At 60.4% G+C, this 56,290-nt stretch carries 52 protein-coding genes (1 of these 52 cut by a window edge); 28 read left to right on the top strand and 24 right to left on the bottom strand.

The genetic code is table 11. The features are described from left to right. On the top strand, positions 1-962 hold the 3' end of the coding sequence (gene selD / locus ACXIQ9_RS06860; RefSeq protein WP_459016179.1) for a selenide, water dikinase SelD. Its footprint begins 1,093 nt before the window's first position; only the last 962 of its 2,055 coding nucleotides appear in the window; its start codon lies beyond the left edge, outside the window; the stop codon is at positions 960-962. Here the strand turns inward: selD and ACXIQ9_RS06865 are convergent. From ACXIQ9_RS06865 to ACXIQ9_RS06885, 5 genes are all read right to left on the bottom strand, one after another. After that, on the bottom strand, positions 959-1,765 hold the full coding sequence (locus tag ACXIQ9_RS06865; protein WP_459016180.1) for a hypothetical protein: 807 nt from the start codon (positions 1,763-1,765) through the stop codon (positions 959-961). The two genes, selD and ACXIQ9_RS06865, sit on opposite strands and share 4 nt — an antisense overlap. A 7-nt stretch (positions 1,766-1,772) precedes the next feature. Beyond that, on the bottom strand, positions 1,773-2,057 hold the full coding sequence (locus ACXIQ9_RS06870) for a 2Fe-2S iron-sulfur cluster-binding protein (RefSeq protein WP_247478889.1): 285 nt from the start codon (positions 2,055-2,057) through the stop codon (positions 1,773-1,775). Between the two features lie 45 nt (positions 2,058-2,102). Beyond that, on the bottom strand, positions 2,103-2,789 hold the full coding sequence (locus ACXIQ9_RS06875) for a response regulator transcription factor (RefSeq protein WP_010317762.1): 687 nt from the start codon (positions 2,787-2,789) through the stop codon (positions 2,103-2,105). A gap of 178 nt (positions 2,790-2,967) precedes the next feature. Then, complete coding sequence (locus ACXIQ9_RS06880; protein WP_296421252.1) at positions 2,968-3,207, bottom strand: DUF3136 domain-containing protein; 240 nt, start codon at positions 3,205-3,207, stop codon at positions 2,968-2,970. Between the two features lie 4 nt (positions 3,208-3,211). Beyond that, positions 3,212-3,430 carry a CP12 domain-containing protein gene (locus ACXIQ9_RS06885; RefSeq protein ID WP_296419690.1) on the bottom strand — a complete coding sequence of 73 codons (219 nt, stop codon included), beginning with the start codon at positions 3,428-3,430 and terminating at the stop codon, positions 3,212-3,214. Positions 3,431-3,521: 91 nt separating this feature from the next. On the opposite strand from ACXIQ9_RS06885, the gene ACXIQ9_RS06890 reads away from it, so the two are divergent. Next, positions 3,522-4,070: a hypothetical protein gene (locus ACXIQ9_RS06890; RefSeq protein WP_459016181.1), complete on the top strand. Its 549-nt coding sequence runs from the start codon at positions 3,522-3,524 to the stop codon at positions 4,068-4,070. Then, on the top strand, positions 4,070-4,423 hold the full coding sequence (locus ACXIQ9_RS06895; RefSeq protein WP_247478883.1) for a hypothetical protein: 354 nt from the start codon (positions 4,070-4,072) through the stop codon (positions 4,421-4,423). The genes ACXIQ9_RS06890 and ACXIQ9_RS06895 overlap by 1 nt, the downstream gene beginning before the upstream one ends. On the opposite strand, the gene arsJ is transcribed toward ACXIQ9_RS06895, so the two are convergent. Together arsJ and ACXIQ9_RS06905 are read right to left on the bottom strand one after the other, a co-directional pair. Further along, a complete protein-coding gene (gene arsJ / locus ACXIQ9_RS06900; RefSeq protein WP_459016182.1) occupies positions 4,420-5,643 on the bottom strand; it encodes an organoarsenical effux MFS transporter ArsJ in 1,224 nt (407 codons plus the stop codon). The genes ACXIQ9_RS06895 and arsJ overlap by 4 nt on opposite strands. After that, positions 5,640-6,653, bottom strand: coding sequence for an ArsJ-associated glyceraldehyde-3-phosphate dehydrogenase (locus tag ACXIQ9_RS06905; protein ID WP_459016288.1), 1,014 nt, complete (start codon positions 6,651-6,653; stop codon positions 5,640-5,642). Before ACXIQ9_RS06905 ends, arsJ begins: the two co-directional genes overlap by 4 nt. An 85-nt stretch (positions 6,654-6,738) precedes the next feature. On the opposite strand from ACXIQ9_RS06905, the gene ACXIQ9_RS06910 reads away from it, so the two are divergent. From ACXIQ9_RS06910 to ACXIQ9_RS06935, 6 genes are all read left to right on the top strand, one after another. Beyond that, a complete protein-coding gene (locus ACXIQ9_RS06910) occupies positions 6,739-7,035 on the top strand; it encodes an ArsR/SmtB family transcription factor (protein ID WP_232197326.1) in 297 nt (98 codons plus the stop codon). A gap of 90 nt (positions 7,036-7,125) precedes the next feature. Then, the gene (gene pstS, locus ACXIQ9_RS06915) at positions 7,126-8,106 is read left to right on the top strand and encodes a phosphate ABC transporter substrate-binding protein PstS (protein ID WP_459016183.1); all 981 of its coding nucleotides are present in this window, start codon (positions 7,126-7,128) and stop codon (positions 8,104-8,106) included. A gap of 464 nt (positions 8,107-8,570) precedes the next feature. Next, entirely contained in the window at positions 8,571-9,536 is a 966-nt protein-coding gene (pstC, locus tag ACXIQ9_RS06920; protein WP_296421242.1) for a phosphate ABC transporter permease subunit PstC, read from the top strand. Between the two features lie 13 nt (positions 9,537-9,549). Beyond that, on the top strand, positions 9,550-10,434 hold the full coding sequence (pstA, locus tag ACXIQ9_RS06925; RefSeq protein WP_459016184.1) for a phosphate ABC transporter permease PstA: 885 nt from the start codon (positions 9,550-9,552) through the stop codon (positions 10,432-10,434). A 57-nt stretch (positions 10,435-10,491) separates the two neighbouring features. Next, complete coding sequence (gene pstB / locus ACXIQ9_RS06930) at positions 10,492-11,292, top strand: phosphate ABC transporter ATP-binding protein PstB (protein WP_010317773.1); 801 nt, start codon at positions 10,492-10,494, stop codon at positions 11,290-11,292. Between the two features lie 17 nt (positions 11,293-11,309). Then, positions 11,310-11,570 carry a DUF7219 family protein gene (locus ACXIQ9_RS06935; protein WP_010317774.1) on the top strand — a complete coding sequence of 87 codons (261 nt, stop codon included), beginning with the start codon at positions 11,310-11,312 and terminating at the stop codon, positions 11,568-11,570. Between the two features lie 3 nt (positions 11,571-11,573). Here the strand turns inward: ACXIQ9_RS06935 and chrA are convergent, their stop codons facing one another. Both chrA and ppk1 read right to left on the bottom strand, forming a co-directional pair. Beyond that, positions 11,574-12,755 (bottom strand): chromate efflux transporter, encoded by a 1,182-nt coding sequence (gene chrA, locus ACXIQ9_RS06940; RefSeq protein ID WP_459016185.1) that lies wholly within the window; start codon positions 12,753-12,755, stop codon positions 11,574-11,576. Continuing rightward, entirely contained in the window at positions 12,755-14,854 is a 2,100-nt protein-coding gene (gene ppk1 / locus ACXIQ9_RS06945) for a polyphosphate kinase 1 (protein WP_459016186.1), read from the bottom strand. Before ppk1 ends, chrA begins: the two co-directional genes overlap by 1 nt. A gap of 598 nt (positions 14,855-15,452) precedes the next feature. On the opposite strand from ppk1, the gene ACXIQ9_RS06950 reads away from it, so the two are divergent. Both ACXIQ9_RS06950 and ACXIQ9_RS06955 read left to right on the top strand, forming a co-directional pair. Further along, a complete protein-coding gene (locus tag ACXIQ9_RS06950) occupies positions 15,453-16,346 on the top strand; it encodes a CHAD domain-containing protein (protein ID WP_459016187.1) in 894 nt (297 codons plus the stop codon). A gap of 127 nt (positions 16,347-16,473) precedes the next feature. Further along, the gene (locus tag ACXIQ9_RS06955) at positions 16,474-17,064 is read left to right on the top strand and encodes a Crp/Fnr family transcriptional regulator (protein ID WP_010317779.1); all 591 of its coding nucleotides are present in this window, start codon (positions 16,474-16,476) and stop codon (positions 17,062-17,064) included. 3 nt (positions 17,065-17,067) lie between these two features. Here the strand turns inward: ACXIQ9_RS06955 and ACXIQ9_RS06960 are convergent, their stop codons facing one another. The 4 genes from ACXIQ9_RS06960 to ACXIQ9_RS06975 form a co-directional block, all read right to left on the bottom strand. After that, positions 17,068-18,207: a sensor histidine kinase gene (locus ACXIQ9_RS06960; protein WP_459016188.1), complete on the bottom strand. Its 1,140-nt coding sequence runs from the start codon at positions 18,205-18,207 to the stop codon at positions 17,068-17,070. Positions 18,208-18,210: 3 nt separating this feature from the next. Continuing rightward, positions 18,211-18,915, bottom strand: coding sequence for a response regulator transcription factor (locus ACXIQ9_RS06965; RefSeq protein WP_010317781.1), 705 nt, complete (start codon positions 18,913-18,915; stop codon positions 18,211-18,213). Between the two features lie 52 nt (positions 18,916-18,967). Next, entirely contained in the window at positions 18,968-19,138 is a 171-nt protein-coding gene (locus ACXIQ9_RS06970) for a hypothetical protein (RefSeq protein WP_247478871.1), read from the bottom strand. Positions 19,139-19,265: 127 nt separating this feature from the next. Further along, entirely contained in the window at positions 19,266-20,960 is a 1,695-nt protein-coding gene (locus tag ACXIQ9_RS06975) for an iron uptake porin (protein WP_459016189.1), read from the bottom strand. A 285-nt stretch (positions 20,961-21,245) separates the two neighbouring features. Here ACXIQ9_RS06975 and ACXIQ9_RS06980 point away from each other — a divergent pair, with 285 nt between their 5' ends. Continuing rightward, the gene (locus ACXIQ9_RS06980; protein ID WP_459016190.1) at positions 21,246-21,815 is read left to right on the top strand and encodes a DUF2808 domain-containing protein; all 570 of its coding nucleotides are present in this window, start codon (positions 21,246-21,248) and stop codon (positions 21,813-21,815) included. 2 nt (positions 21,816-21,817) lie between these two features. On the opposite strand, the gene ACXIQ9_RS06985 is transcribed toward ACXIQ9_RS06980, so the two are convergent. Continuing rightward, on the bottom strand, positions 21,818-22,513 hold the full coding sequence (locus ACXIQ9_RS06985; protein WP_459016191.1) for a rubrerythrin family protein: 696 nt from the start codon (positions 22,511-22,513) through the stop codon (positions 21,818-21,820). A gap of 203 nt (positions 22,514-22,716) precedes the next feature. Here ACXIQ9_RS06985 and ACXIQ9_RS06990 point away from each other — a divergent pair, with 203 nt between their 5' ends. From ACXIQ9_RS06990 to ACXIQ9_RS07015, 6 genes are all read left to right on the top strand, one after another. Further along, entirely contained in the window at positions 22,717-23,943 is a 1,227-nt protein-coding gene (locus ACXIQ9_RS06990) for an NAD(P)/FAD-dependent oxidoreductase (RefSeq protein ID WP_296416404.1), read from the top strand. Beyond that, positions 23,943-24,452 carry an NADPH-dependent FMN reductase gene (locus ACXIQ9_RS06995; RefSeq protein ID WP_459016192.1) on the top strand — a complete coding sequence of 170 codons (510 nt, stop codon included), beginning with the start codon at positions 23,943-23,945 and terminating at the stop codon, positions 24,450-24,452. Before ACXIQ9_RS06990 ends, ACXIQ9_RS06995 begins: the two co-directional genes overlap by 1 nt. After that, positions 24,452-25,144: a pirin family protein gene (locus ACXIQ9_RS07000; protein WP_459016193.1), complete on the top strand. Its 693-nt coding sequence runs from the start codon at positions 24,452-24,454 to the stop codon at positions 25,142-25,144. Before ACXIQ9_RS06995 ends, ACXIQ9_RS07000 begins: the two co-directional genes overlap by 1 nt. A 65-nt stretch (positions 25,145-25,209) precedes the next feature. After that, positions 25,210-25,452 (top strand): hypothetical protein, encoded by a 243-nt coding sequence (locus tag ACXIQ9_RS07005; protein WP_424163617.1) that lies wholly within the window; start codon positions 25,210-25,212, stop codon positions 25,450-25,452. A 48-nt stretch (positions 25,453-25,500) separates the two neighbouring features. Next, on the top strand, positions 25,501-27,669 hold the full coding sequence (locus ACXIQ9_RS07010; protein WP_459016194.1) for a glutamine synthetase III family protein: 2,169 nt from the start codon (positions 25,501-25,503) through the stop codon (positions 27,667-27,669). Positions 27,670-27,706: 37 nt separating this feature from the next. Next, positions 27,707-30,373, top strand: coding sequence for a cation-translocating P-type ATPase (locus ACXIQ9_RS07015; protein WP_459016195.1), 2,667 nt, complete (start codon positions 27,707-27,709; stop codon positions 30,371-30,373). Here the strand turns inward: ACXIQ9_RS07015 and ACXIQ9_RS07020 are convergent, their stop codons facing one another. The 3 genes from ACXIQ9_RS07020 to ACXIQ9_RS07030 all read right to left on the bottom strand — a co-directional run bounded on the left by ACXIQ9_RS07020 (position 30,374) and on the right by ACXIQ9_RS07030 (position 32,386). Further along, the gene (locus ACXIQ9_RS07020; RefSeq protein ID WP_010317795.1) at positions 30,374-30,601 is read right to left on the bottom strand and encodes a hypothetical protein; all 228 of its coding nucleotides are present in this window, start codon (positions 30,599-30,601) and stop codon (positions 30,374-30,376) included. 94 nt (positions 30,602-30,695) lie between these two features. After that, positions 30,696-31,898: an FAD-dependent monooxygenase gene (locus ACXIQ9_RS07025; RefSeq protein ID WP_459016196.1), complete on the bottom strand. Its 1,203-nt coding sequence runs from the start codon at positions 31,896-31,898 to the stop codon at positions 30,696-30,698. Next, a complete protein-coding gene (locus tag ACXIQ9_RS07030) occupies positions 31,895-32,386 on the bottom strand; it encodes an HdeD family acid-resistance protein (RefSeq protein WP_459016197.1) in 492 nt (163 codons plus the stop codon). Before ACXIQ9_RS07030 ends, ACXIQ9_RS07025 begins: the two co-directional genes overlap by 4 nt. Positions 32,387-32,486: 100 nt before the next feature. On the opposite strand from ACXIQ9_RS07030, the gene cysK reads away from it, so the two are divergent. After that, positions 32,487-33,467, top strand: coding sequence for a cysteine synthase A (cysK, locus tag ACXIQ9_RS07035; RefSeq protein ID WP_010317798.1), 981 nt, complete (start codon positions 32,487-32,489; stop codon positions 33,465-33,467). Here the strand turns inward: cysK and ACXIQ9_RS07040 are convergent, their stop codons facing one another. From ACXIQ9_RS07040 to ACXIQ9_RS07055, 4 genes are all read right to left on the bottom strand, one after another. Beyond that, positions 33,468-33,695: a DUF6447 family protein gene (locus ACXIQ9_RS07040; RefSeq protein WP_459016198.1), complete on the bottom strand. Its 228-nt coding sequence runs from the start codon at positions 33,693-33,695 to the stop codon at positions 33,468-33,470. A gap of 32 nt (positions 33,696-33,727) precedes the next feature. Then, entirely contained in the window at positions 33,728-34,111 is a 384-nt protein-coding gene (locus tag ACXIQ9_RS07045; protein ID WP_459016199.1) for a hypothetical protein, read from the bottom strand. A gap of 9 nt (positions 34,112-34,120) precedes the next feature. Beyond that, a complete protein-coding gene (locus ACXIQ9_RS07050) occupies positions 34,121-35,857 on the bottom strand; it encodes an ABC transporter ATP-binding protein (protein ID WP_424163620.1) in 1,737 nt (578 codons plus the stop codon). Between the two features lie 134 nt (positions 35,858-35,991). Then, positions 35,992-37,644, bottom strand: a complete 1,653-nt coding sequence (locus ACXIQ9_RS07055; RefSeq protein WP_459016200.1) for a bifunctional diguanylate cyclase/phosphodiesterase — start codon at positions 37,642-37,644, stop codon at positions 35,992-35,994. A gap of 235 nt (positions 37,645-37,879) precedes the next feature. On the opposite strand from ACXIQ9_RS07055, the gene ACXIQ9_RS07060 reads away from it, so the two are divergent. Genes ACXIQ9_RS07060 through folP form a run of 5 tightly spaced genes read left to right on the top strand, consistent with a single transcriptional unit; the run spans position 37,880 to position 41,945 of the window. After that, positions 37,880-38,851, top strand: coding sequence for an ABC transporter substrate-binding protein (locus tag ACXIQ9_RS07060; protein ID WP_459016201.1), 972 nt, complete (start codon positions 37,880-37,882; stop codon positions 38,849-38,851). Positions 38,852-38,910: 59 nt separating this feature from the next. After that, positions 38,911-40,101 carry a GGDEF domain-containing protein gene (locus ACXIQ9_RS07065; RefSeq protein WP_459016202.1) on the top strand — a complete coding sequence of 397 codons (1,191 nt, stop codon included), beginning with the start codon at positions 38,911-38,913 and terminating at the stop codon, positions 40,099-40,101. A gap of 9 nt (positions 40,102-40,110) precedes the next feature. Continuing rightward, positions 40,111-40,335, top strand: coding sequence for an RNA-binding S4 domain-containing protein (locus ACXIQ9_RS07070; protein ID WP_247478842.1), 225 nt, complete (start codon positions 40,111-40,113; stop codon positions 40,333-40,335). Between the two features lie 45 nt (positions 40,336-40,380). Then, positions 40,381-41,112 carry a triose-phosphate isomerase gene (tpiA, locus tag ACXIQ9_RS07075; protein WP_459016203.1) on the top strand — a complete coding sequence of 244 codons (732 nt, stop codon included), beginning with the start codon at positions 40,381-40,383 and terminating at the stop codon, positions 41,110-41,112. Beyond that, on the top strand, positions 41,112-41,945 hold the full coding sequence (folP, locus tag ACXIQ9_RS07080; RefSeq protein WP_459016204.1) for a dihydropteroate synthase: 834 nt from the start codon (positions 41,112-41,114) through the stop codon (positions 41,943-41,945). Before tpiA ends, folP begins: the two co-directional genes overlap by 1 nt. Here folP and ACXIQ9_RS07085 read toward each other — a convergent pair. Then, positions 41,942-42,586: a hypothetical protein gene (locus ACXIQ9_RS07085; RefSeq protein ID WP_459016205.1), complete on the bottom strand. Its 645-nt coding sequence runs from the start codon at positions 42,584-42,586 to the stop codon at positions 41,942-41,944. The genes folP and ACXIQ9_RS07085 overlap by 4 nt on opposite strands. 229 nt (positions 42,587-42,815) lie before the next feature. Here ACXIQ9_RS07085 and ACXIQ9_RS07090 point away from each other — a divergent pair, with 229 nt between their 5' ends. From ACXIQ9_RS07090 to ACXIQ9_RS07105, 4 genes are all read left to right on the top strand, one after another. After that, positions 42,816-44,549, top strand: a complete 1,734-nt coding sequence (locus ACXIQ9_RS07090; RefSeq protein ID WP_459016206.1) for an ABC transporter transmembrane domain-containing protein — start codon at positions 42,816-42,818, stop codon at positions 44,547-44,549. Then, the gene (locus ACXIQ9_RS07095) at positions 44,546-46,690 is read left to right on the top strand and encodes an ATP-binding cassette domain-containing protein (RefSeq protein ID WP_459016207.1); all 2,145 of its coding nucleotides are present in this window, start codon (positions 44,546-44,548) and stop codon (positions 46,688-46,690) included. Before ACXIQ9_RS07090 ends, ACXIQ9_RS07095 begins: the two co-directional genes overlap by 4 nt. Positions 46,691-46,725: 35 nt before the next feature. Beyond that, entirely contained in the window at positions 46,726-48,123 is a 1,398-nt protein-coding gene (locus ACXIQ9_RS07100; protein ID WP_459016208.1) for an HlyD family type I secretion periplasmic adaptor subunit, read from the top strand. A 191-nt stretch (positions 48,124-48,314) separates the two neighbouring features. After that, positions 48,315-51,911: a DUF5801 repeats-in-toxin domain-containing protein gene (locus tag ACXIQ9_RS07105; protein WP_459016209.1), complete on the top strand. Its 3,597-nt coding sequence runs from the start codon at positions 48,315-48,317 to the stop codon at positions 51,909-51,911. 7 nt (positions 51,912-51,918) lie between these two features. Here ACXIQ9_RS07105 and ACXIQ9_RS07110 read toward each other — a convergent pair whose 3' ends face one another. Beyond that, positions 51,919-52,191: a Nif11-like leader peptide family natural product precursor gene (locus tag ACXIQ9_RS07110; protein ID WP_247478829.1), complete on the bottom strand. Its 273-nt coding sequence runs from the start codon at positions 52,189-52,191 to the stop codon at positions 51,919-51,921. An 89-nt stretch (positions 52,192-52,280) separates the two neighbouring features. Then, positions 52,281-56,282: a magnesium chelatase subunit H gene (locus tag ACXIQ9_RS07115; RefSeq protein WP_424163008.1), complete on the bottom strand. Its 4,002-nt coding sequence runs from the start codon at positions 56,280-56,282 to the stop codon at positions 52,281-52,283. Positions 56,283-56,290 lie beyond the last annotated feature (8 nt).

Raw genomic sequence — 56,290 nt, forward strand, 5'->3', positions numbered from 1 at the left:
CCCTGGAGGGCGCCCTGGCCCGCCTGCAGCCGGGGGGGAACTGCCCACCGCCGGAGGACGCCGCGGTCCTGGCCGCCACGTCAACCGGCGGGTTGTTGCTGCAAAGCCTCGATGGGTTTCCGGCGTTGCTGGATGACCCCTGGCTCAATGCCCGGCTGACCACCCTGCATGCCAGCAGCGACATCTGGGCCTGTGGCGCCCAGCTGCAGAGCGTTCAGGCCCTGGTGACCCTGCCGGAGGCCGCCGCGCCGCTGCAACAGGAGCTGCTCTTTCAGACCCTGGCGGGGGTGCGTTCGGTGCTCGATCCCCTGGGGGTGCCCTTGCTGGGTGGTCACACCCTGGAGGGGCGCGATGGTGCGGGCTTGGCCTTGAGCCTGAGCGTGAATGGATCGGTTGATCCGCAGCGGCATTGGCCCAAGGGGCCCCTACAGAGCGATCAGGTGTTGCTCTTGACCCGGCCCATCGGCACCGGGGTGCTCTTCGCGGCGGCCATGGCCGGGGTTGCCAAACCCCAGTGGATTGACGCGGCCCTGGAGACGATGCAGCAAAGCCAGGCTCCCCTGGTGGAGCTGTTGCAGCGCTACGGCTGCAGCGCCTGCACCGACATCACTGGCTTTGGTCTGCTCGGCCACCTCGGTGAAATGCTCGGCGCCGGCCAAGAGGTGGAGTTAGATCCGGGGGCCATTCCTGCCCTGGCCGGTGCCCGCGCCCTGTTGGAACAGGGGCAGGCCAGCACCTTGGCCCCCTCCAACGCCAGGGCCCTGGCTCGGCTGGATCCCGGGGGTGGGGTGCGTCTGAGCGCCCCAGCCTCCGCCGTCGATCAGCAGCTCTGGATCGACCCGCAGACCTGCGGTCCGCTGTTGGCTGCTCTGCCGGCTTCCCGCGCTGAGGCAGCCCTGGAGCATCTGGGGCAGTTGGGCTTTGCGCAGGCCGCGGTGATCGCCAGGGTGCTGATCGCTTAGTCGCGCACCAGCCAACCGACCGTCAGGTCCCCTGGATCGCGCTGGAGGTAGAGGTAGCCGCGGGCCCCATTGCTGCGGCGGCCATTCACGATCAAGGCGCTGTAGTTGTAGGCCCGTCCCTTCTCGTCGGTTTGCTGGATGGTGCCCCAGCAGCTCTTGGGGTTCAGGCTGAGCTGGCCGCTGTAGCGCGCGGTTTCGCTGTCAGCGCCATAGCTGGAGAGGGCCAGCCCCTCCACCCGGCCGTCCTTCCACTGCTCGCGCTGCACGACGGCGTTGGGACTCCAGCCGCCTTGGACTTGGCTGAGCCCCATCTGCCGGCTGACCACCAGGCCGTTGAGGTTGGCGCTGTTGCAGCGCCCGGTGGCCATGGGCAGCCAACTGCTGCTGATCACTCGGCCTTCGGTGCGGATCAAGCCATAGACCGGACGACCGCGACCATCGAGCACCACCTCGCTGCGGTCGATGCCCCAAGGCAGTTGCCGTTCGATCACCGCCACGCAGTCGTCCGTGATCCTGCGCTGGCCCCGATAGGCACTGCGGCGTTCTTCGCTGCCCAGTCGTTCCACCAGCAGGCCCTCGACCTGCCCCCCGGACAACCAGCGCTCCTCCATGAGGCGAGCGGTTGGGGTCTTGCTGGCGGTGACCACGCCAGCTCCCCAGACGGCGAAGCGTCCGCTACTGCTCGGGCAACGGCTCTCGGCGGCCTGAAGCGGATGCATCGGAACTGCCCCGGCAAGCAGTGCTGCAGACAGAAGAATGCGAGCGGTGCCCATGGCCGTACTCCCCGGGATGGCTTGGCGCATCTTGGTGTTAATTCAGCTCGGCGGCTACGTCCGTGCGCAGCAGGCAGTCGCTGCGCGGATAGCTGACGCAGAGCAAGGCATAGCCCTGCTCGATTTGTGGCCCATCGAGGAAGCTCTGATCGGCTTGATCCACCGTCCCCTGCAGCACTTGGGCAGCACAGGTGCTGCAGGCACCTGCCCGGCAGGAGAAGGGCAGGTCGATGCCGGCAGCCTCCGCCGCATCAAGGATGTACTGCTCGCTGTTGCAAGGAAAGGAGCCAGCCGCCTCAAGCGTGATGGTGTGGCTGGCCATGGCAGGCGGCGCAATCAGATAGTTGGGTTCTAGCCACGCTTCGGCCTAGATCTTCACCATCCCGCAACGCATTCCCTTGAGGACCGCCTGAACCCGGTTGTTGACCTCCAGGGTTTTCAGCAGCCGCTTGGTGTAGGTGCGCGCGGTCTCCTCGCTGACCACCAGCTGTTCAGCAATTTCACGGTCCGTCAGGCCGCTGGCCAAAAGATCCAGGACTTCATATTCCCTTGGGGTCAGGCGCGGGCAGCTCAGGTACGGCAGCTGGCCAGAGCGAAGGGAGGGACTGCGGTAGGCGTGATGGCCCATCACCGCCAGGACAGCAGCCTCCAGCGGTTTTTGGTCTTCGATGAAGTCCGCCTCGGCCACGACCGCCTCCAGCCAGGACGCCTCGGCATGTTCCACCGGAATCGCATCCCCCAAGGCGAGCATCACCACCTTCAGCTGGGGTTGTAGTGCCTTGGCCTTGCGGGCGAGATCGAAGCCGCTGCCGCTTTCAAGAAAGTCGGTGCAGATCAGCAGCTCGTAGGGCTCTTGGCTCAGATAGTTCAGGCAGCTCGCTTCATCGGTGACGGCGCAGCCGATGAGCTCGGTCTCACGAAAGCTCTCGCAGAGGCAGCGCAGAAAAAAGCGCCCTTTCATCGCCAGCGCAACCTTCCCGCTGACGGCAACCGAGAGCAGGACCTCATCAAGGTTGCTTCCTTGCAGCGTCTCCAGATAGGGGGTGAGATCCATCACTCACTCCGAGCGGTGCATCCATCATCGACCTGCGGTGGCCCCGCCGGTTGGATCCTGTGAATTCGACTTATTTCGTGTCTAATCCAATCGCGCGCTCAATAAAAAATCCCGCACAGCGCTTTTGTGCGGGATTGAGTGATTGACCTCTGTCGTGAGATCGAACACAAAGCCGGTCTCACGCTTTTGGTGTGGATTGTGCTTTGAGCAGTTGGGCGTAGAGGTAATCGGGTGATTTGTACTGCCTAGGAAGACAGTGGTGGAGGGTGGCCAATTTTCCCCAACACACCGTTTTTTGGATCTTGTTGAGGGTGCGCTTCTCTGCAATCAGCATCTTCAGTGCCTTGCAGTAGAGCTGATAGTTGGCCTCCAGTTCACCAATGGTGATGCTGGGTGCTTGGGGCGCGGTAGCGGTCATCGGACTAGTCGTCATAGACGAGGCAGCCGGGCGCCTCAGGATTCAGATCGCAGTAGACCTCCATCGGGGTGGGGTCTTTGCTCTCGCCGGGGTGGTGGGCCTTGTAGGTCTCGAGGTCCTTGAGCTCGGCTTCAAGGTGAGCGGCCTTGGGTTTGTCGCCTTCGTTGCGGGCTTTCTCCAGCTCGCTGCGGTCCTGGGCGATGTGGGCGTCGATGCTGTCCAAGAGCTCGTCTTTGCTGCGGTGTACAGCTAGATCTGGCCACCCGTCCCTCGATACCCCCAAATGGGGTCGTTGTCGCTCGAGTCCTGCGAGCATGGGCGCACTCGTCCGGATGATTCGGATGCCTCACCCTCGGCTAGGGGCCGCGGTACTGGTGCTGCTGCTGTTGGCCAGCTGTTCAGGGCCCGCAAGCAGGAACGCTCCTCAGCAGGACAGCGAGGCGCAGCGCCAGGCCCTGGTGCAATGCCGGCGCTATCGCGAGAGCCTGCCGCCGCTGGTGGAGCGCTACCGCGAGACCGAGTCGCGGTTGAAGGCGCTTGAGGAAGAGTCGTTCACCTCGGCCTTGGCGCCCCTTCCCCTGGACCCCGAAGAGCAACGTCTACTGACGATCTACGACCAGCAGACCGAGCAGGAGCAGTACGAGCAGGCCGTGGCGGAGTGGCGGCGCAGTGAAGCCAAACGCCGTCTGGTCTGGCAGGAGGCCCTGCAGCAGCGCCAGGAGGCTGCGGTGACCGAGCGCGATCAGCTTGCGGATCAACTGCGCACGATTCATCCAGCCCTGTTGACCGCTGCCAAGCCCCCGAGCCTGGATGCCAAGGAGTTGGAGCGCTTTCTGGCCTGCTCGGTGGAGCGCCAGCGTTAATGGCATTCCGCCTGCGTGCCCCCCTGGGGGAGGCGATCTCCTTGCTGTTGCTGGCTTGGCCCTGTGCTGGTTGGGCGCAGCCGCAGCCTCCAGAGCTTGTGGGCGATTGCGTGCGGCGCTTTGGCCACACCGGCTGTGCAGCGCGGCTCTATGCCCAGCTGCTCTGCGACTCGTTTGATCAGCCCGCGCTGTTGTTGGCCCAGCAACAGCGCCTCAGCGAGGCCTTTGAGCGGGAGGGGGTGTCCTTTGCCGGGATCCTGCCTGAGGAGGTGGAAACTGCCGCCGTTCGCTATTACACGCCGATGCTCTGCCCGGAGCGCAGCCCGCAGATCCGTGCGCTGTTTCAGCGCTAGGCGCTTCGCACTGGCGGCAGCTTCAGGCTGAACAGCCAGGCCAGTCCCACCATCAACGCCGAGCACCAGAGACAGGCCTGGAGCCCGCCGATCAGAAAGATCGCTCCCGAGAGCAGGGTGCCAAGCAGCCGTCCTGCGGCATTGGCCATGTAATAGAAGCCCACGTCCAGGCTCACTGCTTCGCCGTCGCTGTAGGCGAGAACCATGTAGCTATGAATCGAGGAGTTCATCGCAAAGACCACCCCGAAGGCAGTTAGACCTGCCACCACCGCCAGACCTGGATCGGCGACCTGTCGCCATAGGGCAATGGCAATCAAGGCGGGAATCGCCGTGAGCAGGGCGCTCCAAAACTGCACGGCTGATGCGCCAGGGGGCCTGGTTTGTCCCCAGCTGCGCCGCAGGGCCGGAGCGGATCCCTGAACGATTCCGTAGCCAATCACCCAGAGGCCCATGAAGCTGCCCACTTCCCAGAAGCGCCAGTTCAGGGTCGTCTCCAGGAAGACCGGTAAGGCGACCACAAACCAGACATCCCGAGCCCCAAAGAGGAACATCCGCGCCAGTGAGAGCACGTTGATGCCCTCGCTTTTGGAGAACAGGGAGTGGACTTTGGGCTTGCGTTTCATCTGCCCCATGTCGGCCGGCAGCCCCAGGGTGACCAGAAAGGCCAGTATCAAACCCGCCGCCATTACGCCCACCGACGCGTTGAAGCCCAGGGCGGTCAAGAGGACGCCCCCCAGGAAAAAACCAACGCCCTTGAGGGCATTTTTGGAGCCGGTCAGGATCGCCACCCAGCGGAAGAGTTGCTGATCGCCGTCATGGCTCTTGACGACGGTTTTGATCGCGCTTTTGGCGCTCATCTTGTTGAGATCCTTGGCGATCCCGCTCAGGGCCTGGGCGGCCATGACGTAGGCAACGCTCCACCACTTCGGCCAGGAGTCCGCCACCGGAATCAGCATCAGCAGGGCGCCGATCTGCATCCAGGTGCCGAGCCAAAGCGTCAGCCGCAGGCCAAAACGGGCCCCAAGCCATCCGCCGTAGAGGTTGGTCAGGATCCCAAAGAACTCATAGAAGAGAAAGAGAAAGGCAATCTCCAGGCTGGTGTAGCCCAGCTGATGGAAGTGGAAGACCACCAGCATCCGCAGGGCCCCATCGGTGAGGGTGAAGGCCCAGTAATTGGCGGTGACCCGCTGGTACTGCTGCAGGGCGGAGAGTCCGCTCATCCTTGGGACTCCAGCTGGACGAGATGGCTGACCAGATCGGCCATGCGGGAGCTGTAGCCCCACTCGTTGTCGTACCAGCCGTAGACCTTCAGCTGGGTCCCGTCGACCACCATCGTGGAGAGGGCATCGATGACCACGCTGCGGTTGTCGTTGACGTAGTCGATGGAGACCAGCGGCCGGCTTTCGTAGCCCAGGATTCCCTTGAGTGCCCCCTGCGCGGCCTGCTGGAAGGCCTGGTTGACCGCCTCTGCGCTGGTGGGTCGCTCGAGCTCAAAGACCGCATCGGTCAAGGAGGCATTCAGCAGGGGGATACGAACGGCATGGCCGTTGAGCTTGCCCTCGAGCTCCGGGAAGATCATGGCGATGGCCTTGGCTGATCCGGTGGTGGTGGGGATCAGCGATTGCAGGCAGGAGCGTGAGCGCCGCAGGTCGCTTTTGAAGGCGTCGACCACCACCTGGGTGTTGGTGACGTCATGCAGGGTCGTGATCGAGCCATGGCGGATGCCGAACTGCTCATGCACGACCTTCACGATCGGGGCCAGGCAGTTGGTGGTGCAGGACGCCGCGGTCACCAGCCTGTGCTGGTTGGGGTCATAGAGGTCGTGGTTGATCCCATAGACGATGTTCAGTGCGCCTTTGACGGGGCAGCCCACCACCACGCGCTGGATGCCGCCTTGGCTGAAATAGGGCTCGAGGGCCTCGGTGGTCTTGAAGCGGCCGCTGCACTCGAGCACCATCTCCACACCTGCGGCAGACCAGGGCGCCTCGGCGGGGGTGCCGTTGCGGCTGAAGTTCAGGCGCCGCCCATCGATCAGCAGCTCGGTCTCGCTGAGGGCCTCAGCCTGGCGATCCCAGCGACCATGGACGGAGTCAAAGCAGAGCAGGTGGGCGGCTGACTCGGCCGTGGCCTGGTTGTCGTTGATCTGAACGATCTCAATGCCTGGCCGTCCCCAGAGGGCGCGGCAGACCAGTCGTCCGATGCGTCCAAAGCCGTTGATGCCAATGCGCACGACCAACCCCAATCAACAGATCAACAAAGTTTGATGCATCAAGGTTTCTTGATTGGTTAAGGTGCGGTTAGGCCTGCTCCGAGCTGTGTCCCAAGCCCTCAGCGCGTTGTTCAAGGCCCTGGCGGATCCCCATCGCCTGGAGGTGGCCCTGGCGCTGGCGGGGGGTGAGCGCTGCGTCTGTGAGCTGACCGAGCAGATGGGCCTGGCCCAGTCCAAGCTCTCCTTTCACCTCAAGGTGATGCGCGAGGCGGGCCTGCTGGAGTCCCGGGTTCAGGGGCGCTGGGTCTACTACCGCCTGAGCCCTGAGGCCCTGGCCGAATTGAGTGATTGGCTTCAGCGTTTGCAGACCAGTAGGCCCCTCAAAGCCCAGTCCTGCTGCTGATTCACGCAACGTTCACGAGGCCTTAACCAGCCCCTAACGCAGGGCGGAACATCACTTGCGTAGATGGAGGGGAACCACAAGGTTTTATCCATGACCTTCGCGAAGAAGGCCCTCCTGATCGGCTCCCTGCTGGCCGTCGGCACCGGCATGTCCGCCTCCGCCGCAGATCGCCTCAGTGCTGCTGGCGCAACCTTCCCCGCCAAGATCTATCAGCGTTGGTTCGCTGATCTGGCGAAGGCCGGTGGCCCCCAGGTCAACTACCAGGCCGTTGGCTCAGGTTCTGGCCGTAAGGCGTTCATCGACCAGACCGTCAACTTCGGTGCATCGGATGATCCGATGAAGGCCAAGGACATCGCCAAGGTGACCCGCGGTCTGGTGCAGATCCCCATGGTGGGCGGCACCATCGCCTTCGGTTACAACAAGCCCGGCTGCAACCTGAAGCTCACCCAATCCCAGGCTGTCCAAGTGGCGATCGGCAAGATCACCAACTGGAAGGATCTGGGTTGCGCCGCTGGTCCGATCACCTGGGTGCACCGCTCCGACGGTTCCGGAACCACCAAAGCCTTCACCCAGTCCCTGGCTGCCTTCTCCTCTGAGTGGAAGCTGGGCTCCGGTAAGTCCGTCAAGTGGCCTGGTGCAAACGCCGTTGGTGCCAAGGGCAACTCCGGTGTCGCCGGTGTGATCTCCAACAAGCAGGGTGCGATTGGTTACGTCAACCAGTCGTACATCCGCGGTGCCGTCAAGGCCGCTGCGCTGCAGAACAAGTCGGGTGAGTTCATCAAGCCCAGCTACACCTCCGGTGCCAAAGCCCTGAACGGCATCAAGCTCGATCAGAACCTGGCTGGCTCGAACCCCAACCCCACCGCCAAGGGTGCTTACCCGATCGCGACCCTGACCTGGGTTTTGGCTTATCAGAAGGGCAATGGTGCCAACGCCGACACCATCAAGAAGACCTTCAATTACATGCTGAGCGATCAGGCTCAGGCCAAGGCTGATGACCTCGGCTTCGTTCCCCTCAAGGGCGCAATCCTGAGCAAGGCCCGCGCTGCGGTCAACAAGATCGGTAAGTGATCCTCTGGATCTCTCACTGATCAAAGGGCAGGGGGAAACCCCTGCCTTTTTTGTCGATGAATAGCCCTGGTGTTCTCACTAAAAAGCCACCCCGCTAAGGGCGGCTTTTGTTTCAGGTGTGAATTATTTCGATTGAGTGGACTGGGAGGCCTCTTGCTTCTCAGACTTGACTTCTCTTTTTTTCTTGGGCTGCGGCTGATTGGACGAATTTACCCAACCACATCCAGGGACGAAACTGATGGATCCGAATTGGGTGCTGATCAGCAATGAATTACTTTTTAGTTCCTTCCAAGTTAACGCTCAGTTCTAGGTGGTGGCGTATTCCTTGATACGTTATTGAGCTTTTTGGGTGTGGCTGGCTGGGCGATTGGGATGTTGTCGGCCTGCGTTAAGCGCTTCTTAAGGAGATTTTGGCCTTGGCGTGACAGGTTATACAGAGAAACTCTCGCGTTGTGGATCAATCAGTGCCTCCCCCTCAGGAGTTGGAGGGTGGACCGGTTTATGCGCTGCGCCGCCGTCCCGTTTCTGAAAAGCTGATCGATGAGGGCTTTCGGCGCCTCGTGGTCATCCTGGCCTCCCTTGTTGGACTGGTCCTGGTCGGCATCCTGCTCACGGTCCTGTGGGGATCGCGGGATGCCATGGCTGAATTTGGACTCTCCTTTTTGGTGGTTTCTGATTGGGACCCCGGTCTCAATAGCTATGGAGCGCTAACGGCCATCTACGGGACGCTGGTGTCTTCCTTGTTGGCCATCTTGATCGCCGTTCCGTTGGGTGTTGGCACGGCGATCTTCATCACCGAGAACCTGATTCCCTCCGGCTACCGGCAGGTGATCGGTTTGATGGTTGAACTGCTGGCAGCAATCCCCTCGGTGGTGTTGGGACTCTGGGCGATTTTTGTGATGGAGCCCTTTCTGCGGCCCATTCTTCAGGTCTTGCACAACCAGCTGGGCTGGATGCCGTTCTTCGCGACGGAACCTCTTGGTCCTGGTATGGCGCCGGCGGTCTTGATTCTGGTGGTGATGATCCTGCCCATCATCACCGCGATTGCCCGGGACTCGCTGCAGCAGGTGCCCAATGAACTCAGGCAGGCCGCCTATGGGGTAGGTACAACCCGTTGGCAGGCCATCGTTCAGGTGATTCTTCCTGCTGCTGTCTCAGGAATCACCGGTGGTGTGATGTTGGCCCTGGGCCGGGCCATGGGCGAGACCATGGCCGTCACGATGATTATTGGAAACTCCAATAACTTCAGCCTGAGTCTGTTGGCTCCAGCTAACACCATCTCGGCCATGCTCGCCAACCAATTCGGTGAGGCCGATGGCATTCAAATCTCAGCGCTGATGTATGCAGCATTTGTCTTGATGATCATGACCTTGATCGTCAATGTCCTGGCGCAGTGGATTGTGCGCCGCCTCAGTCTGAAGTACGCCTAGCTGGAGAACTGTTATGGCACTGTCTAGGCCCAATCGATCGCTTTGTTTCAACCCAAAGCTTCCGCGCAACCGCTGGAATTTCGCCTTGACCGCCGTTGCGGTTGGCTTCTCTTGCATTGCCGTTCTCCCCTTGATTTTGGTCCTGGGGTATGTGCTGCTCAAGGGTGGATCGTTCCTTTCGGTCTCACTGCTGACGGAGCTTCCCCCTCCCCCCGGCCTTGAAGAGGGAGGGATTGGTAATGCCATCATCGGCACGATTGTCGTCACCTTGATCGCCAGCTTGATTGCCGTTCCTGTCGGCATTGGTGGGGGGATTTACCTGGCGGAGTTCTCCCGCTCGGGTTCGTTTGCCTCCTTTGTCCGCTTCGGCACGAACGTGTTGTCCGGCGTGCCTTCGATCATCTGCGGTGTTTTTGTCTACGGCTTAATCGTCAGCACACGCCTGCTTTTCGGTCAGAGCTACAGCGCCCTTGCCGGCGGAATTGCCCTGGCCGTGTTAATGCTGCCGACGGTGATTAAGACCACCGATGAGGCCCTGAAGTTGGTCCCCAACGAATTGCGTTGGGGTTCGCTTGGACTGGGGGCATCCCAATTTGTCACGGTGACCCAGGTCACCCTCCCAGCTTCCTTGACCTCGATCGCCACAGGTGTTGTGCTTGGAATCGCGCGTGCTGCAGGTGAAACAGCACCCTTGATCTTCACGGCATTGTTTTCTCCCTTCTGGCCTGAAGGGGTGCTGGGTCCGATCGCTTCGATGTCGGTATTGATCTACAACTTCGCGATCATGCCCCTGGAGTTTCAGAACAACTTGGCTTGGGCCGCTTCCTTCGTCTTGGTGGTGATGATCCTCCTCTCCAATCTCTTGGCGCGATGGATTTCGCGTGTCACCTCCGTCTAGGCCTCCCTCGAACTGTTTTCGTCTCCCGTTCCGTTCTTCTTGCCTTCCCAGTTAGCCATGACTCAATCCCCTGCTTCTTCCACCTCTTGCCTCGAGCTGGAGAACGTCAGCATCAGCTATTTCTCGAACGTGGCTGTGCGTGGGGTTCATATGGAGATTCCCCGCCATCAGGTCACGGCCTTTATTGGCCCCTCGGGCTGCGGTAAGAGCACCGTCTTGCGGTCGCTCAACCGCATGAATGATCTGATCGATGGTTGCTCCCTGCAGGGCCGCGTGATTTTCGATGGCCATGACATGTATTCCCCGGCGGTTGATCCGGTGGAGGTTCGCCGCCGCATTGGCATGGTCTTCCAGAAGCCAAACCCTTTTCCAAAGAGCATCTACGAGAACATCGCTTTTGGTGCCCGGATTAATGGCTATTCAGGCGATATGGATGAACTGGTGGAGCGGTCGCTGCGCAAGGCGGCGCTCTGGGATGAAACCAAGGACAAGCTGGCTGAGAGCGGTTATGCCCTCTCGGGTGGTCAACAGCAGCGCCTTTGCATTGCCCGCACGATTGCGGTCGAACCCGAGGTGATCCTGATGGACGAACCCTGCTCAGCGCTGGATCCGATCTCCACCTTGAAGATTGAGGAGATGATCCATGAGCTCAAGAACAGCTACACGATCGTCATCGTCACCCACAACATGCAGCAGGCCGTTCGTGTCAGCGACATGACGGGCTTCTTTAACGTCAATACCTTCGATGACACCGACGCCAAGGTCGGCTGCCTTGAGGAATTTGCTGACACCGAGACCATTTTCAATGCTCCCCGTCAGCAGGCCACCCAGGACTACGTCTCTGGTCGCTTTGGTTGATTGCTCGGCAACTCGTCATGCACTCCTTTCAGCCCAGTGACTCAGAGCGTTCTGATCACGGTCCCACACCCCTCGAAGCCTTTAGCCATTACCGGGGCCCGGACTGGTCACCAGAGCGATTGCTGTTTCATCAAAACCTGGAACGCTTTGCTGACCGGGTGGGTTTGATTGTTGGCCTCCAAGGCAACGGCAAGATCACCCAAGATGCGGCCTACGACGAGATCAAGAAGCTCTGGCGCGAGTTGGGTCTGAGTCGCTCCAACCTGTTCGAAGGTTGAGGCCTAAGGCCTTAGCAGAAGTGCAAACACAGCTGCTCCCATCAGCAGTGCTGCTGGAGAGAGCTTCCATTTCAGTCGCAGCACTAGGGCGGCGAGCAGCACTGACCACTGGCCTGCCCCACTCCAGCTGCCCAGGCTGTTGAGGCTCTCCAGGCTCAACCGCAACGCCGCGACCGCGACCACCGCCGGGATGCACGTCACGATGCCTTCGCGGAAGGCCTGAGCCCAGGGACGTGTGCGCAGGCGCTCGATCAGTGGTGCAGCCAAAAGAATGAAACCAAAGCTGGGCAGGAACATCGCTGCTGTTGCCGTACAGGCGGCTGCGATTGCAAACCAGCCCCCCGCCAGGTTTGCCCCCGCTTGAAAACCGATGAAGGCACTGGTTAGCACCACCGGCCCTGGGGAGAGTTGTCCAATGGCGATGCCATCAAGAAAGGCCCCGCTGCTCATCCAGCCGTGCTCGAGCACCGGCCCTTCGAGTAGCGGAATGATCACAAAGCCGCCACCAAAGATCAGCAGCCCCGCCCTGAGAAACACGTCGCTCAAGTCCGCCAGGAGTTGAAGGTGTGGGTGAGCTGTCGCCATCAGCGCCAGATCCTCAAAGCCCATCCAGGGCCAGAGGGCGAGGGCTGGTGCTGAGCCGCTCCAGGCCATGCGCAGCAGACCGCCCGCCAGGAGCACCAGACCGAGGGGGACCGTGAACGCCAGCTCCTGGCTGAGGGCCAGCAGTGCAAATAGCGCTACTGCACTCCAGCGCTGCCATCTGACCTGCCGGCGTTGAAAGAGTTGCCAGGCAAAGGCCCAGATCACCGCGACCACCACCGGTTGCATCACCGTTGAGACCGAGCGCAGGCTCTCGATGTTTTGGCTCACCCTCCAGAGTGCACTGAGGGCCAGCACCACCAACAGGCCTGGCAGCAAAAAACAGAGGCCGCTGACCAGCCCCCCAAGCAGGCCGCAGCGCTTCCAGCCCAAATAGATTGCCATCTGACTCGACGATGGTCCGGGCAGCGCCTCGCACAGCGCCAGCCCCTCTTCAAACTGCTCGGCGTCAATCCAGTGCCGTTGCTCGACAAACGTCTCCTGGAGCAGCGCTAAGTGGGCTTGCGGTCCGCCGAAGGCCACCGTGCCAAGGCGCAGACAGGTCAGGGCGAGCTCCCAGAGCCCGGGTCTGGACGCTCCCATCACACGCCGCGCATCAGCTGCTCTTGGGCACTGCTTCCACCCTCAGCGGGTTCGAGAGCTCTGTAGCGGCCATCGCTTTGGAGGTGCCAGGAGGCCTGGTTGTCTTGGAGGTAGAGCTCCAGGAGCTGCTGGATCCGGCCCACCAGCTCCTGGTTTTCCACCGGCACCACGGCCTCCACCCGCCGATCGAGATTGCGCGGCATCCAGTCGGCGCTGCCGAACCAGACCTGGGGCTGGCCGTTGTTCTCGAACCAGAACAGGCGGGAGTGCTCGAGGAAACGACCCACAATGCTGCGCACCCGGATGGTCTCGCTCAGTCCGGCGATGCCGCTGGTGCAGCTGCAAGCTCCCCGCACGATCAGCTCAATCTTCACTCCAGCCGCCGAGGCGTCATAGAGCTTGTCAATCAAGCCTTGATCCACGAGCGCGTTCATCTTCGCCTTGATTCCACTGGGCAGACCGGCGCGGGCATGCTCGATCTCGCGATCGATCAGTTTCAGCATCTCGGCCCTCAGGGTTGTTGGAGCGACGAGCAATTTGCGGTAAGCGCTCTGTTTCGAGAACCCCGTGAGGTAGTTGAACAGGCTGATCAAGTCCTGCCCTAGGGCCGGGTCGGCGGAGAGCAGACCCAGGTCGGTGTAGAGCGCCGCGGTTTTGGAGTTGTAGTTACCCGTGCCGACATGGCTATAGGCCTGAAGTGTGCCCTTCTCGCGGCGAATGACGAGGGCGATTTTGGTGTGGGTTTTGAGGCCGATGACGCCATAGACCACGTGCACCCCGGAGCGCTCTAGTTGCCGCGCCCACCTGATGTTGTTGTCCTCATCAAAGCGTGCCTTGAGCTCCACCAAGGCCAGCACCTGTTTGCCCTCCTCGGCGGCTGCGATCAGGCTGGCAATGATCGGCGAGTCCTTGGAGACGCGATAGAGCGTGATCTTGATGGCCTGAACACTGGGATCCAAGGAGGCCTGGTGGATGAACTCCTCCACCGTCGTCTCAAAGCGATCAAAGGGATGGTGCAGCAGGACATCCCCGCGGCGAATGACACGGAAGATGCTTTCGCTGGCCTGGCGACCTTCTTCTGGGCTTTGACAGCGTTGCAAGGGAGCCGGAGTGGAGCCGCGAAAGGGAGGTTGTTTCAGCGTTGGTGCATTGATTCCCTGCAGCTCCATCAGGTCATCGAGGCCCAGTAATCCATCGACCCGATTCACCCGCGCCCTGGGAACGCCCATCCCCGCGGTCAGCTGCCGTTGCACCGCCGCTGGGGTGCCAGCGCTGAGTTCCAGGCGCACCACCTCACCCCCCGCTGTCCTGCGGCGCAGGCTGGTTTGCATCGCCTCCATCAGATCCTCGGCCTCTTCTTCCCGCAGGGCCAGATCGGCATCCCGGGTGACGCGAAACACGCTGACGCTGGTGATCTGACGGCCGGGTAGGAGGGCCTTGAGGTTGTGCTCCATCACCTGCTCCAGCGGTACGCAGAGATGAATCGCCTGCGAGCGCTCTCCATGGAGGGCCTCCGGCAGGGTGATGAAACGGGGACTGTTTTTCTTGGGAAGCTTGATCCTGATCAGTTCCCGGTTGCCGCTTCCTTGGCCGCGGACTTCAACGGCCAGATTGAGGCTCAGGCTGCTGATAAAGGGGAAGGGGATCCCCGGTGTGTTCAGCCGCGTGGCCGTCAGGACGGGCTGGATCTTGTTGCGGAAAAAACTCGCCAGCCAATCCTTTTGACGTCTTGAGAGGTGTCGATGGTCCAGGATTCCAATCCCCCGCCGCTCGAGCTGCGGCCGGAGTCGTCGGTTGAGGTGCTGTTGTTGTTGCTTCAGCAGTGGTTCGAGCCGTTTTTGAATCGCCTCGAGCTGTTGATCTGCTGAACGTCCATCAATGCTGCACCGGCTTGACTGCGATTCAACTTGTGCGATCAGGGAGGCCACCCTGACCATGAAAAACTCATCAAGATTATTGCTAAAAATAGCGCTGAACTTTGCCTGCTCGAGTAGAGGCGTCTTGGCGTCGACCGCGAGTTCAAGGACGCGTTGATTAAAAGCAATCCAACTCAGCTCACGGTTGAGATAGCGCTGGCCTTTGACCCATCCTCCGTCCATGGCTATGGGCTTAGCACGTCAAGGTTAAGGGCTTGTTATGGCGCTGCGCTTGTTTGCTGTGGTGGTGCTTTCTTTTGTTTGTGACGCTGACGACTGTGCAGGGCTAGGGATCTCTGATCGAATGAATCTGTTGCACATGGGCTGTGGCATCGCGTTGGTTGAGGTCCTCATTGGCCTGCCTTTTAATTCAAGGACTGTGCTTGGCTGCGGTGAGCCAGTTCAACCGGTTCTCGGGTGTACCTGAGCTCGATCAGGTCACCACGATGCGGACCCTTTAATTCTTTCTGCTGATCTTGTTTAAGGACAGCACTGTTGAGAACGGCTAGACCCAGGTTTTGGATCATTCCTGTGATCGAAGCCAACAGCGCCTCGGCCTCTTCGCTTCCCGAGAACAGCAACCAGGCTGGCCCTGAGGACACCACCGCCTCTGTCCAGGCCGATCGTCCGGCGCCTGTAGAGGAGTCCCGTTGGAGGGATCAATTCCTGGAGAGTGGATCGCGGCCTGCTCGCTTGTTTTTTTGAGCCGTCAGCATTAATTCCCCGTTAATCCACGGGGCCTGCAGCGGCGTTAGCTCTAGAGCCTGCCGCACTGACGGCCATGGGCTCCTTTCGTCCTGATCCCGGCATCACCTGTTTGGCGTATCTGCAGGGGGCCATGGGCCAGAGCCTCCGCCGCATCGTTGCTCTTCAGGCTGATGTCCTTGCGGATCAGGACCCTGAACCCCTGCACCAGCTCAGGGTCCAGCTGCGTCAGTTAAAAACGCTTCGATTTCAGTTTTCGGCCGTGGGTGTCTGGCCTGAGGAGGTCAGCTCCGCACGGATCGCCAAGCTGGGACGGAGGCTTGGGCTCACGAGGGACCTGGACGTCCTGCGCCAGCGGATCGAGACGGGATGGCTACCGCTGCTCCCGGGACCCGAGGCGTCAGCGCTTAAGCCCTTTCGTAAACAGCTCAAGCGAGAGCGCCGTTTGGCCTTCGCTGAACTGACTGAGACCTTGCGCAGTCAGCGCTACCTCAAGCTGCTTGCTCGCCTGCAGGCCTGGATCAAACAGCCCCAAGGCAGCGCCTTTGGCGATCAGCCCCTGCGGGATTGGTTGCCTGAGCTCCAGGGGCAACTGCTGGGCGATCTCTTCCTGCTGCCAGGTTGGACGGAGGCGCCAACGGCCGCCGCCGCATTGCATCAGCTGCGCAAGCGCCTGAAGACCTGCCGCTATGGCTTGGCCCATCTGCACCGCTCTGGTGTGGCGGACCATGGCTCCCTGCTGGCCCAGCTCAAGGCTCTGCAGGATTGCCTGGGGGACCTCAATGACCTGGCTGTGCTGCGGGAGGCCTTGCACAGCAGCCTGGATCTGAATCCGAAAAAGGCCCTGCCCCTGTTTTGGATCAGCTGCGGGTCGCCCAGGACCAGGCTTGGCTGCGCTGGTTGGAGCTCTCGTCGCCCTGGTCTTCCAACGAGCAGCGCCTGCGGCTTCACGGCCGGCTGCTGGGGCTAACCGACGCTTAACCAAATGCCTACCCAGCCTTTGTTGGGCGCCTCGTCACCCTCCATACAGTCCGCTGGACGCCTGAGCACATCGCTCCATGGTTTTCACACCTAGCCGTTCCTCGAGCTCGCGGAGCATGCTCGAAGACACGTTCCAGCGCCGCGATCTGGTCAGCCTGACGGCCGGCAGTCGCGTGCCCATGCTTCGCCACCACGTCTGGCTGGTGGCCCGCGGGATGGTCAAGCTGAGCTCGATGAATGAGCAGGGGGAGGATGTTCTCCTGGGCCTGGCGGGACCGAATGAACCCTTCGGTGAACCGCTCAGCAACCTCGATCTCTACGAAGCCACGACGCTGAGCGATTGCGATCTGCTCTGCCTCTCGATGGACGAGATCCAGCAGACCCCCCACCTGGCTAGCACCTTGATGCTGGCGCTGATCAGCCGGACCCGTCAGTCCGAGGCGCTGATTTCCCTGTTGGGTCTGCGCCGCGTCGAAGACCGGGTCCGGGGCTTTCTGGAATTGCTGGCTGAGGAGTATGGCCAGCCCTGCGAAGACGGCCTACGCCTGAACCTGCGCCTGACCCACCAGGACATTGCCGGTGCCCTGAGCACCACCCGCGTCACGGTGACTCGGGTCTTGGGTCTGCTCAAGGAGGAAGGCTGGCTCAAGCTCAGCAGCCAGCGCCAGCTGGTGATCTGCAACCTGCCGATTAGCGCAGCCGCCTAAGGCTTAGGCCTTGGGGAGGAGCAGCTCAATCACCGCTCCTCCCTCCGGGTGGTTCCGGGCCCGCACCAGGCCCCCTTGGCTGAGGGCGATCTGGCGAACGATGGCAAGCCCCAGTCCGCTCCCGCTCCCTGGACCCCGGACACGGGCTGGATCCCCTCTGTAGAAGCGCTCGAACATCCGCTCGAGGTCCTCTTCGCTGAGCCCCGGCCCCTGGTCGCGCACGGCAATCAGGCACCAGCGGTCCCGCTCCTCGATCGAGAGCTCAATGCTGCTGCCATCGGGGCTGTAGCGCAGGGCGTTGTCGATCAGATTGAACAGGGCCTGGTGCAGGCGAGCCGGATCGACGGCCACCTGTCTGGCCTGATCGCGCGTCGGCTGAACGCTGAGGCCAATGCCCCGGGGCTGGGCCAGTTCCTGCAGGGTGGACCAGGCCTGGCCAACGACATCCCTTGGGTCGATGCAGGCGGGGCGCTTGCGGCGGCTCACCAGGGTGTTGTCGAGTCTGGAGAGATCCAGCAGATCCCCCACCAACCGCTGCAACCGCTCGAGTTCCTTCTCCAGTCGCTCCACCAGGACCCCCTGGCGGCCCTCGGCCCTGAGGGCCAGGCTCTCACTGACCAGCCGCAGGGCCGTGATCGGGGTTTTGAGCTCATGGGCCACATCACTGACCCACTGCTCCTGCTGCTTGAGCTGATTTTTCAGGGGATTGCTGCCGTCGATCTGAAGGGCCAGCCAGCCCCTCTCGCCGGGCATCACCCGCACCGAGAGGTCATTGCGCCCGAGGCTCCATTCCCCGCGTTGGGCCAGGCGGGTGTTGCGGCTGAGCTCCAGCAGGTGCAGCAGCTCGGCGCTGGGCTCCAGGTCATTGAGGTGTTGGAGCTGGGGAGCGAGCGAACTCTCTTTGACCAAGAGGGACTCAGCCCGCTCATTGATGATCTCGATTCGGTTTTGGGCATCCAGCACCAGCCAGCCCTGCGGTGCGGCGCTGATCCATTCGCGCAACTGCAGTTCAGGGATCGGTTGGCGGCGCCGCAGGCGGGTGGCCACGACCTTCTTCTTTCGGTTCCCTTCGCGCCAGAGACCCACACTGAGGGCGCCGAGCCCAAAACCCAGGGCCAGCGGTAGGGCGGTCTGCATCGTCATCGCCTAGCCGAAGCGATAGCCGAATCCCCGCACCGTCACCAGTTTGCTCGGGTTGGAGGGATCCTCTTCAATCTTTTCGCGCAACCAACGGATGTGCACATCCACGGTCTTGTTGTCGCCGATGTAGTCGAAGCCCCAGACCTGCTCAATCAGTTGCTCGCGGCTCCAGACGCGTTTGGGGTTTTGCATAAAGAGCTCGAGCAATTTGAACTCCTTGGGGGAGAGCTTCAGCTCAAGACCATCGAGGCAGACGCGGCATTCAGCCGGGAAGAGGCTGAGGTTGTCCGCTTTGAGTTCGCTGGGCTGTTGATCGCTGGCTTGGTGGCGGCGCAGGAGCGCCCGGCAGCGGGCCACGAGTTCGCGGATGCCAAAGGGTTTCACCAGGTAGTCATCGGCCCCGAGCTCGAGGCCGAGCACCCGATCGGTTTCGGTGTCCCGGGCGCTCACCATCAGCACCAGGGGGCGTTGCGGCAACTCGATCAACTTGCGGCAGAGATCCAGCCCATTGATGCCCGGGAGCATCACATCGAGAACGATCAGTTCGAAGGGGTCCCGTTTCAGCCGATCCCAGGCGCTCTGGCCGTTGGTGGCTGGGGTGACGGAAAAGCCCTCGAGCTCAAGCGCTTCGCAGACGGTTTCGCGGATGGTGTCGTCGTCTTCGACCACCAACAGACGCGCGGCGTTGCTGGCTGGTGAGGGCGTGCTCATGCGCCCATTCTCTCGGCCGGGCCCTGTAGCCCAGGACACCTTTTTGTCGGGATCAGCTCTGGTTTTGCTGCTCGAGCTCGCACTGGGTGAGATCAGGGTTGGTCAGCCGCTCGAGCACCTTCTGCAGATCCACCGGAGAGAGCTCGCCATCGCTGCCCCACTTGAGGCTGGTGTTGGAGGCTGAGCGCTGCTGGCTGTCCTGGCTGATGCTGTCGGGCCCCATGCCGTCGGTTTGTTCTGAAACCCACACTAAAGCGGCGGCGTTCACTTGGTGGTTGGTAAGCGCAAGAAAAAACCCCCTGCCGAAGCAGGGGGCCGTGGGTCTCGTGCGTGAGGAGTGGTTCTGAAGATCAGAACTTGAAGCGGGTGGCCAGGACGCCGCCGAACACGCCGGGGTTGTCGCCCTGGGTGCTGGTCTGGCTGTAGCCGGCGCCAGCGGAGCTGGGGTTGCTGGAATAGAACAGCATCGGGGTCACAGCGATGTTGTCGCTGACCTGGAACTGATACCACCACTCCCAGACGTAACCAGCGTCGAACGGGGTGGTGCCGTTGCGGGTGCTGGTGACGAAGGTGGGCTGACCCACGGACATGCCGGCCTTGTTGCCCTTGACGAAGGCGTCATCCCACTTGAGGGCGACGGTCCAGGACTGGGTGGCGGCGATGTTCTCGTCGGCCAGGTTGCCAGCGATCTGAGTCTGACCAGAGCTCTTCAGCGCGGCACCGGTCTGGTTACGGCTAGAGCTGGTGTAGTTCAGGTTGTCGTAGGAGACAGCCGAGTAACCCCAGCCGAGGCTGACCGCGGGCATCAGGGTGCCGCCGTTTTTGGGGCGACGGGCCAGGGCCACGGCGAAGGAGTTCCGGTCACCGCCGGTCTTTACACCGTTGTAGGAGCAAGCCTGCTTCTGCACTCGGCCAGCGGCCTCAGTGCCTCGGCGGGACATCCGGCTGCCGCACTGTTCGTAGTTCCAGCCGAAGGTGCCCTTCCACTGCTTGGCTTGGTAGCCCAGTTGGGTCAGCCAGCTGGCCTTGCTGCCGCTGGTGAAGATGCCACCCTCTTCAGGGTTGCCGGTGTTGCCGTCCGGTGCGACGTAGCTGGTGGACGCGGCGAAGTAGGGCTGACCCTTCTTGACCTTTTGCTTCCACTTGAAGCCCAGCATGCTGCCGGTGGCCTTGTTGTAGACAGCGGGTGCACCGCCCAGCTGGAAGAAGTCCAGACCCTTGAAGTCGCCGTAATAGAAGGGCTTGATAGCCAGGAACTCGGTGTTACGCGAGACGGGGCCAACTTGGGCGCTGAAGCCCTTAGTGATCGGGAAGCGGTAGTAGAGGCGGTTGATCTTGACGACGCCGTCCGTGGAATCGGCGCGGTCGAGATAGGTGATGTTGTAGCCCTTGCCGCCGAAGGGGCTGCTGCCGAAGTTGCCGGCGCGCAGGCGGGTGTAGAGCAGGTCCTTGCCGGTGAAGCTGGTCTTGAGGTTCAGACGAGCGTCGTAGACAAAGTTGGTGGCGCTGTAGTTCTTCTTGTACCAGTCAGCGCTGCCGGTGCCGGCGCCATTGCTGCTGCCAGCGGTGGGGACCACGGCACCGATCGCCCAGTAGTAGTCACCCTGGAGTTTGGTGGTGGTGGAGAACTGGGTGGCTTCCAGTTCGCCAACACGGGCCTCGAGGCCATCGACGCGGCCCTTGAGGATGGCGAGCTCACGCTCGAATTCCTTCATCAGGCGCTTGAGCTCGTCGGTCACTTCAGTGATCCGGTCGAGGCAAGCGTTCAGCAGTGCGGCCGCTTCGTAGCGGGTCATTGCACGGTTGCCGCGGAAGGTGCCGTTGGGATAGCCAGCGACGCAGCCATAGCGCTCGATCAGGTTGCTCAGTGCCTGGTAAGCCCAATCGGTGGGCTGCACATCAGAGAACTGGGTGATCGAGGTGACCTGGTCCTGGGTGCTGTAAGCGCTCAGGCCAGCGATGTTGACATCAGCGGCGTTTGCAGCAACAGGAGCCAGAAGGCCCAGAGCTGCAGGCGCCAGAAGAAGCTTCTGGAACAGTTTCATTGGTCCTCACACCGAAAGAGGAGAGAAGCCCAAACGGGCTGGCTAAACACTAACCAGCAAAAAAATACCACTTGGTGTGATTCGTGTCATCGCAATGTGTGCTGCAGCACTATGCGGCTGAATGAGGATATATAGGGCATAACTAATCCTTTAGGTGCTCTTAACCTGTCCTTAATTGTGCTTGGATATTGGGTGCTGTTATCTCGCTCAGGCTCCTGAAAAGCAGTGCTGGCAGGCCTTAATGATCTTGCCTACTAAAATCTAGTGATGAAAAAATTCGCTTGGATGAAGTCTGCACTGAAGTGGAGTGCCGTCGGGCTGGCCTCGGCTCTGAGTGTGTTCAGCTCTCCGATGAATCTGCGTCCGGTTCTGGCTCAGGGTTCGAGCAGCTCCGGCTTTGAGTTTCGCTGGGACAACAACAGCGATTTCCGCAAGCTCTATTACTACGCTTCTTCGGGCCGCGCTTCGGGCCGTGCCGATTACTACCTGGTTCTGGGCCCCAAAGACCGCAAGACCGCTTTGATCAAGTTGGCGGTCTCCGTGCCTGACTATTTCAACGCTGAAATCAAGCCAGAAAACGTGGAGCTCTGCGTGATGGAGCGTGGTGGCTCCCTCAGAAAGACCCGTTGCCTTGAGGTGATTCCTGCTGCGGTGGAGGTGACCGGCAATGGCTCAGCGATTGAGGTGTTCCCCCAAAGGCCCGTTCCGGTGGGCAGCACCATTGGTCTGCACCTGCAGATCTTCAACCCCGATGCGGGGATGTACCAGTTCAATGCCCTCGGTCAGGCCCCTGGAGATATTCCTGTGTCCGGTTATCTCGGAAGCTGGGTGATCGAGATTTCCCCGAACGACTAGCCCTAGCCCTGGTAAGGCACAAAGTTCCCCTTGCGGGTCCCGCAGATGGGGCAACTCCAGTCCTCGGGAATCGACTCAAAGGGTGTGCCGGCGGCGATGCCTGTATCGGGGTCCCCTTGAGCGGGGTCATAGATCACACCGCAGACCTTGCAGATCCAGCGCCCTGCGGTGGGCGTTGCCCTGTTGCCTCCACTGCCGGCGCCGGTGAGGGACTGCAGGGCCTGGCTGTAGCGGCCGGCGTGGTGCTGCTCCACGGGCGCCAGTAGTCCGAAGTTGCGAGCGGCGGTTCGGAACACGCCGGCGTGCTCCTTGGATTCATCGATCTGTTCGTTGAATTCCGCCACGGCTCCCTGGTCGCGTTCCCGCTGCGCCTGGGCGGCGAACTCGGGGTACATCACCTCGAACTCGTAGGTCTCCCCTTCAATGGCCAGCTCGAGGCAGCGCGCCAGCAGCGCGTCCTTGGCGTCCTGGCTCAAGGCCTCAGGGTTCTCCACTACTAATTCGGGGTGCAGCAGGCGGAAGTGGGCAAAGGCGTGCTCGGTTTCCTGCTGGGCGGTCTCCCGGAACAGCCGCGCCAGTTCGCCATGGCCGAGTTGCTTGGCCAGATCGGCGAAAAACAAGTACTTGCGGTTGGCCATGCTCTCGCCGCCAAAAGCCGCCTCGAGGTTCTGCAGGGTGCCGGGATTGCTGGTGTTCATCGACTCGCATCAACTGCGGACAGCATAAGCGCTAAGTCGTAGTCGTTATGAGTATGGGATAGGTTTTGAGTATTTCTGCTTAGGTCTCATTGCGGCCGAGTCCTTCTTTATTTGTCCATTGCCGTCTGGAATCCTGCGGCGGGGCTGCCTGGTTGGCCCCCTTCTGGTTAGATCTGGGGTAAGCGCGTCTTGATTCAGCGGCCATGGGCCATCACCAGGTATTGATCGTGGGCGGCGGCGCCGCTGGAATCACGGTGGCGGCTCGCCTGAAGAAGGCCCGTCCGGCCTTGGACATCGCGATCCTTGAGCCCTCGAGCGATCACTACTACCAACCGGGTTGGACCCTGGTCGGTGGCGGGGTCTTCAGCCTGGAGCAGACCCGCCGCAACGAGGCCAGCCTGATTCCCGCGGGTGTCACCTGGATCCGTGAGTCTGCTGCGGGCTTCACCCCCGAGAGCAACAGCGTCAGCACCAGCGCTGGTCAAACCCTGACCTACGACGCCCTGGTGGTGGCCACTGGGATGAAGCTCAATTGGGAGGCCATCAAGGGCTTGCCCGAGGCCCTGGGTAAAGGCGGGGTCTGCAGCAACTACTCCAAGGATTTCGCTGCTTACACCTGGGAGTGCATCCAGAACTTCAAGGGCGGTAACGCGGTCTTCACCTGCGCGCCCATGCCGATCAAGTGCCCCGGTGCGCCGCAAAAGATCGCCTACCTGGCCGATGACGCGATCAAGCGCGACCCCGCCATCGCGGCCAAGAGCAAGGTCATCTACGCCACGGCCACCCCTGGAATCTTTGGCGTCCCCACCTATGCCGCGCCCCTGCGGGAGGTGGTGGCCCGCAAGGGCATCGATGCTCGCTACTCCCACACCCTGATCGAGGTCAGGCCAGCGAGCAAAGAGGCGGTCTTCAAGGTCAGCAAAGAGGGCGAGGAGCCCCGCGAGGAGGTCATCAACTACGAGCTTCTGCACGTCACCCCGCCGATGGCGGCCCCGGACGTCGTGGCCCAGAGCCCCCTGGCTGCCGCTAGTGGCTTTGTCGAGGTGGGCAAGCACAACCTCCAGCACGTGCGCTTCCCCAACGTCTTTGCCATCGGTGATGTGGGCGGCATGCCCAACTCCAAGACAGCCGCCGCGGTGCGCGGTCAGGCCCCGGTCCTGGTGACCAACCTGCTGGCTCAGCTTGAGGGCGGCCAGGGTCAGGGGTCCTACGACGGCTACAGCTGCTGCCCGCTGATCACCGGCTACGGAAAGACGATCATGGCCGAGTTCAACTACGAGCAGCAGCCCACCCCCTCCTTCCCCCTGGATCCCACCAAGGAGCGCTGGAGCATGTGGATCATGAAGAGCGTGGTGCTGCCCTGGGTCTATTGGAACCGGATGCTCAAAGGCGGTGACCACGAGCGTCGTTTTATCCCTGGTGTGAAGTAATGGCTGACGTTCTCGTCCTGAGCGCCAGCAATGGCGAAAACCTCAAGCTGGCCGAGCGCTTTGCGGCGGCCGCCCAGAGCCAAGGCAGCAGTGCTGAGGTGCTGGATCTCACCGCCGTTGACCTGCCGCTCTTCACGCCCCGCGCCCAGGAGCAGGGCCCCCCGGCCGCTCTCGCCGGGCTGCAGCAGAAGCTGATGGACACGCCCCGCTGGGTGATCTGTGCTCCGGAATACAACGGCTCGATCCCGCCGGTGCTGACCAGCGCCATCGCCTGGCTGTCGGTGCAGGGCAGCGACTTCCGGGCCCTCTTCAATGGCCGGCCCGTTGTGATCGCGACCCACTCGGGCGGCGGTGGCTACACGGTGATGACCGCCCTGCGGCTGCAATTGGCCCACTTGGGCGCCCACGTCGTGGGTCGTCAGTTGGTGAGCAACGGCAGCCACCCGGCCAAGGACGACAGCATCGCGGACCTGCTCGCCAGACTGCAGCGGCTTCAAGCCCCCGAGTAATGCCCCCGCTGTTGCGTCCTGCAGCTGAGCGTTTCCATAGCCAGCTCGATTGGCTCGACAGCTGGCACAGCTTCTCCTTCTCCAGTCACTACGACCCGGCCTGGATGGGCTTTGGTCCGCTGCGGGTCATCAATGACGACGTCATTGCCGCCGGCAAGGGCTTTGGCATGCACCCGCACCGGGACATGGAGATCATCACGGTGATGGTCGAGGGGGAGCTGCACCACCGCGACTCCATGGGCCATGCCGAGGTCCTGCGGGCCGGGGAGGTGCAGCGCATGAGCGCTGGCACCGGTGTGGTCCACAGCGAGGTCAATGGCGGCCAGGCCCCCTGCCGCCTGCTGCAGATCTGGATTGAACCCGCCTCAGCGGGGATCCCCCCTGCCTACGAGCAGAAGCCCTTCCCCTTGGCCGAGGGCTGGACGCCCCTGATCGACCCCCAGGCCGCTGATGGGGCTATGGCGATTCATCGCTCCGTGCGGCTCTGGCGCGCCCAGGTCCCAGCGGGGATCGAGCTGGCCTGGCCGGCCTCTGAGCGCTGCGCCAGTTGGCTGCAGATCATCACGGGTGGATTGGCACAGCCCCAGCCCTTGCTCCGGGGTGATGGCCTGGGACTGGCTGCCGGCGAGGCTCCGGCCTCTGTGCAGGCTGGAGCCGATGGGGTGGATCTGCTGCTGTTTGAGCTGAGCTAGCGGACTACCGGAAGCTGTGTCCTGCGCTGCTGCACGGTTGCGCCGTTGCCGCCAGGGTTGGCGTGATGACACTCCTCCATTCCTTCCCCGTGGAATTCCGTTTGACGGACCGTGGCGGCGAACCCCATCCAGTCCTCGATGACTGCTTTGAGAGCCTTGAGCTCGCCCAAAACGCAGCCCTGACTTGGCTGGTCCATCAAGGGCTGATCGATCCTGCGATCCCTTCGGAACTGCAGGATCAACTGATCACCCAGTTCATCGGCCTGGAGCGCCGGACCCCCAGTGGCGACTGGCGCACCCTGCGCTAGCGGACCTGCTGTCGCCGATGATGGTGTCACTTTGATACCGAAGTGGCCATGCCAAGCGCTGAGCGTTTTGCTGCCCTGCAGACCATTCAGCGGCGCAAGCCCGCTGCGGTGACTAAGCCTTCGGCCCTGCACGAGATCTGGGCCGATGACGTCTTCACCCTGGCTCGGATGAAGGAGGCCCTGCCTCGCCAGGTTTTCAAGTCGCTTCAGAAAACCATCCGTGAAGGTGGTGCGATCGACCCGTCCATCGCCGACTCCGTGGCGAATGCCATGAAGGACTGGGCGACCAGCCGCGGCGCCCTCTACTACTCCCACGTCTTCTATCCGCTCACCAACCTGACCGCGGAGAAGCACGACGGCTTCATCACCCCCAAGAGTGATGGCCGCGCCATCACCGCTTTCACCGGCAAATTGCTGGTGCAGGGCGAGCCCGACGGTTCCTCCTTCCCCAACGGTGGTCTGCGCTCCACCTTCGAGGCCCGCGGCTACACCGCCTGGGATGCCACCAGCCCCGCCTGGCTGATGCGCACGCCCAACGGCGTCACCCTCTGCATCCCGACGGTCTTTGTCTCTTGGACCGGTGAGGCCCTCGACAAGAAGACTCCGCTGCTGCGCTCCAATGCCGCGGTCAACCGCCAGGCCAAGCGGGTGCTGCAACTGCTTGGCGAGACCGAGATCGCCCCGATCAACTCCAGCTGCGGCGCCGAGCAGGAGTACTTCCTGGTGGATAACGCCCTGATGGCGCTCCGCCCGGACCTGCAGCTCTCGGGCCGCAGCCTCTTTGGTGCTCCCCCGGCCAAGGGTCAGCAGTTCGATGACCACTACTTCGGCGCCATCCCCGAGCGGGTTCAGGTGTTCATGCAGGACGTGGAGGACCAGCTCTACCGCTTGGGTGTTCCCGCCAAGACCCGCCACAACGAGGTGGCTCCGGGCCAGTTCGAGATCGCTCCGGTGCACGAGGCGGCCAACGTGGCCACCGATCACCAGCAGCTGATCATGACCGTGCTCAAGAGCACGGCGAAGAAGCACGGCTTCACTTGCCTGCTGCACGAGAAGCCCTTCGCCGGCGTCAACGGCAGCGGCAAGCACGTCAACTGGTCGATCGGCAACAGCACCCAGGGCAACCTGCTGGATCCCGGCAGCACCCCCCACGAGAACATGCAGTTCCTGCTGTTCTGCGGGGCTGTGATCCGCGGCGTGCACCAGTACGGCCCGCTGATGCGTGCGGCGATTGCAACCGCCAGCAATGACCACCGCCTGGGCGCTAACGAAGCGCCTCCGGCGATCATCTCCGTCTACCTCGGCAGCCAGCTCGAGGACGTCTTCAACCAGATCAAGGGCGGCCAGCTCAAGAGCTCGGCCACCGGCGGAATGATGCGCCTGGGCATCGACAGCCTGCCGGAGTTCCCCAAGGACGCCGGCGACCGCAACCGCACCTCACCCTTCGCCTTCACCGGCAACCGCTTTGAGTTCCGCGCCGTGGGCTCTGGCCAGTCCGTGGCCGGTCCCCTGGTGGTGCTGAACACCGTTCTGGCCGATTCCCTCGCCTGGATCGCCGATCAGCTGGAGGCCCGCACCGCCAAGGGTGAGAGCGTTGAGAAGGCCAGCATGGCTGTGCTGCAGCAGATCACCAAGGAGAACGGCAACGTGATCTTTGGCGGCGACGGCTACTCCAGCGAGTGGCATGAGATGGCCGTCAAGGAGCGTGGTCTGGAGAACCTTCGCACCACCGCTGATGCCCTGCCGGTGCTGCAGCGTCCCGCCATTCGCGACCTCTTCTCCCGCCACAACGTGCTCAGCCCCGTTGAGTTGGAGAGCCGCTACGAGGTCTACTCCGAGCAGTACTGCCTTGCGATTGAGGTGGAGGCCCGCCTGGCCGTGCGGATCGCCCGCACCCAGCTCTACCCCGCCGTCAGCGCCTACCTCGGCGAGCTGGCTGGATCGCTGCAGGAGCAGGAGGCCATCGGCCTGAATCCCTCCAAGGCGCTCGCTCAGCAAATCGCTGGCCTGAATCAGCAGCTGCTGGACCGTGCCGCCGCCCTGGAGACCGCCCTGGGCAATGCGCCCCATGGCGCCGAGGCCCACATGCGTCACTGCGCCGACCAGCTGATGGTCCGCATGGGTGAACTGCGGGAGGCCGCCGATGCCCTGGAGGGTTTGGTGGATGACACCGCCTGGCCGCTGCCCACCTACCAGGAGATGCTCTTCGTCCGCTGATTTGAGCTATCGCTAGGGCTAGCTCGATGCCCCTGCGATGCAGCCGCTCCTCACCCCTGCTTACGTCTCAAGCGGGGGTGAGGTTGTTGCTGCACTCGAGACCGACGCGAAACGGGGGCTCTCCCCTGCGGAAGTGCAACGGCGCGTCCATCAAGTCGGAACGAATCGCCTGAGCCCAGAACCGCTGAAGCCGTTGTGGCTTCGGTTCCTTCAGCAGTTCGACAATCCCCTGCTGATCACCCTGCTGACCGTCGGGGCCGTCAAGCTCGCCATGGGTGATCCGCAGGATGCCTTGGTGATCATCAGCGTCACCGTGATCAATGCGGTGATCGGCACCGTTCAGGAAGGCAAAGCCGAGAGCGCGATTGCGGCTTTAGCCGACAGCGTCCGCACCGAGGTCTTGGTGCTCCGAGATGGCGCTGCCCTGCAGCTGGATTCCGAGGCCTTGGTGCCTGGTGATGTCGTGCAGCTCGAGGCTGGCTGCAAGGTTCCAGCCGATCTGCGGCTGCTGCAGGTCCGCTCCTTGCGCACCGATGAATCTGCCCTGACCGGGGAGTCAGTGCCCGTCGAGAAATCCACCGGAGCGTTGCGGCTAGAGGCTCCCCTCGCTGAGCGCAGTTGCATGGCCTACGCCGGGAGTTTTGTCACCGCAGGGCAGGGCACAGGCGTTGTGGTGACCACTGGCGATGCCACGGAGGTGGGGCAGATCTCGGTGGCCCTGAATCAGGCGGTCAGCCTCTCCACTCCCTTAACTCGCAAGTTGGTGGGCTTCAGTCGCACGCTGCTGCGACTGATCGTTTTGCTCGCGATCTTCACCTTTGTCGTGGGTCTGGCGAAGGGACGAGATTGGGCTGAGATGTTCGATGGCGCCGTGGCCCTCGCCGTGGGTGCCATCCCAGAGGAACTCCCGGCGATTGTCACGATCATCCTGGCCATTGGCGTCCATCGGATGGCCAGACGCCGCGCGATCATCCGCAAGTTGCCTGCCGTGGAGACGCTCGGCAGTACCACCGTGATCTGCTCAGACAAGACAGGGACGCTCACCCAGAACCGGATGACGGTCGAGCATGTCTATGCCGCCGGCATTCTCCAGCCACTGCGGGACCTCTGGCCCATGGACGATGCGGGCAAGGGAGTCAATCTCGCTCTTCAGGAGACCCTGCTGGCCGGCTTGTTGTGCAACGACGCACAGGCCGGTAGCGATGACCAATGGGTAGGCGATCCCACCGAAACGGCTCTGCTGGCGGCCGCACATTCCGTTGGGATGAACCATCGCTCAGCCCATGACCAGCACCCGCGGCGCGATGTGATTCCGTTCGAGTCCGAACGGCAATACATGGCGACCCTGCACGGCAGTGAGCGCATCTTGCTGAAGGGATCCGTGGAGGCTGTTCTGCAGCGCTGCAGTCATGCGTTGGACGCGCAGGGGCAGCGCTGCGTGCTGAATGCCGAGGCAATTCAGGCGGCGGTCTCCGCCATGGCGGGCCAAGGCGAGCGGGTCTTGGCGTTTGCCATCGGTCTTAGTGCACAGCAGCAGCGGCTTGAGCACCACCACCTCAACGGCGATTTCACCTTTCTTGGGCTCCAAGGAATGCAGGACCCGCCGCGACCGGAGGCGATCCAAGCGGTTGCCGCCTGTAGGGCCGCTGGGGTCAAGGTGAAATTGATCACCGGCGATCACATTCAAACGGCCATCGCCATTGCTCGGTTGATGGGAATTGGCTCCCCTGGAGAGGTTCAGGCCATGGATGGATCGGCCTTGGCAGCCCTGAGCTCCGACGCCCTGGCGGAGGTGGTGGATTCCGTCGATGTCTTTGCCCGTGTTGCCCCAGCCCAGAAACTTCAGCTGGTTGAAGCACTGCAGGCCAACGGCGAAGTGGTGGCCATGACCGGGGATGGCGTCAACGATGCGCCCGCTCTGAAGCAAGCGGACATCGGCATCGCCATGGGACGTAGTGGGACGGAGGTGGCCCGACAGGCCGCCGACATGCTGCTGACCGATGACAACTTCGCCACGATCGAGGCGGCCGTGGAAGAAGGTCGCGGGGTCTACCTCAACTTGAGGAAGACCCTGGCCTTTGTCCTTCCGGTGAATGGCGGCGCCTCCATGACGATCCTGATGGCGGGTCTGCTGGGGACCCCCTTGCCCGTCAGTGCATTGCAGGTGCTTTGGCTGAACATGATTTGTTCATTGACCATGTCCATCGCCCTGGCATTTGAACCGCTGAGCCCGGCGTTGATGAGCCAGGCGCCGCGACAGCCGGAAGAGCCCCTCTTGAACCCGGCATTAATACGGCGCGTGATCCTGGTCTCTCTCTTCAATTGGTGTGTGATCTTCGGGCTGTTCTTCTGGGCTCAGCATCAGCTCGGTGATCTTCAGTTGGCCCGGACGATGGCGGTGCAGGGTTTAGTGCTGTCGCACTTGGTTTATCTCGTGGCCATTAGCCATTGGCGCCAGGTCTGGCCGTTCCGCTTGCGGGATCTGCGCCAGGCACCTGCCGTCCCCCTGGGAGTGATGGCCACGTTCGCCCTGCAAGGGCTCTTCAGTCAGGCCGGTTGGATGAATGCCTTCTTCGGTACAAGCCCGCTCAATGGCTCGCAGCTGGCGGTTTGCGCCTTGCCGATGCTGTTGATGATTCCGGTGACGCGTTGTGCAGAGTGGTTGGATCCCATGGAGCGACGGTCCCCCGCCACCTTGGGTTGATCAATCGCTCGGCTGCTCGTGCATCACTTCAAAGCGATCCCGCGGCTTCTCTGGCGGTGAGGTTGTTGGCTCCCCTTTCAGGGGGCAGAACTGATCAACGGTGGGGATATTGACGTCGTAGTGCTTAAACACCTCCCGAAGCCGGGCCGCACAGTGCTCGTTGCAGTTCGGCCCGCCGTAATGGGGGCAGATCTCGATCCAACGTTCGTCTTGGAGGTTGTCGGACATCCCAGGTCGTCCATGTCCTGACGGCTGATCACACTCTGGCTCCAACCCCCGGGCTTGGCCAGGCAGATCGCGCGACGCTGGCCTGTCTTGATCCTTAGGGCTGAAGGTTTGCCCCGGCCAAGGCGTTCCAGCGACCGTCCCGTAGTGGTCCTTGCCTGTTGGTCCACACCCGTTGCGCCAAGGGCCCGGTGATGGCGCGTCCTCGTATCAGTCCCGTGCGGAGGATGCGCTGATGGCCAAGCCAATGGCCCTGCCTCGCTTCCGCCTGTTGAAGCTGCTGCATCTGGCTGACCTCTGCCCGCCGGCGTTTCTCAATGGCCTGTGCTGCTTCATCGAGGTCACTGGAGCGCTCCAGCAGCAACTCAGCAGCCACCAAGCTGTCCCGCAACGCCAGGTTGATGCCTTGGGCACGAACCGGACTCATCGGGTGGGCGGCATCCCCAAGCAGCAGCAAACCCGGTTGCTGCCAACGCTCCGCCATGCCCACCTGGACCTTGAAGCGCACGGGGGCGCTCAGCCTCTCCCCCCGCTCCTCCAGCAGATGGGCCAGGGGCTCCGGTGCCAGCGCCGCCAACCGCTCTGCCCATTCCTGCGGGGTCAGGGACTCTGCGCTGTCCTGGGGCTCGAGTAACCAGGCCAGTTGCAGATCCCCTGAGGCGTTGAGGCAGGCACTGCCGATGCGGCCGCCGGCCACGAGGGTCTGGAAACCCCAGACGCAGTCGCTGGGGATCGGTCCAGGCAGCGCAAACCAGAGCAACTCCAGTGGACTGCCCGAGTGGCGCAGTGGAATCCCGGCCTGTTGACGCAGCAGTGAACCGCGGCCATCGCAGCCGATGACCAGATCCGCCTGCAGCGCCTCGCCGTTGCTGAGCTCGACGCCACTGATGCGCCCATCGCACCGGAGGAGCCGGCGGACAGCCTGGCCTGGCCTCCAGCGCAGCGTCGGGTAGTGCAGGGCGCGCTCGAGCAGTGCCTCCAGCAGGCTCTGCTGAGGCACGAGCCGGCAGGGTTGCAGCGACCCCAGGGGTTCTGCCACCTGGAAAAGGCGCTGGCGCTCGAGCCAGACGCTCCATCCCTCCAGGGGCCGCTGCGGCAGCTGCTCCACCAGCGGCAGCAGTCCCATTCGGGCCAGGGCCTCCAGGCCGCTGGGCATCAGGGCATCGCCGCGGAACTGCCGGCTAAAGCGTTCACTGGCTTCGATCAGCTCGACCTGCGCTCCGCCTTGGGCGAGCTGGAGCGCCAGGCTCAATCCAGCGGGCCCCGCTCCAACAACGATGAACCGGGGCGGGAGGGTCACTCAGCCGTCAGCAGCCTGAACCCAGTGAAGAACAGGGAGATCCCGAAGAGGGTGCCCACGGCCCAGAGACTGTCGCTGGGCCATTCCGCCACGAGCAGTCCCCCCAGCAGGGCCGTGATCAGGCCATCGGCGAGCACCAGGCCGCGGGCCTGGGCTTTGCTGGCGGCGGCCGAGGCCAGCTCCATCACCCCCTCAAAGATCAGCAGCAGTCCGGCAAAGAGGGTCAGGCTGATTTCACTCTCAACCGGGTAGGCCACGACCCAGATGCCCGCCACGACATAGAAGAGACCCGAGAGCCCGCGAAAGACCTTGCCCTTGGTGTCCTCGGCTTGGCCGAGGCGCAGCAGTTGGCTGACCCCAGCCACCGCCGCGATCACCCCGATGCTCAAGGTCAGGGCTGTGGCCGAAATGAAGGGCAGCGCGATCGAGGTCGCACCCGCCAGAGCCAGCAGAACGGCGGCGATGCGGCGCTGGTTTTTGGGGTCCACAGCAGGACTACGAAATCATCCGAACCCTAGAAACGTTTTCCCTATTTGCCTGCCCAGTTCTTAGGGTGCGGCCACTGTTGTGTGTGTAGCCCAGAGCCCCATGGCCGCGATCTTTAGCGATAACAGCCTCACGATCGGGCGCACCCCACTGGTTCAGCTCAACCGCATCACCGAGGGCTGCGGAGCGCGCGTTCTGGCCAAGATCGAGGGCCGCAATCCTGCCTATTCGGTGAAGTGCCGGATCGGTGCGGCGATGGTGGCGGCGGCCGAACGGGACGGTCTGCTGGGCCCCGGCAAGGAGCTGATTGAGCCCACCAGTGGCAACACCGGGATTGCCCTGGCGTTTGTGGCCGCCAGCAAGGGCATCAAGCTCACCCTGACCATGCCCGAAACGATGAGCCTGGAGCGGCGCAAGCTGCTGACGGCCTTTGGGGCCCACCTCGAGCTCACCGAGGGCCGGCTGGGCATGACGGGGGCCGTGAACCGGGCCAAGGAAATCGCCGCCAGCGATCCCGATCGCTACGTGCTGCTCCAGCAGTTTGTGAATCCGGCCAACCCCCAGATCCACCACGACACCACCGGCCCTGAGATCTGGAGCGATACCGACGGCAACGTCGACGTGTTCGTCTCCGGTGTTGGCACCGGCGGCACCCTGACCGGGGTGAGCCGCTACATCAAAAACACCCTGGCCAAGCCTCTGCACACGGTGGCGGTCGAGCCGATCAACAGCCCGGTGATCAGCCAGACCAAGGGGGGCCATGCCCTGCAACCCGGCCCCCACAAGATTCAGGGGATCGGTGCTGGTTTTGTTCCCGGCAACCTGGATCTGGCCATGGTCGATGCCGTCGAGCAGGTCAGCGATGAGGAGGCCGTCGAGATGGCCCGGCGCCTCGCCAAAGAAGAGGGAATCCTGGCCGGCATCAGCTGCGGGGCCGCCGCGGTGGCAGCCCTGCGCCTGGCCAAGGATCCAGCCCATGCCGGCAAGACGATCGTTGTGGTCCTCCCGGACTCCGGTGAGCGCTATCTCAGCTCGGTCCTGTTCGAGGGGATCTTCAACGAGCGCGGTCTGCCGATCGCCTGATCAGTCCGCCATCGGCGTGACGCCCTGCAGCCGGTCGTTGAGCTGCATGGCCATGGACTGACGGCCAACGGCCAGGACCTTGAGGGTGTCCTCCTGCATGCGCAGTTGGGCATCGGCCACCTGCATGCCGCGCACCAGCTCTTTGACCTCATCAGGCAGGCTGTTGAGGTCGTAGCGCTTCCCCTCAAAAGTCAGGATGGGAGGGGTCTGGTTAGAGGATTCGGTCACAACTCGAAGCGTTAGACCGAGCCACCATACCGTCAAAACTCCTGTTGTTGGTCAGCGCTCTCAGGATTGATTCGCTGTGGTAAAAACCGCAACGGCCGCTTAAATATGAACATCAGAAGATGTTCAAGTTGTGAAGTGTTTGTTAGTTCCCATCCGTCTCTTCCAAGCATGTTGAGGAAATATTCCAGCTGTTGAGCTGGGTGTTTTCCCGGGTGAAAATTTATATCGTCCCCGTACTGCTCTGGAAACTCTCGTCTGATGAAGTCAGGGCTAAGTAATCCACCAAGCTTTTTGCTGGCTTGCTCTGGATCAGCAGGGGATGGCGAAGTCGAGCGACTTGTTTCGATGTGCACGACTCGGTATTCCCAGACGGGCATCTCACCGAGTGGCTTGGCGGTGGGGCCCTGGTCCGTCATGGGACCAGGTTAAGCACCGCGAATCAGCTGGCGCTCGCAGAGGTCGCGATAGCGACCAGGGCGGCTGATCAGCAGGTCGTGGTTGCCCTGATCGACGATCTTGCCGTTCTCGAGCACCAGGATCGAATCGGCCTCCTGCACGGTGGAGAGGCGGTGGGCAATCACAAGAACCGTGCGGCCCTGCATGGCCTGATCGAGGCCCCTCTGCACGGCTTCTTCTGCCTCGGCATCCAGGGCGCTGGTGGCCTCATCCAGCAGCAGCACCGCCGGGTTGCCGAGCACCGCCCGGGCAATGGCCAGCCGTTGCAGTTGGCCGCCAGAGAAGTTGCTGCCCCGCTCTTCGACGCGGGCGTCGTAGCCGCCGGGAAGGGCCTCGATGAAACCGTCGGCATTGGCGAGGCGTGCGGCCGCTTGGATCTGCTCACGGGTGGCCGGCCGGCCAAAGGCGATCGCCTCGGCGACCGTGCCCGAGAAGACAGCGCTCTGTTGAGGCACCAGCGCCACGGCCGTGCGCAGCTCAGCGGCCTTGAGGTCCGCCAGGTTGCGCCCATCCAGCAGCACCTGACCGCCCTGGGCGGTGTTGAAGCGCAGCAGTAGGGAAAAGAGGGTGCTCTTGCCTGCCCCGGAGGGACCGACCAGGGCCACGACCTGGCCAGGTTTGACCTGGAGCGAGAGGTTCTTCAGAACGGGCTGCTGCGGGTCGTAGCCAAAACTCACCTGCTCGAGCAGCAGCTCGCCAGCGACGCGCCCCAGGGGTTGGGCGTCCGGGCGATCGGGTTGCTCGACCGCTTCCCGCTCGATCTCACGTAGGCGCTTGAGGGAGGCCTGCCCCTGTTGGAACTCGTTGAAGTTGGTGGTCAGGTGGCTGATCGGGTCGATCAGCATCAGCAGGGCGGCGACGTAGCTGCTGAAGCCCTGTCCATCAAGGTCACCGCTTTGGATGCGGGCGGCGCCCATAAGCAGCACCGCCAGGATGCCCGCGGCCTCCAGGAAGCCCACGACGGGGTACTGCAGGGCCAGCAGCTTCTGGGTGCGGTAGCGGGCCTTGCGGTGCAGATCGATCTCAACTTCAAAGCGCTGCTGCAGCCAGGGCTCAGCGGCAAAGGCCCGCACCAGGGGGAGTCCGGAGATCGCTTCTCCCAGCAGGGAGGCCAATTCGCTGACTTGTTTTTGACTCTTTTCTGCGGCGCCCATGACCTTGGCGCCAAAGACGCTCACCAGCACGGCCACCAAGGGGGCCAGCAGCAGGGTGCCGATGGAGAGCTTCCAGTCCAGCCAGACCATGTAGCCGAAGACCACCACCAGCTGCAGCACCGAGGGGGTGGTGTCCTGGATCGTCTTGTAGATCACCTCGCCCACCCGATCGGCGTCTTCTGTCAGGCGGTAGGTCAGGTCGCCGGCAGAGAGCTTCTCGAGCACTCCGAAATCCAGACGTTGGAGCCGCGCGAACAGCCGGCGGCGCAGTTCCTGGCTGACCTGCAGAGCCGGTCCCGCCAGCAGGGTGTCCTGACCAAACTGTGCGATCTTCTGCAGCATGAAGACCGTCAGGGCCAGGCCGATGACCTGCAGCACCCGGCTGAAGTCACCGGCTCCGATCGCGGGAATCAGCTGACCGGCCAACCAGGCCAGGAGCGGCCAGCAGACCACAAAGACGAGCATGCAGGCCCCACCCGCGATCAGCGCGGGACGGTGGGGCTTCAGCAGCGGCAGCAGGCGCCGGAAGCCGGCCGATGAGGGTGCAAGCATCGGGGCAAGCTATCAGCGCTTTTTGAAACGACCGCCGTTGGAAGAAAGGGTCGCTGGTCGTTGTATCGACGCAAGCTGGTCGAGCTGCTGGCCTAGGGCCTTGCCTGATTGGTTCTTGATCTGGCTGGCTCCACTCATTCCGGCTCGACTGCCATGAACAGTCGCTTCGCATGGCTGAGGGTGTCGTTGAGCTCTCTGGCCATCTCTTCAGCATTCTTCGGCTTTGCCAAAAGAAAGCCCTGAAAGCCATCACATCCCAGTCGCTTGAGTTGCTGGAGTTGTTGGATCGACTCAACTCCTTCGGCTAGGGATTTCAATCCGAGTCCATGGGCGAGTTGGGTTGTGGCCCGAACAATTGAATAATCATTGGGGTCTTGCTCCATATCTCTCACAAAGCTCTTGTCGATCTTGAATCCCTTGAGTGGCAGTCTCTGTAGCGATTTAAGATTGGAAAAACCTGTGCCAAAATCATCAACCCAAAGACAAACCCCTAGCTTTTGAAGCCTTTGAAGGCGTATTGTTGCGTCATGGGGATTTTTGAGCAATGCAGTTTCTGTGAGTTCTAGCTCGATGCGACTGGGGGAAAGCCCTTCCAGGTGACAGATTTCGGTTATTAACTCATCGAGCGGCTCGGCGTCGGGGTTGAGTTGTTCGGCTGAGACGTTGATCGATAGCTTTGGAATGTTGATGTTGTTGCGCTGCCACTCGGCGAATTGTTGAACCCCATTCTTTAGAGTCCAGCTACCAATGTCTTCGATTAATCCACTCTGTTCGGCTACAGGGATAAATCGTGTACATGGAATAAAGGCTTCCCCTTGATGGTCCCATCGAAGCAGTGCTTCTGCTCCCATGAGGCTGCCTCTTTGATCAAACTGCAGCTGATAGTGAAGTTTGAGTTCATTCTTTTCTATGGCTGTCGAGAGCTTTTGCTCGAGGTCAAGGGCCTCTCGAATCGTCGCGCTGAGGGATTCTGAATACACCTGAACTTTTCCTGGCCCGCGTCGTTGGGCAGCGGCAAGCGCTGTTCTGGCGGATTGAATAGGATCGTCATCGGCTGTTGTGATGCCAGGCCAAATGCTGATCCCAATGCAGGCACTGAGGTGTATTGATGGTAGCCTTTCTAAACTCCTCGAAGTTAATCGAAGACTCTTCTGTAGCCGCTTGCCATGCTGGATGGCGTCCTGAGTGCTCTGGATTCCGTCTGTCTGAATAATGACAAAACTGTCGCTGTCGAGCCTTGCCAGCCAGTCTTCCGGGGTGATCTGATCGCGAAGATGTCTCGCTATCCAGACTAAAAGCCTGTTTCCATTGGCGATTCCAAACGTGTCATTGATCTCTTGGAAGTGATCGATGTCTAGGCAGGTGACTGTGATCCTGGTGTTTTTGCTGACGCCACTGATGACGTCACGGATGAGCTCACTGATGTAGATGTCTGTTGCTGCGCGATTGGGTAGACAGGTCAGCCTGTCTGTTTGGATTGGCTCGAATCTTTCGCCTTTGGTGGATTGAACTCCTGGGCACTCCTGTAGGGTCCCGATGGAGTAGAGAGGGCGTCCTTTGTTGTCATAGCTTGTAAAGCAGCGATGATCGACGAAGCACTCATCGCCATCCTTCCAGCGAAGTCGATGCCTGATTCGGCCGGCTTGTCCGCTCAATTGCGATTGCTGGAGTTCCGTTCGGACTCGCTCTCGATCTTCTTTGGCGACGACAGCGAGTAACTGGTCCATGGTCTGCCCACCTCCTTCCTCCGAGCGAAGTATCTGACAGAGCTGCGGCGACCAGAGCATCGACCCATCGCCACCATGCTTCTGGAGCCAGGAGCCAAGTTTGAGGTGGTACTCGGCATTCAGTAGCAGCTGAAGAATGGCCTCTGGATCATTGACTGCTTTGGACAGAAGGCACTACGGACCAACTCTTCAGCTCAACCCTAGTCACAGATCTGAGTGAGATCTGCTTCGAGTGAAAGGCTTTTTTCTCAGGCTTGGCCACTAGGTTGAACTTGGTCTCAGGCTGCCCCTTTGGATGTCTCGGAGATCCCTTCCTGGCCTACTGCTGGCTTCCTGTCTTGTCTGGTTGGTCGGATCTTGCGCTTCACGTCGCCCCTCGATTGATGTCCCTGTCTCGAGTTGGCCTGGTTATGAGTACTTTTATTTGGCTCACGAGTTGGGGTTTGACCGCGTCGAGGGTATTGAGATCTTTCCTCGGCAGTATCCGGACCCTCAATCCATTGTTCATGCTTATCTCAGGGCAGAACTTCCGATAGCACAATTAACCACTATCGAGTTGGTTGAGCTTTGTGCTCGAGTGCCTGAGCGATGCCCGGTTGTCATCTTGGTTCTGGATGAGTCAGTCGAGGCTGATCAGATTATTTCTGTACCGTCACTGCTCTCAATTCGAGATCTAAAGGGGAAGTCGATTGCCGTTTCGCGCTCGAACTTTGGACCGTTTGTCCTCGGTCGGGCACTTCAGCTTCATGGTTTATCGCTCAGTGAGATCAAGATGCGCAAGATGGAACTTGGGTTGATGCCAAAAGCCTTGTTCACTGGCTCTGTCGATGCAGCAGTACTGCCCTCTCCCTCTAGCCGCGTCACTTTAAGAGACGCTCCCTTACGCCCACTCTTCAATAGTGCAGTCATTCCGGGGGAGATCCTGACTGTCTTGGTGGTTGAAAAAAACTTTCTCAAACTCAACCAAAACAGCGTTGTTTCCCTGTTGAGGTCTTGGTCTGCAGCCCATGCTGAAGCAAGGCTAAGTCCTCAGAGAGCCCTTTCAATACTGGCTGAACGGGAACGCCTGAGCGTCGATGAGTTTCGTGCAGCGGAACAGGGTCTGCGTTATTTCAGCTTGTCTGATCAGGTCGAAATGCTACAGCCTGAGGGACGGGTCGCTCGCAATATTGAAGCGGTGCGTGACTTGCAAGAGAAACTGCAGCTCATTCCGCGAGGCTCGATCATACCGAAGGTGACTTCTACGTATGTAGAAGCGGCACAATGAGTCACCTCCGATCAGTCCAGCGACTGGTTCCCTCAACCAAGGGTCTCCTGCATCAACGGGTGAATCAGGAACTGATGTTCCTGTCCCTACTGGTGACCGCTTTGGGATCTTGCCTCTTGGTTGGGGTTAGCGGATTTCTGGTTGTGCATGCCGCTATGAGAGAGGCAGAACTCCAGGCACGCTCCATTGAGCACGACCTTGTTCGTAGCGTCACCAGTTATCAACCCGTCGAGGAAGTCCAGCGAGAGCTCCAGCTCAAAGCCGCTTCTAGAGGCTTGCACTCGGCTGTTCTTCTCGGTCCAGGTGGAAGAGTCATTGCCGCGAATGACAACACGATGCTGGGCAGTTCAGTCTTTGGCCTCAGCTGGTGGACAAGGCTTGGACAAAACTCGAGTGATTTGTTGACGTGCCTTCGTCCATCCGATGCGGCTGCCGCTTGCCATTCTGTTCAACCGGTTAATCAGTTTTTTGGATTCATCCCTGCCTTCGGTGGTGAGCGACTGGTCCACATTGCTCCGACTCCCTTGGCGATTGAGGGGCGGCCTGATCTGGGGACCCGTGGTCTATTGGTGCTCGAGCTTGATCTGTCTCCAGTGACTCAGCGCTGGTCCCGTTGGATTGCGCTCGTTTTTCTTGCAGGCTTTGCACCACTCTTTCTGACGGAAACGGCGCTGGTGTTCTTTTTGCGTCACCGCCTTTTGCCCGAGTTATTGGGATTGGCTCAAGTCGATTCTTTGTCTGGCGTTTTTAATCGTCGTTCCTTTTTTGAGATGGCTGCCCAGCAGATTGGACAGTTCAACCAGAATCACTGCCTGTGTATTGTTGCTTTGATTGATATCGATCGTTTTAAATCGATTAACGATACCTATGGTCACGCCGCCGGGGACGAAGTCATCTGTCAGTTATCCACACTCTTTCGTGACGTGATTCCTTCTGGCGATCTGATTGGTCGCCTCGGAGGCGATGAATTTGCTGTTTTGATGCTGGAGTCCGCTGAAGAAGCGGCTGCTGTTCTGGAGTCCTTGCGCCGTCAGGTTGCAGCCCGTTCCTGGCAGCTGAATGACGGGTCTCTTGTCCAGTTCACATTGTCGATCGGCATGGCGGATTCACGTTTGGCACGGGTCTGCAACATCGATGAGCTCTTGGCTGCTGCAGACGTGGGTCTCTATGCGGCTAAAGGCAATGGTGGAAACAACCTGGTTCCGCCAAACGAGGCGGGGACTCAGGGTTGGACAATGCAACTGGCATGAGTTGACAGCGTGACCACACCCCTGGGGACCTCCGAGCCCATTCGCCTGGATCAATTTCTGAAATGGCAAGGCTTGGTCTTCACAGGCGGTGAAGCCAAGCAGCGCATTCAGGGCGGGGAGGTCCGGGTCAATGGCTTCCAGGAGACCCAGCGTGGTCGGAAGCTGAAAGCCGGCGACCGGGTCGAGTTCGCTGGTCAGACAGTTCTCGTACCTCAGCAGCTCGACCTTCGCTGAGGACCCCAGACCTTAGGTTGGATCGCTAGTCGACCTATGAACGCAGTGCGGAAGGCTGTCATCGCGGGCAATTGGAAGATGCATATGACCTGCGCTGAAGCGCAGGCCTTTGCTGAGAGCTTCAAGCCTCTGGTGGCCGGCCTTCCTAGCGATCGCGAGGTGGTTCTGGCGCCTCCTTTTACGGCCATCGCCAGCTTGAGCAGTTCCTTGGCAGGCAGTGGAATACGGATTGCGGCTCAGAACATCCACTGGCAAGAGAAGGGCGCCTTTACCGGGATGGTCTCTGCCGGCATGCTCCTCGAGCATGGAGTGAGTCACGCCATTGTTGGCCACAGTGAGCCACGCAAGTACTACAGCGAGACTGACGAGCAAATCAATCTTCGGGCCCGTAGTGCCCAGAAGCACAGCATCACCCCGATCCTGTGCGTTGGCGAGAGCGATTCGCAGCGGGAGGCAGGGGAAGCAGAGAAGGTGATCCGCCGCCAGGTGCAGCAAGGGGTGGATGGCTTGGATCACAGCCGATTGATCATTGCCTACGAACCGATTTGGGCTATTGGCACGGGCAAAACCTGTGAAGCGGCTGAAGCCAATCGGATCTGCGGTCTGATTCGAGACTGGGTTGGTTATTCCGACGTGGTGGTGCAGTACGGCGGTTCTGTGAATCCAGGAACGATTGACCAGTTAATGGCCCAGAGCGATATCGACGGCGTTCTCGTGGGTGGGGCTTCCTTGGATCCAGAGGGCTTCGCTCGCATTGCGAACTACCAGCCGGTCTGATGACAAGGCCCTTGGGCCAACCAACCCAGGTGATGGGGGTGATCAATCTCACCCCCGATTCCTTTAGTGACGGTGGTCGCTTTCGCTCTCCAGACCAGGCTTTGCGGCAGGCCAAGACATTGGTCAAAGCAGGTGTGGGGATTTTGGATCTTGGCGCCCAAAGCACCCGTCCTGGTGCAGAGGATGTCGGTGGTGTAGAGGAGCTCAATCGCCTCCTCCCCAGTCTCCAGGCGATTCGATCAGCCTTCCCGCCGGGATTGGGTCAGCCGCTGATCTCGGTGGACACGTATCGGGCCTGCGTCGCCCAGCGAGCCATTGAAGCTGGAGCGGATTGGATCAACGACATCAGCGGCGGCGTTCGGGATCCCGATTTGTTGGCTGTTGTCGCCGCAGCCGACTGCCCCTATGTGCTGATGCACTCCAGAGGGGATAGCCACTCCATGGATTCGTTGACGGACTACGGCCCTGAGGGTGTGATTGCTGGCGTTCTCAGGGAGCTGCGGCATGCCACCGAGCGCGCTCTTGCTGCGGGTGTTCGCCTGGAGCGCTTGATTTGGGATCCGGGCTTGGGGTTTGCCAAAACCACTGAACAGAATCTTGAGCTGCTCAAGGGACTTGAGCAGCTCAAGGCGGATGGCATCCCGCTTCTCGTGGGGCCTTCGCGCAAGCGCTTCATCGGAGCTGTTTTGGATGAGCCCCGCCCTAAGGCTCGACTCTGGGGTACTGCAGCTGTCGTTGCCCGTTGCGTCGCGGCTGGTGTGGATGTGGTCCGTGTTCACGATGGAGCGGTCATTGTCCAGGTGGCACGCATGGCGGATGCGCTTTGGGCCTAACTCGCGAATTCAATCTCGCCGGCTGGTGTGAGTTGAGCCTCACTAAAGAACTTGGCCATCTGTTCTGAAATCACCCCTTGGTTGGCCAGGATCTCTCCAAGTCGCTTGCCATTCATCCGCTGGCTGGCCAGGGCTTGATTGAGTCTGTCCTCGCTGATGAGCTCTAGCTCTTTCAGGCGTTCTCCGAGGCGCTGGTCATTGAAGCCTCGATCGGCATAGAGCGACGGATTAAACAGTAATTCCAGCATCGGTCCAGAGACTTTGAGATTCAACCTGAGGAATTCACCCAAACGCTGGTTGGCAGCAAATGGTTGATAATCCAAAAGGAGTTGCTCGAGTTCGTCCAGATTGATCACGCCTGCACTGACCAACTTTTGGCCAAGCGGCTTCGTCTGAAATAAGTCTTTCTCGGCCTCAGCATCGAGCAGGGCTGCTTCGAGTTCTCCTTCGATCACAGTTGGGCTCTGAAAGGTTTCTTGAATCCAGGGGTCATTCTGGAGAAAGTCCAGTAGATCCCCTGGCTTGACACACAACGAGCCAAAGTGCTGTTCGACTAACTCCTCAACAAAAGCTATCTCGGTCGCCGGACCGATCACCTGAAAGGGTATGGACTGTCCTTGTCCATTGGCGATCAATTCCACTTGATTGCGCTCAGTGGATAGCTGAAAACGAAACACGAGCCGGTCCTCACCGCTTTGCTTGGTTGTCCCGAAGACTAATCAGATTGAATCCTGTCGCCGGCTGATGAAGGGTGCTTGATGCTTGTGTTTCGAAAAGCGACGCGAAACGATTCCCTTTATTAAGAGTTCCCCTGGCGCCTTCAGCGGGCTTGGAGCTGCATATGTTTTTGGCAGGCAATTTTGGGGGCACATGGTTTCGAGCCTTGATGAGGCGGTCCTTTCGCGCAAGAGCTTCCGGCATGTTCTCTCGGCATCGATTCGTCGCTGCAAACAGTCGCTGAATGCTGCACTTGACCTCTTGGAAGAAGCGATGTCCCATCGCTTCTTCCAGTCCTTGCGATACGTGCAGTGGTCGGATTACCAGCTCAAGCCCATCTTGGTGGCTTCAGTGCTGATCAATCTTCTCGAGCTTGCTTCCCCGCTCTACATCAATATCGTCTTCACTTCAGTCCTCCCCTCTGGCTCGATGTCGAGCTTGGTGGTCTTGAGCGTGGGTGTTGTGCTGTTGATGATCTTGGGGGGCTGGCTCAAAAGTGTGCGTCTGGTGTTGACCGGTGCTGATGGAGCTCGCGTCGAGCATCAGAAGCGGGTCGAGGCTGTGTCCCATTTCTTGCAGTTGGGACTGCCGGATTTCTTGGCACTATCCCCAGGTCGGCATTTGCAGCGTTTGAACAGCATCAATCTTCTGCGCGATGAGAGTGCTTTGCAGGCGCTGACCACTGCCATTGATTTGCTTTTCTCGCTGTTGTTTGTGGTCGTCTTGTTCTTGATCGCTGGCAGCGTTGGAGTGGTCGCTGTTCTCGCGATCATTGTCTACCTCTTTCGCGCTCTGGCCTTCGCTCGGGACTACGAGCGGCTCTCACGACGTCGGGATCAAACTGAGCTTGAGACCCGCACCTATCAAGACAAGTTGGTCGATGCCATGGATTTGATCAAATCCAATGGCCTTGGTTCGAAGTTCTTGGTGGCTAGTGAGCGCTTTCAAGAAGAGCAGGCCTATGACCGGATGCTGCACAACACCTTCGCTGGGCAGTACCAGGCTTTTGGTTCCTTGATGGGACAGATCACGTTTGCCGCTGGCGTCACTTGGGGTGCGTTGTTGGTCGTGAACGATCGTCTACTCGTCGGTGCCCTTGCGGCTGCTCTGCTGTTGCTTGGCAAGATCCTCGCCCCTTGGCAGCAAGCGATGGGGCTATGGAACAGCTATCGCCGCTTGAGCCTTTCGAGGGATGAATACGACGCACTGATGGCCTTGCCTGTCGAAGGTCTTGGGGGCAGCCGGCAGCTTCCATCTGGGGGTCTGCTCACCATTTCGCGGCACGGCTCTCCATTGGTCGAGGCGAATAAAGGCTCTGTTGTGTTGCTTCGGGATCAGCGCTTTGGCGTTGATGTACGGCAGTTGTTTCTGGAGTTAATTCAGGTCAGCCCTAACCCTGAGTTGTCGCTGGATGGTGAGCCGATCGCGTCCTATCGACGCGTTGAGCTACGGGATGACATTGCTTACGTCGATCCATCCCGCGCTTTTTTCCAGGGGACGTTGCTGGAGAACATCACCTGTTTTCAGCCCAGTCGCCTGAGGCGAAAAGCCTTGTTCTGGTCCTTCCTGACTGGCTTGGATCACCAGGTTCGTGCCTTGCCCCACGGCTATGGAACAGCCATGGGTGGAACGCTTCCAACGGGCCTCTCGCGTGACGCTCAAGCCCTTGCGCACCTGGTGACGGCTCTGACTCGTAATCCTCACCTCCTACTCCTTGATCTCAGTGATTGTTCCTACGGGAAGGCTTTTATCGATGGACTCACACGGGCCCTTCACCGCTGTCACGGCCACTTAACCGTGTTGATTGCGGGTCGGGGGTTGGTGCTCTCTGGGCTTGCTGATCAACAACTCGATCTCCAATCCGCCCTGCAGGAGGCCAGCTCATGACTTTGTCTCGCAATGGCTCTGCATCAAGCAGTCCTGCTCAGTTGATTCGCGACCTGACGCTCAGTCCCGAAGCTCCGTTGGCCTTTTGCCTGCGACTGTTGTTGCAGCAGTTGATGTGGATGGGACGGTCAGAGCAGCTGTTTGAGCTGTTTGGTCCTGATCCCCGTCAGATGGACCTGGTGGAAGCCCGGAACCTGCTGTTGCGGTTGGGCTACGGCAGCACCCAGGAGCGTCTTCAGAGCTGGGATCAGTTACAGGGTTACGGCCTACCGGCGCTTTATCTGACACCAGAGCAGCACCCCTATGTGCTGTCACGGGACGGGCAAGGTCTCCTGTTGGCTGCCAATGCTGATGGTCGCGTTGGTCTTGCAGATGTGCCGGTTGGCGGCAGCCTGGTTGTTTTTTACGAAGCGCCTCCTAGCGATCGCGTGGCCTTGGTGCAGCAGGTGCTGTATCGCTTCCGTCATCGCATTTCGCTGCTCTATGGAATCAGCTTTGTGCTTGCTCTATTGGCACTGGTTGTGCCCTTTTACATCCGGGCCGTTTATAACGTCGTGATTCCCAGTGAAAACCTCTTCACCGGAGCCTGGTTGTTCCTTGGCGTCTTGTTGTTGTTTGGTCTGGATTGGACCCTACGTCAATGGAGAAGCAGTCAGTTGGCGCAGCTGGCGGCACGCCTTGATGCCTTATTGGGCGTGAAGCTGATTGAGAAGACGATCGGACTGGACTCCAACCAGACTGAAACTTTAGGGACTCGCAGCTACCGCAATCGGCAGCGCAATCTCGATGCGCTATTGGTCTATTTGCAAGGACCACTTGCCCTGGCCCTGCTGGACTTTCCCTTTGTCCTTCTCTATCTGGGTGCGATTGCACTGATCGCAGGCCCCTTGGTCTTGATCCCCTTGGTCTTGATGGGCATCACCGCCATCTTGGTCCTGGTGATGGCTCGTTATTACGGCGTCGCTGCTGATCTGAGCCTCTCCAGTGAAATCGGAATTGCTCAAGCGCAGCAGGAGTTGGTGAGTCGCTTTTTGGAGGTGAAGCAATCCAGTTTGGAGTGGGTCTGGCTGCAGCGTTTGCGTGGTCTCTCGGCTCAGAGCACCAGTAGCGCACTGACCATCAACCGCCAATTGGGCCGCCTGCAGGTGGTTGTCAGTACCGCATCTCAGCTGGCCGGGGTGTTGACTCTGGCGTTTGGCGTTTGGCTCGCTTCGAACAGCGAAGAGGGTGCCGCTGCCATGGGCACTCTGATTGCCGCAATGTTCTTCGTCTGGAGGGTCTTTACACCCTTCCAGCAGTTAATGAACGCGATGTTGCGTTTGAGTTCGATGCGTAAGCAGTTCGCTCAACTGGATCAGTTTTTCAAGCTTCGTCAATCCACCCGAATGGCGGCTGAATCACCGCATCATCGGCTCTATGGATCGGTCCTTTTGGATTCCGGCACCTGTCGATTGGGTCGTGACAGCTGTTTGTCTTTGACGCGGGTCTCCCTGTCGGTGGAACCCGGACAAATCCTGGCTCTGACTGGGAAAGCCGGTTGCGGCAAAAGTGCGGTGTTGCGGGTGATTGATCAGCTGTATCCGCTCTCCAATGGCTCATTGCTCTTTGACGGTGTCGACTATCGCCAGTTCAGTCCTGATCTAATTCAAAGCAACATCGCTTTCGTGATGGAGCGCTCAGAGCTGCTGCCTGGGACGGTGCTCTCCAACCTGATGGCGATGAATCCCGACGTGACGCCACCCCACGTGCGCTCGATTTGCGACCGCATCGGGATCTTGGACTACCTGGAATCATTGCCTGACGGGCTCGACACCTCCCTGGATGAGGCATTTGTTTATCAGCTGCCCCATGGGGTATTGCGTTTGCTCTCCCTGGCGCAGGCCCTGATTAAAGACTCCCCAATCCTGTTGATCGACGACCTCAGTCAGGGGTTGTCTCCGGATCAATTCCAAATCTTCCTCGAGGCCCTGCCCTCTTTCCGGGTGTCGTTCTTTAGCGGCCACCCGCGCAGTGTTGTCATCGCCACCGACAACCGCTTGTTACTTGAGAAGGTCGATCAGCTCTGCATTCTCGACAAAGGGGTGACCACCTTCCAGGGCACTCCCGAGGAGTTACGCCAACGGCTTCAAAACAGGCCCTAGATCCAATCCACCGTTCACCATTTTCTCTTCATGCCATGACTTCCTCCTCTGTCAACGCCAACCCTGAGCCAAGCAAGGATGAGGGCGCATCCTCTCCCCCCTCTGCCGGCTGGTTCGCCAAGCTTCCTGGATTGGATCAATCCGACGTGGCGGCGTTGGTTGGACATCAGCGCTTATCCCAGGCCCTTGATCTCGAGCAAAAGCCGGACAACCGTCACCTGCGCCTGTCCTTGTACTTCCTCGGTGGTGCAGCAGCTTTGTTTGTCCCCTGGGCGGCCCTGACTCCGTTGACTCAGGTCGTTCAGGCTTCCGGTGAGGTCGTGCCAGAGGGTGCCGTGAATGTGGTCCAGCACCTAGAGGGAGGGATTGTCTCCAAGGTGGATGTCCGCGACGGCCAGGAGGTCAAAGAGGGAGAGGTGTTGCTGGAGCTCAGCCCCAAGTTGGTGGGCAGCGAATATGACGCAGCTGAGCAGAAGCTCAAGAACCTGTTGCTGCAGCAAAAGCAACTGCAGGCGGCGATTCGTGGTGACGCAACCATCTCAGTTGGCGATCTCCAGGGGATCGAGCAGGGCAACAAGGTCAGTGCTGCCCAGCAACAGCTCTTGACCAGCCGCCTTGCCAATCGAGCTGATCAGCTGGCCGCTGCTCGGGCCACGGTGCAGCAGAAGCAGGCGGAAGTCGAGGGGTTGAACGAGCAGATCAATCTCCAAACCCAGCAGGTTGCGATGTGGGCGTCGCTTCAGGAGTCCGGCGGGGCCTCACGGTTGCAGTTGCTCCATACCAAGACGCAGCTGGCGGAGATGAAGGGGGCGCGGAATGAAGCGCGCAAGGCCTTGAGCCAGGCCCAAGCCAACCTGAAGGGCGTGGAATCCGGCCTGCATTTCGAAAATAACTCACAAATTGCAGAGTTGGTGAGCGAAGAGGCTGTGGTGGCAGAAAACATCAAAAAGGTGCGCAACCAGCTCGAGCGCACCAAGGTCACGGCCCCGGTCAGTGGGGTGATCAGCGACCTGCGCTACAAGGCCCCGGGTGCTGTGGTGGGTCCAGGTGCTGTGGTTCTGCAGGTCGTTCCGACTAGCAGTAAGAAGTTGGTGGAGGTGCGGGTGCCATCCAAAGACATTGGCTTTGTGAAGGTGGGGCAGCGAGTGGACGTGAAGCTCCAGCCGTTTGATTCCACCATTTATGGATCTGTGCCCGGCAAGGTGCTGAGTTTGGCTGGAACCACGGTGCAAGATCCGGATACCCGTGCCTACTACTACCTGGCACGGGTGGAGCTGGACCGGCAGTTTGTGGATCAGCGCCGCAAGAAATTTCCGATTCAAGCAGGGATGCCTCTAGTTGCGGATATCCAGGGGCAACGCCGCAGTGTTCTGCGTTATCTCTTCCAGCCGTTCACTCGGACGATGGATTCAGCACTACGGGAGAGTCGCTAAAGACCTCTCTTCAGCCTGTCTCGCTCGATCATCTTCCATCAGATCCCGCCCTAAATATGGGATCTGGCAGTCCTCTTTTCATCACCTTTAGATTCGCCTTGATTCTTAACCACCTGCGCTTCTTCTTTCCCTTCCGGCGGCACACGACGTCAATACCTTGGCACTAGATGTGCGCTTCGGCGTAGGGATCGATGCCAGCAGAAGAAGGACTCGGTTTTGCTCTCAATCCCGGTGGCGACGCGCAGGCGGCAGAAACCGATCGGGACATGGCAGGCAATGTCCAGGATCGGAAGGTGCCCGATCCACACGGTGAGTTTGTTCTGCCAGGCGGGGCCGAGGCGTTTCAGAACATTCCCTACGAAGGGATTCCGGAAACGGTGGACCAGCCGCCACCGCCAGAGGTTGTAGCCAAGCCCACGATCCCTGGCCCGCAGTATGCACCGCAGGGCAGCAGTGGGGACAACCCTTCGTTCCTCACGACCACCACTGAGGAGTCCCAATCGGCATTAGTCCCGCAGCAGCCGCCTGGTCAGCCACCGACGGGGGACGCAGCGACACCGTTTCAGCCTTTAGCTGCCGCAGGCGACGCGGTTGAGACGCCTCCATCATCCGATCCTCCAGTTGATCCCAATCCGCCGATCATCGATGCTTCTGACTTAGGTGAAGTGCTGACGTTTGATGGCGGCTTAAGTGACGGCAATTTTGTCGGCGATCAGGGAGCTGGCGATACGAATGTCAGTCCAGTTATTGCCAGTGTTGATTTCGCCGTAAATTTCACGATTACAGCGCCAGGCACTGGTGCTACACGAACAATTGTCTATGCTCTTGGCTTGGATGGTGCGTACACGGAAGGATCACCATCTGGATTGACTAGTGGTGGAGTACCTATCCGTCTTTATGAGATGGGAGGTGTGATCACGGGTTCGACGTCATTCACGGAAGGTGGAGTGAATGCGGCTAATACGACATTCACGATTGAGATCACTAGCAGCAGCGGTGTGTTGACGCTGACGCAGTCGAAGCCGATTGATCATGGCCAGCCGGATATCTATGACGGAGCCTATATCGAGGACTTGGCGTTGTTGGTTAATGGCCAAGTGGAACTCTTGGTCAGTGTTACCGATGACTATGGATCAGGAATTGTTCGATCCGCTACGGCATCCATTGATTTGGGAGGGAACGTCCAATTTGGCGATGACGGCCCAGCGATAACCGAAGCGAGTGAAGTCAGAAGCGATGCGGTGTTGGAGACGGATGACGGAGGTCTGAGCGGGGGGAATGTGGGAGGGGATACGAGTGATTCGACGGATTACAGCGGAGTGTTTGAGGCGTCTGGCGGAAGTGACTATGGATCGGATAGCGGAAGCAACGCGAGTGTGTCGTCGAGTGGATTTGATTTAGAGCTGCAAGTTGTTGAGGGAACGCAAGCGAAGGGAAGTATCAATGACCCGTCGTCTACGAATCAGTTTCTGACGTCAGGGAATGAGGAGGTGTATTTGTACACGTTGGATGGGAACACGATCGTTGGTTCGACGTTGACGTCGTTGGAGTGGTCGTTGTTGTCGGAGTTGCAGAAGGCCGACCCGAGTGTGGGTGAATACGTGTTCCGTGTGCAGACGAGTGATGGGGGTGTGGTGAGTCTGAATCAGTATGCGGAGATCGATCATCTGCCGACGGATGGAGCGAGCAGTGATTATGCGGATCAGACGTGGACGCTGGATGACGGTCAGATCTATCTAAGGGGAACCGTGACCGTGACGGATAACGACACGGATACCGCAGCGGATCGGGATGTCTATTTGGATTTAGGCGGGAATGTGCGGATCACGGATGACGGCCCTTTGCTAAATCCTGTTAGTACTGTCACCTTAACTGCACCATACAACAGCTCTTCGACTCCTGTTCTCTGGGCGTATCAATTCTATGACTGGAGTTATGGTGCTGATCTGGTCTCACCCCTTTTGTCAGCTGCTTCTATTGATGTTTCTTTGACTAGTGGCACATCAACTGCTTTCTCCATTGCTAATATCGTCTACGGAGACGACTACGACTTCTCGTTTGATGTTTTCTATGACAACGGAATAGCACCCTCGTTGGTTTCTTCTGTTTATTTGGACGCCGATGGTGCTGATCTACTCTTTGTCTATTCGCTGCCTACTGAGAAGGTTCTCGTCGACGTTGACTCTTTGACCCCTGCTGCTGGTGGCCCCCAGCCTCTTTATGAGTATATCGATATCAACTCCGCGGGCCTGGATTTGATCGTTACTGGTAGTGGTGATGTTAATAATAGTTCCAATGGCTGGGCTGTTGGAGGGAATCAAAACATTAATCCTGGAGAGTCTATTGTCTTTAGCTATTTCTCGGATTTTGGGCTTGTTGATCCGCCAGCGCCAGAGTTTGTCGCTGACTTCGAGTTTCAGACCTCTAAATATACCGGTGGTATTTCCTCGACCAAGCTTGCCGTTGAGGTGTTCTATTCTGATGGATCTGTAGGCTTCTGGATTGTTTCTGGCCTTCTTGAGGGTGCCACGATTTCTGTTGGCGATACTGGTCTTGTTGCCGTCAACCCTGATCCGGGTGCCCCACCTCCCGTGATTGTGACCGGCGCAGGCCACACAGTGACTGACTACTCCCTCCTCTATAGAGAAGTGGATATTCAATACATCGGTGAAAAGGGCGGGCTTAATCTGACTAATGCAGCATTTAACTCTTATGAGCAGAATGCCGATGGTCTCACCTTCGCTGTCAGTATCGTGCCTATCGACTCTGATGGTGACACTGCTACAGAGACTCTAACGGTTGTCTTGGAAGGCACCGATGGTACGTCCGACGAGCTGGACGTCTCCGTTGGCCCTGTTGTTCTTGACCTCAACCGAGATTCGACGGTTGAGTATCTGCACCTTGAGTCCAGCGCTGAACCTTACTCCTTAGGCATCTTCCAGTTAGCTGCTTGGCTGACCCCAGCAGACGGCCTTCTCGTTTACGACTACAACGCAGATGGCTTAATCGCAGAGCCCAAGGAATTTGTCTTCACGATGTGGGGTGATGATCCTGCTGTCCTGAGTGATATGCAGGCTCTTGCCGCTTACTTCGACAGCACTGGTGACGGCTTCTTGGATGCCAGTGATGATGCCTGGGTGTATTTCGGTGTTTGGCAGGACCTGAACATCGACGGTATTCAGCAAGACGGCGAGTTCTACGGCCTTGATCACTGGGGCATCGAATCCATTGCCCTGGAGTACGACGCCGATAGCGCTTCCTATGCAGCCGCCGATGGCGACGTTCAGGTTTATGGCCAGATGACTGTGACCTATGACGACGGCACCACAGGCCTGGCGGAGGACGTGGCCTTTGCTGTCGCTTCTGTTGATCGGGCCGAACATGTGGTCGAGCCCATCGCCGTTGACTCGTCCGCGGTCAGCTCCGTCGAGGATTTGGTGAGCAGCTACCTCGAGAGTATGAGCAGCGCCGGCGACCTCGACGGCAATGGGGACCTCTCGCAATCGGAATTTGCCAGTGGCCTTGACCTTGCGGTCAACGACTACCTCAATGCCAATGCTCTCTCCGCTGATGAGTACGGTGCGATCGAGCAGGAGGTCTTCAACCTGCTCGCTGAGCAGATCAACGATCTTGATCCCGATTCGCCTGTCCACATCCAGATTGATGATCAGGGCAATGCCGATGCTGCTGACCTTATCGCCGCCCTCGATCTGTCCTTTGACGAACTCATCTCTGCTGATATGCCAGAGACCTTCGACCCTGTTCCAGTTGCCAATGAGTACGGCTGATTCCCGTTTATCTCGCAGCCAAATTCAGTTGCTTGACTTCCAGGCTGATTAAGAAGCGCTCGTGATATGGGGTTTCAAACCACCGTTCGAGTTCTTCATCGGTCAAACACAGGGTGGTCTGGGCTTCGATGCGAAGTAAGTCAGCCTGCGTCAGCTTGATCCCCAGTTTTCTTGCCATCTCGCAGATCGCTGCAGGGTTCTGGCACTGCTTCACCTCTTTTTGGAGCAGCGGATCATCCTTGAGGATGAATTTCAAACTCATGACGCCTGCAGAGCTCAAATTCGTTCCCCTATCCTTTCCACCCAACGTATTCACAAAAAAGGCTGGTGGAGGCCACCAGCCTTTGAGAGATCCGTTGGAGGTCTGGATTACTCGGTGACGCCTTCGATCCGGTCCTCGATCTGCTGGTAGATCTCCTGGAGTTGCTCGATGTTCTCGTCGGAGGTCTCCCAGTAACCCCGGCCATTGACCTCCAGCAGGGTTCCGACGATGCGGCGGAAGCTGTGGGGGTTGAGATCCATCAGACGCTTGCGCATCTCCGGATCGTTGATGAAGGTCTCGTTGGCTTCCTCGTAGACGAAGTTGTCAACGGAACCACTGGTGGCACTCCAGCCCAGGGTGAAGTTGAGGCGTTTGGCCACCTCGCGCACGCCCTCGTAGCCGGAGTCGAGCATGCCCTCGTACCACTTGGGGTTGAGCAGCTTCGTGCGCGAATCCAGGCGGATCGTCTCGCTCAAGGAGCGGACCTGGGCATTGGCGGTGGTGGTGTCAGCGATGTAGCTCGAGGGTGCCTTGCCGTCGTCCCGCAGGCCTTGGATCAGCTTGGTGGGGTCACTATCGAAGTAGTGGCTGACATCGGTCAGGGAGATCTCCGCTGAATCCAGATTCTGGAAGGTGACATCGGCGGTCTTCATGACCGACTCGAACACCTCACGCTTCTGGTTCATCTCGCCGGGGTTATCGGCGTTGAAGGCGAAGGTCTTACGGGAGAGGTACATCTCCTGGAGCTCGTTCTCCTCTTCCCAGGTGCTGTTCTCCACCGCCAGGTTGACGTTGGAGCTGTAGCTGCCGCTGGCGTTCGAGAACACCCTGGTGGCCGCATCCCGCAGGGAGATGCCTTCTTTTTCCGCTTGCTCCTGGGCGTGCTTGCGCACGAAGTTCATCTCCAGGGGCTCATCGGCCTCGGCGGCCATCTTCACGCCCTGGTCAATCAAGGCCATTTGGTTGATGAACAGGTCGCGGAAGACGCCACTGCAGTTCACCACCACATCGACGCGGGGACGGCCCAGGTCTTCCAGCGGAATCAGCTCCAGCTTGTTCACCCGGCCCAGGGAATCGGGCACAGGACGGGCACCAATAAACCAAAGGATCTGGGCCAGGGACTCGCCGTAGGTCTTGATGTTGTCGGTGCCCCAGAGCACGCAGGCGATGGTTTCGGGCCAGGTGCCCTGCTCTTCCTTCTGGCGCTCGATCAGGCGATCCACCACCACCTTGGCTGCCGCGACGGCTGCCCGGGTGGGAATGGCCTGGGGGTCGAGGGCGTGCAGGTTCTTGCCGCTGGGCAGCACATTGGGGTTGCGGATCGGATCGCCGCCGGGTCCTGGCAGGACGTACTCGCCGTCGAGAGCCTTGAGCAGGCTCTCCATTTCAAGGTCGGCGCAGACCTGCTCGAGGCAGAACTGCAGGTACTTGAACAGGGTCTCGAGTTCGGCCTGGTCCACGTCGGGGAATCCGGCGCTGCGGCATGCACTCAGCCAAGGGCTGGGGAGCTTGAAGCCGAATTGCTCCAGCAGGTTGAAGAACCAGTCGAAGTTGCGGCGCAAGGTGACTCGCCCGTCGCTGCCGGTCACGGCCTTGACCATGGCGCCGATGGCGGCACGGGAGGTCTCGGTGATGACGCGGTTGAGCTCCACATCGGCGAGCACACCGTCGTCGTTGCCCTGGTAGACCTCGGCGATCGTGCGGCCCTTGCTCTCGGCCAGCAGGCCAGGCAGGGAGCGAATGCCCTCTTCCTCGCGCTCCAGTGCAGCGATGTTCACCAAGGTGGCGATCGCCTCCTCGGCGGTGGGGGGCTTGCCGATGGTGTGCAGACCGCAGGGCAGCAGACGGCTCTCGATTTCCATCAGCTGGCGGTAGACCGCGCCAACCACGCCATCGCGTCCGTCGAGGTCCAGCTCAGAGGCATCCACCTCGGGCAGCTCGACGTCCTTGTCGAGGTTGCACTGACGGGCGGTCTCGACAACGGCGTTGACGATTTGGATACCCCGGGAGCTTTCGCGCAGTTGCTGGTAGGAGCCCACCAGCTCACCCAGCTCCTTGAGGCCCTTGTAGAGGCCGGCGTTCTCCGCAGGGGGGGTCAGGTAGGAGATGGTCTCGGCGTAGCCGCGCCGTTTGGCGATGGTGGCTTCCGAGGGGTTGTTGGCGGCGTAGTAGTAGAGGTTCGGCAGGGCGCCGATCAGCGAGTCGGGGTAACAGGTCTCGCTCATGCCCATCTGCTTTCCGGGCATGAACTCCAGGGAGCCGTGGGTGCCGAAGTGCAGGACGGCATCGGCGCCCCAGACCTTTTCGAGATAGGTGTAGTAAGCGGCAAAGCCGTGGTGGGGGCTGGCACTACGGGAGTAGAGCAGCCGCATCGGGTCACCCTCGTAGCCAAAGGTGGGCTGAACGCCGACAAAGACGTTGCCGAAGTGGCGACCAAAGATCAGCAGGTTGGTGCCGTCGCTGTTGAGGTTGCCGGGGGGCTTGCCCCAGTTCTCCTCCAGCCGTTCGGAATAGGGGGTGAGGCGCTCGTACTCCTCGACGCTCATGCGGTGGGCGATGGCCAGCTCCGGTGCACCCTCGAGGGCCTCGGGGTCCTGGAGCACCGCTTCCATCAACTCCTTGGAGGTGCGGGGCAGGCCACTGACGTCGTAGCCCTTCGCGCGCATCTCCTCCATCACGCGGTGGATGGAGCCGAAGACATCGAGGTAGGCCGCCGTACCGACGTTGCCCTTGTCGGGGGGGAAGCTGAAGACAGTGATCGCCAGCTTCTTCTCAGGGCGCGGCTTGACCCGCAGGGAAGCCCAACGGATGGCCCGCTCAGCGATGGCATCCACCCGGTCCTGCAGGGTGTGGGCCTTGCCGGTGGCGTCGTCGCGGCCGGAGAGCACGATCGGCTCGATCGCGCCATCGAGTTCGGGGATGGCGATCTGGAGGGCCACCTGAACCGGGTGCAGACCCAGGTCGCTCTCTTCCCACTCTTGGGTGGTTTGGAACACCAAAGGCAGCGCCACCATGTAGGGGCGATTGAGCTTCTTGAGCACCTCAATGGCCTTGGGGTGGTCCTGACGGGCTGGGCCGCCCACCAGGGCGAAACCGGTCAGGGAGACCACGCCGTCCACCAGAGGCTGGTCGGGGTTCAGCGGGTCATAGAAGAAGGCGTTGACCGGTTTGGTGAAGTCCAGGCCGCCGCAGAAGACGGGGATGACCGTCGCGCCGCGGTACTCCATCTCCTGGATGACCGCCACGTAGTGGGCTTCATCACCGGTGACGATGTGGCTGCGTTGCAGCACCAGGCCAATGACGGGGCCCTTGCGCGCTTTCTCGCTCAGGTCCTGGCGGCTGGCATTCCAGTTGAGGTACTCCTTGAGGTCCTCGAACATCGAGGGGGCCAGGGGGTGCCAGATCCCCAGATCGGGGAAGACCTCGGGGTCGGCCACCTGGATCTCGGGGCGGTTGTCGCTGCTGCGGGGGAAGACGTACTTGTCCGCCAGCATCAACAGGAAGTTCCGGAGATTGTCCGGGGTTCCGCCCAGCCAGTACTGGAAGCTGAGCATGAAGGAGCGGGCGTCCTGGGCCTTCTCCACCGGCAGGTACTTCAACACCGTCGGGAGGGTGTTGAGCAGCTTCAACATCGCGTCCTGGAAGCCAGCGCCGCCGGCCTCCTTGCGCTTTTTCATGAAGCCGGCGATGGCCGACTTGCTCTGGCCAAGCTGGGCCATGGAGAAGGTGCCCAGCTTGTTCAGGCGCATCACCTCCGGCATGGAGGGGAAGACCACAGCCGCCTTGAGGCGGTCGCGATGTGGTGCGACGGCATCGACGACCTTCTGGGCCAGATCCTCAATGAAAATCAATGAGGCGATGAAAACGTCGGCTTCAGCGATGTCCGCGCAGAAGTCCGCATAGTTCTGGGGATCGCGCAGCTCTTCAATCAAATAGCCGCTGAGATCAACCGCCAGGGGACCGTTCTGGTCGTTCAGGGAGGTGGCGGCCTGGGTCAGCGCGTTTTGGTACTGCGGCTCCAGCACCACGTAGACGGCCTTCATCACGGCACGGCCGTTCACCTCCGCAGGGCTGACGCGGCGGGAGGCGGAGCGGACCTGCGTGAACATTCGCGCTG

It is taken from the genome of Synechococcus sp. LTW-G (assembly GCF_054459035.1).

Excerpts from the sequence above, each read along its gene's own strand:
- ACXIQ9_RS06975 (WP_459016189.1), bottom strand. The coding sequence starts at position 20,960 with ATGAAACTGTTCCAGAAGCTTCTTCTGGCGCCTGCAGCTCTGGGCCTT.
- ACXIQ9_RS07105 (WP_459016209.1), top strand. The coding sequence starts at position 48,315 with ATGCCAGCAGAAGAAGGACTCGGTTTTGCTCTCAATCCCGGTGGCGAC.
- cysK (WP_010317798.1), top strand. The coding sequence starts at position 32,487 with ATGGCCGCGATCTTTAGCGATAACAGCCTCACGATCGGGCGCACCCCA.
- ACXIQ9_RS07045 (WP_459016199.1), bottom strand. The coding sequence starts at position 34,111 with ATGACGGACCAGGGCCCCACCGCCAAGCCACTCGGTGAGATGCCCGTC.
- ACXIQ9_RS06995 (WP_459016192.1), top strand. The coding sequence starts at position 23,943 with ATGGCTGACGTTCTCGTCCTGAGCGCCAGCAATGGCGAAAACCTCAAG.
- pstA (WP_459016184.1), top strand. The coding sequence starts at position 9,550 with ATGGCACTGTCTAGGCCCAATCGATCGCTTTGTTTCAACCCAAAGCTT.
- ACXIQ9_RS07015 (WP_459016195.1), top strand. The coding sequence starts at position 27,707 with ATGCAGCCGCTCCTCACCCCTGCTTACGTCTCAAGCGGGGGTGAGGTT.
- ACXIQ9_RS07020 (WP_010317795.1), bottom strand. The coding sequence starts at position 30,601 with ATGTCCGACAACCTCCAAGACGAACGTTGGATCGAGATCTGCCCCCAT.
- ACXIQ9_RS07000 (WP_459016193.1), top strand. The coding sequence starts at position 24,452 with ATGCCCCCGCTGTTGCGTCCTGCAGCTGAGCGTTTCCATAGCCAGCTC.
- ACXIQ9_RS06935 (WP_010317774.1), top strand. The coding sequence starts at position 11,310 with ATGCACTCCTTTCAGCCCAGTGACTCAGAGCGTTCTGATCACGGTCCC.
- chrA (WP_459016185.1), bottom strand. The coding sequence starts at position 12,755 with ATGGGAGCGTCCAGACCCGGGCTCTGGGAGCTCGCCCTGACCTGTCTG.
- ACXIQ9_RS06895 (WP_247478883.1), top strand. The coding sequence starts at position 4,070 with ATGGCATTCCGCCTGCGTGCCCCCCTGGGGGAGGCGATCTCCTTGCTG.
- ACXIQ9_RS06985 (WP_459016191.1), bottom strand. The coding sequence starts at position 22,513 with ATGAACACCAGCAATCCCGGCACCCTGCAGAACCTCGAGGCGGCTTTT.
- ACXIQ9_RS06950 (WP_459016187.1), top strand. The coding sequence starts at position 15,453 with ATGGGCTCCTTTCGTCCTGATCCCGGCATCACCTGTTTGGCGTATCTG.
- folP (WP_459016204.1), top strand. The coding sequence starts at position 41,112 with ATGACAAGGCCCTTGGGCCAACCAACCCAGGTGATGGGGGTGATCAAT.
- ACXIQ9_RS06870 (WP_247478889.1), bottom strand. The coding sequence starts at position 2,057 with ATGGCCAGCCACACCATCACGCTTGAGGCGGCTGGCTCCTTTCCTTGC.
- ACXIQ9_RS07095 (WP_459016207.1), top strand. The coding sequence starts at position 44,546 with ATGACTTTGTCTCGCAATGGCTCTGCATCAAGCAGTCCTGCTCAGTTG.
- ACXIQ9_RS07055 (WP_459016200.1), bottom strand. The coding sequence starts at position 37,644 with ATGCTCTGGTCGCCGCAGCTCTGTCAGATACTTCGCTCGGAGGAAGGA.
- ACXIQ9_RS07100 (WP_459016208.1), top strand. The coding sequence starts at position 46,726 with ATGACTTCCTCCTCTGTCAACGCCAACCCTGAGCCAAGCAAGGATGAG.
- ACXIQ9_RS07005 (WP_424163617.1), top strand. The coding sequence starts at position 25,210 with ATGACACTCCTCCATTCCTTCCCCGTGGAATTCCGTTTGACGGACCGT.
- ACXIQ9_RS06875 (WP_010317762.1), bottom strand. The coding sequence starts at position 2,789 with ATGGATCTCACCCCCTATCTGGAGACGCTGCAAGGAAGCAACCTTGAT.
- ACXIQ9_RS06955 (WP_010317779.1), top strand. The coding sequence starts at position 16,474 with ATGCTCGAAGACACGTTCCAGCGCCGCGATCTGGTCAGCCTGACGGCC.
- ppk1 (WP_459016186.1), bottom strand. The coding sequence starts at position 14,854 with ATGGACGGAGGATGGGTCAAAGGCCAGCGCTATCTCAACCGTGAGCTG.
- ACXIQ9_RS06960 (WP_459016188.1), bottom strand. The coding sequence starts at position 18,207 with ATGACGATGCAGACCGCCCTACCGCTGGCCCTGGGTTTTGGGCTCGGC.
- ACXIQ9_RS06890 (WP_459016181.1), top strand. The coding sequence starts at position 3,522 with ATGGGCGCACTCGTCCGGATGATTCGGATGCCTCACCCTCGGCTAGGG.
- pstS (WP_459016183.1), top strand. The coding sequence starts at position 7,126 with ATGACCTTCGCGAAGAAGGCCCTCCTGATCGGCTCCCTGCTGGCCGTC.
- ACXIQ9_RS06970 (WP_247478871.1), bottom strand. The coding sequence starts at position 19,138 with ATGGGGCCCGACAGCATCAGCCAGGACAGCCAGCAGCGCTCAGCCTCC.
- ACXIQ9_RS07010 (WP_459016194.1), top strand. The coding sequence starts at position 25,501 with ATGCCAAGCGCTGAGCGTTTTGCTGCCCTGCAGACCATTCAGCGGCGC.
- ACXIQ9_RS06865 (WP_459016180.1), bottom strand. The coding sequence starts at position 1,765 with ATGCGCCAAGCCATCCCGGGGAGTACGGCCATGGGCACCGCTCGCATT.
- ACXIQ9_RS06990 (WP_296416404.1), top strand. The coding sequence starts at position 22,717 with ATGGGCCATCACCAGGTATTGATCGTGGGCGGCGGCGCCGCTGGAATC.
- ACXIQ9_RS07090 (WP_459016206.1), top strand. The coding sequence starts at position 42,816 with ATGGTTTCGAGCCTTGATGAGGCGGTCCTTTCGCGCAAGAGCTTCCGG.
- ACXIQ9_RS06880 (WP_296421252.1), bottom strand. The coding sequence starts at position 3,207 with ATGACCGCTACCGCGCCCCAAGCACCCAGCATCACCATTGGTGAACTG.
- ACXIQ9_RS06980 (WP_459016190.1), top strand. The coding sequence starts at position 21,246 with ATGAAGTCTGCACTGAAGTGGAGTGCCGTCGGGCTGGCCTCGGCTCTG.
- ACXIQ9_RS07115 (WP_424163008.1), bottom strand. The coding sequence starts at position 56,282 with ATGTTCACGCAGGTCCGCTCCGCCTCCCGCCGCGTCAGCCCTGCGGAG.
- pstB (WP_010317773.1), top strand. The coding sequence starts at position 10,492 with ATGACTCAATCCCCTGCTTCTTCCACCTCTTGCCTCGAGCTGGAGAAC.
- arsJ (WP_459016182.1), bottom strand. The coding sequence starts at position 5,643 with ATGAGCGGACTCTCCGCCCTGCAGCAGTACCAGCGGGTCACCGCCAAT.
- ACXIQ9_RS07060 (WP_459016201.1), top strand. The coding sequence starts at position 37,880 with ATGTCTCGGAGATCCCTTCCTGGCCTACTGCTGGCTTCCTGTCTTGTC.
- ACXIQ9_RS06965 (WP_010317781.1), bottom strand. The coding sequence starts at position 18,915 with ATGAGCACGCCCTCACCAGCCAGCAACGCCGCGCGTCTGTTGGTGGTC.
- ACXIQ9_RS07050 (WP_424163620.1), bottom strand. The coding sequence starts at position 35,857 with ATGCTTGCACCCTCATCGGCCGGCTTCCGGCGCCTGCTGCCGCTGCTG.